Genomic DNA, 57,671 nt, shown 5'->3' with positions numbered 1-57,671 from the left:
TTCTGACGCTTGCATCTGGGATGGTAGTGTCATAGTAGCAAAAGCTGCGATCGCCATTGCCACCGGAGCTGTCGCAACTCCTACTAAACGGCTACGGCTACTATTTTCGGCAATCAGATGAACGGCGGTAATTCCCCAAGTTAAGAAAAACAGAGATTCATAGAGATTACTTAAGGGAAAGTAACCAGCTTCGATCCATCGTGACCCTAGTAGAGTAGCTATACACAAATTTGCGATCGCCATCCCAGCTGTCCCCAAAGCGGCTAGATAAGGCAGATTCGGAAAAGCCGCTCCTCCCCAATACACCAGCATTGTCAGGAATAATATGGCAAAGGACGCATTGTCCAGCCAGTTCTGGAGTACAACCAAATTCATAAAGTGTTCTCTCCGTGGATGATTTAAAATATCGATTCTGACTGTTTTGATCCTATATGTTTAGAGGGGAATCAGGAATGGGGCATTGGAGATTGGGCATGGGGCATTGATTATTAATTCTTCTCCCCCATCTCCCTGATTCTCCCCACTCCCCATTCCCCACTCTCTATCTAACAGAGTTACTCTTACTCCCTTCTGGACTAGGCAATGTAGTCGCGTTAGTAACTTTTTTAAGTTCGATAAAAATATCGTAACGGTTACTGCGATTATCGCTGACAGCAGATGTCATCCCAATTGAGCGCGTTGCATCTAGCAAAGTTTGTTGATTGGGAATTAGAGTTGGTAAAGGGAAATTTTTCACAGTTCGTTCCACATCCAGGAAAAATTGACCATTTGTCGGATTGGGTTCTGTAGGAACTGTTTGTTGGAAGGGAAGAGTGCCAGCTAGTGTGTAGTTAGGTTTGGGAACAATTTTATCCGCGATCGGAGCACCCACTACCAGAAAGGCGACATCTTCATCTAACCAACCGTGGGTGGCAGTTAATGTACCATAAGGTGATATCCAGTTAACAACGGGTTGACCTGCGACTTTCCCCGGTTGTACTTGGAACTGGTATTGATTTTTCATCACTTCATCCAGTTGACTGATGGATGCTTCGGCTGATTTGCGTAGGCTTTGCCCACTATAGGCATCGCTTGTCTGTACCATGAACAACAAACCCGCACGAAAATCATTTGGTGAACCTTCTTTTGGAGTAGCAGGGATTACTGATAACGAAAACTCCCCTTTCATCCAACTAAGCAAATCCTTATCTAAATCGAGATCGGTAAGAGATTTTATACCACCTCTAATCTGTTCTGGTGCGATCGGTGATAAAGGATTTCCCTGAGATGTTAAAACATAGTCTCTCCACAATCTCTGTAAGTTACCACCAGTAAGCATCATTAGGGTTTCCGCTGGTATGCGGCTTTGCATTTTCCCAGCTTTGTTTTCCACCACCAGCACACGTTGACTATTAGGATTTAACCAAGAAACGCCCTTGAAGCGGATTCCTTCTGACTCTAAGGTTATTGTCCCTGCTAAACCTTGGTTATTTTGCAGTTGAGCCAGAACTTGAGCAGGTAAAGGGCGGTTTGGAGAAGCTGCGGCTATTTTCGCTGCTGTCGGCACATTGATATAAAACTGAGCAAAGGGTTGGTAATTGGCAATTTTCGGGAAATTTTCAGCAAAGCCGCCTGTTGTGACTAGGGATGTTTTATTTTTGTAGGCGTCGATCGCTCGTTCTGTGGCTTTGGGACTATCAGTTATGACTAAAAAACGCCCATCTAGTAATGCAGCCGAGAAGTTTTGCCCTGCTTGTGCCTCACTTTGTTTAATGGCGATCCCTTGATAAATACGGTCAACCCATTTGGCTTGTTTAAGAGTTTTGGGTTGTGCCAAAATGCTTTTAGCGATTTCTGAATTTTTTACTGGCAATACCATTACCATTGATTGCTGATCGCTAGCAGCATTTTCATTGGTGGTAACTGGTTTGGGTGCAGGTTTATTCCCTGTTGCTGGGGCAAGAATTGCGATCGTCACGTCATCGCCTACCCAAGGAGCGATATCTTTCTGGAAGTCGTAACCATTATTAGTCAGAAAGCGATCGCGTAACTGGACTAAATTTTTGTCCAGTTCTGTTTGGGTTTCTTTTGTCCCAAACTGCCGCAATTTCTGCCACTGCTGGGGATCTGTTGTTAAGGAAACCGCAAACAGGGCATCACCAGGAATAATATTTGCACCTACTAGCAAATCGGTAGAAGATATTTGTCTCTGAGCTAACAACCAGTAAGCTACACTCCCCGCACCAATCAATAACCCAGTAGCCGAGAGCGTCAGCACCAAAGACGGTTTCTTATTTTTCTTCATCGGAACAGACACAAGAGGCGGTGCCATTGAAACCTATACCTCATATTTCCAAACTCATTACTTGCTGAACTGGTTAAGTCAACCAAAAAGTTTTTTGCGATCTAAGGCAGTTAATTTCATAAATTTCTCCACTTGTAGACATTGATGATATTTCTCTAATCAACCTTCTCTACTGTTTAAAAGCGGTGTTCTAATGGTTAGTTACCTTTTTTAACACGCTTTGTTGAATTTCGCAGGACATTCCTTTTAACGGCTGTCTGTTTCGGAAAGTCTCCAAAAGTTAACATCCTTCATTTCAAGCACTTTGAGGATATAACTAACTTGAAAAAGCTGCAAGTAATCTGTAATCCAAACTACCTTCTATTTACATAGCTTCCATCTGTAGTATTGACTTGATCTAGGCAAGGTTAATTCAGTACCAGGTATTTTACATAGATTATCTGTCTTCAAAGTCATTAGTGTAAAATTCCCATACTCTGGGGCGCACTGTAAAAAATAAAAAACTTTTAAATAATACTATGCCTCGGCATTAACAGCACTCAAGTGCATAGGTCCCAAATATTTGGTTAAATAAGGTGAAAAAACTTCATAAATTAATGTCAGTGGCTGCCCATGATGCCAAAACAAGTAGTGGCGACCCCAAAAAGGCCCAGTTAGACCAAAACCGGACTCTAGTGCCAATGAGTCACCATAGTAAATCCCTCGAACATCCCGATACAACTCTGTGCGAAGACGAGCTAAACTTGCCCAAATTGGTAATGAACGGTTTTGTAAATACTCATCGACATGACTGGCTTCCCACCACGAAGTAGCATAGGCTAATCTTTGACCAGAAGCGGTACGCAGCCATACTTGTCGCCGTAATCGCGGTTCTGGGACAGCTTGAATTAACTCAGGAGCAGCATCCAAGTCGATGCCAATCAATGACATATCAATAACATCTACCTCTACAGGCTCACCTGTGAGCAATTCTAAGTGACGTGTTGGAGAGCCGTCACCCAAAAGCATTAGCTGCCATGCTGGTGCTAGCTGAGTGTGAGGTAAACTTTGTTGAATTATTTCCTCCCCTCCTTGCCAAATCGGAGTGAGGCGATGCCAAGCTGGTGGCAGTGTTAGGTTGTTTGTCGGCGTAAAAAAAATAGTCAATGCTTTTTACAAAACTTCACCTATTTCTATAAAAGCATAAAAAACTAGTACTTTGACAAGACAATGCTTAATATGTAGTAAGCACTGAGTGGTTCCGAAAAAGACTAAAGTCTTTACTACAAACTTAATATTTAAGGGTCAATAGTCTAAGGTTTTTTGACCTTAGACTATTGACCCTATGCTTAAACAAGCAAAAATGCGGATGGCGAGACTCGAACTCGCAAGGCAAAGCCACACGCACCTCAAGCGTGCGCGTATACCAATTCCGCCACATCCGCATGGTTTGTCTAAATATAGACTATAGCATAAGAAAATAATTATAGTAAGGTGATATCTAAATTCAGTTGCTCAAAAATATAAATTTTCTCAAGGCGGTATCAGACTGACAGAAATTTAGCAGATGTACAAGTGATATTGAAAAGGGTAGAGCTACTGTGTTCGGCAGGGTGCAATGGCGTATCCGTCTGCGGTAGGCGATGTCTACGACGGGCTATGACGGTTCGTGACGCTTGATGACTCGCTAACGCTGCGCTATTGCCCTTGGCGTCTCCCTCTGGGAGAAGACTCGCTACCGCTTCTTTACGAGACGCTACGCGTAGCTTACTTCCCTGTAGGGGTACGCGCAAAAGCCCAGCTTGGTAGTCTAGCCAAGACTTACAGCAGCAATGTTGTTAGTGTAGGAAGACCCGTAGAGGCAGCAAGCTTGCAATATGCAAGTTTGCTTAGAATCAGGGTGGCGAATCTCCTGCGATAATTTGAAATAATGTGGAAGCATTGTTTCAAGTTGGATCAGAGAAAATGTCAATCTACTGGTAATGATATCGAAACTAAAAAATGAAGTTTGACAAAATATTAATTGCCAATCGGGGAGAAATCGCCCTTCGCATTCTCCGCGCCTGTGAAGAAATGGGAATTGCCACAGTTGCGGTTCACTCCACCGTTGACCGTAATGCTCTCCACGTCCAACTTGCTGATGAAGCAGTTTGCATTGGTGAACCTGCTAGCGGTAAAAGTTATTTGAATATTCCCAATATTATTGCTGCTGCACTGACGCGCAATGCTACTGCTATTCATCCAGGTTATGGTTTTTTGGCAGAAAATGCCCGGTTTGCGGAAATCTGTGCCGACCATCATATTGCTTTTATCGGCCCAACTCCAGAAGCTATGAGACGGATGGGCGATAAATCCACTGCAAAAGAAACCATGCAAAAAGCTGGAGTACCGACGGTACCAGGTAGTGAGGGATTGGTAGAATCCGAGCAAGAAGGATTAGGATTCGCCAAGGATATGGGCTATCCAGTGATGATCAAAGCTACAGCAGGTGGCGGTGGAAGGGGTATGCGCCTAGTTCGTTCTGAAGACGAATTTGTTAAACTTTTTCTCGCGGCCCAAGGCGAAGCAGGAGCAGCTTTTGGGAATTCTGGCGTTTACATAGAAAAATTTATTGAACGTCCCCGCCACATCGAATTTCAAATTTTGGCGGATAACTACGGTAATGTCATCCACTTGGGTGAAAGGGATTGCTCAATTCAGCGCCGGAATCAAAAGCTGTTAGAAGAAGCTCCTAGTCCGGCTCTCGACCAAGACCTACGTGAGAAAATGGGACAAGCTGCTGTCAAAGCTGCCCAATTCATTAACTACAGTGGGGCGGGTACTATTGAGTTTCTCTTGGATAGATCCGGTAAATTCTACTTTATGGAAATGAACACCCGGATTCAAGTAGAACATCCTGTAACAGAGATGATTACTGGGATAGACTTAGTTGCCGAACAAATCCGCATTGCTCAAGGTGAAAGACTCAAGCTTACCCAAGAGCAAGTAGTATTACGAGGTCATGCGATCGAATGCCGAATCAATGCTGAAGATCCCGACCATGACTTTCGCCCTTCTCCTGGACGGATTAGTAGCTATCTGCCTCCCGGAGGGCCTGGTGTGCGGATTGATTCGCACGTTTACACAGATTACCAAATCCCACCCTATTACGATTCCTTAATCGGCAAGTTAATTGTTTGGGCGCCAGACCGACCCACTGCTATTAACCGTATGAAACGCGCACTGCGGGAATGTGCAATAACTGGACTACCTACTACAATCGGGTTTCATCAAAAAATTATGGAAACTCCACAGTTTTTACAGGGTAACGTCTATACAAATTTTGTGCAGGAAATGAACGCTTAGGGGAGTGAAGAGCAGGGGAGACAAGATGACAAGGGGACTTGAGTAAGAACTCCCAACAAGTTTTTCCCCTTGTCCCCAATTCTCCTTGTCCCCTTGTCCTCTTCCCAATGCCCTATCCCTAATTTACACGAGATAGCATAGTCAGCAATCCTTGTTGACCTAGTAGGATTTCTCGTAGCAGGCTGAAGATACCAACCCAAATAATAGGTGTAATATCTACCCCACCTATAGGTTGCACCAACTTGCGCAATGGGATTAAAAATGGCTCAGTGGGCCAAGCGATTAAATTAAAGGGCAAACGATTCAGATCCACTTGCGGATACCAAGTGAGAATAATACGAAATATAAATAAGAATGTCATCACCCCTAACACAGGGCCAAGAATCCAAGTAGTCAGGTTAACACCAGTCATCGGTTTCAGGTACTATCTATCTGTAAAGAGAAAAAACGTAGGCAACAGTAAGCCCTTCGGGTTTCCCAGTCGCTTATGGGGAAACCCCGTTGACACTAGCCTCTCCCTTTGGGAGAAGACCAGGCTGGCTCACTGTGCTTTGCGACGCCGATAGCGTTCGCGTAGCGTCTCGTAGAGAAGCGTTAGCGAGTCCGCGAGCGTCATAGCCCGTCGTAGACATCGCTAAAAAGTTTTAAGCTTTGTAAAGCACTCTGATTATTATTTTAACCAAATGCTGTCACTTCTTTCTGAAATAGAAAAGCGAACTCGCCCACGGGGTTAACTCAATAACTGGTGAAAGCAGTTACCAAGTTTGGCACTTCAGAGTTAGAGGCTTCTCAAGAAAGTAATACACTATTAAAATTAGGATGAAGTGTGTAAAAAAAGGTTGAGAAGTATGACGCCTTCTTTAGCAAATTTTCTTTGGAGTCTGCTATGGGGTACAGCAATTGTTGTAATACCCGTTACAGTTGGTCTAGTTTTCATTAGCCAAAAAGATAAAATACAGCGTTCATAATGCTTATGAGAGTTAAATTAACTCTCATAATCGATTGTCTGTCAGCTATCTACTTAATTGCACTAAAAGCAGCAATTTCTGTGGCTGGTGGCAGTTGTAGATGATAGACATAGACGTTTTTACTTTTAGGTGAATAGCTTCAGAGCTTCTTTGCCAGAGGCTTTGAAGCTTCAATATATTGTGACTAATTAGAGTAGTGATTTTAATTGTGACTCGCTAACATAGATGTGATATTGGGAAAACAGCAATGATAAATTTTGGGCTGAACTCAGCCAGTTTTCTGGCTCAGGTAAATTTTGGGGCAAACTCAGCCAGTATTCTAGGAATTTTCCTGGCTGTGGCTGGGGCAGCACTGTATTTTCTCCGCACTGTGCGCCCAGAATTGTCACGGGATCAAGATATCTTTTTTGCAGCAGTCGGCTTGCTTTGCGGCTTCATTCTTGTCTTTCAAGGATGGCGGCTTGACCCGATTTTACAATTTGGTCAATTGCTTTTAGTTGGTACAACAGTGTTTTTTGCAGTTGAAAGTATTCGTCTGCGGAGTATAGCTACCCAGCAAGCAAAGCGCAACACTCCGATTGTGGACGAAGATCGACCGGTTAGCGATCGCTATTCGTACAATAATCGCAGCAAATATCAGGCTGAGATGGAGGCAGACTTAGATCCATTGCCTTATGAAGACGAGGAAGAACGCCCAGTGCGTGCCCGGATTCGCGGTAGCAGGGATGAGATTTCAACTCGTGATGACTACTATCAGGAACAACCCCCCCGTCGTACAGAACGCCGCAACAGCAGCAGTAGTGAAAAACAGGCTCCATCTGATAGAACGCGTCGGCGGACTTCTGGGCGTCCCTTGAATCGCCCTTCTGAAAGCTCTGAAGATGAAAATTGGGGTTCTTCATCTAGGCAAGTTAATGATTGGGAAAGTTCAGGTGGGGAAGTTAGAAAACCTTCTCGCCGTAGTAATAATGGGTCACAGCGTCCCGAAAGTCGTGAAGATGATGTTTCTCCTAGACCGAGAAGGCGTCGTCCGCCCACTGACTCAACTTCTCGAAGACCGCGCGAAGATGATGATGCGATCCCAACTGATTATGTGCCATACAACCCAATTGAAAAACCAAATGAGGGGCCAGATAATTTGACCGATTTTGATGACGATGTTTAAAACAGTTGGCGTGCAAGTAGGTTTAAAGGCGACGGAAAACAGTTGAGGTGGAAAAATTTACGCCTGCATTTTGGCTCCAAAGACCAATTCATTGGAGCCTGGTTTTTGGTTTAACAAGTTTGCTTGTATCTTGTGGTTCTAACGATATTCCCATAGGACCTACTTCTGTTAACAGTCGCTACACTGAGGAGCAACCTGCTTTGAGTGGAAATGGGCGCTTTTTAGCGTTTGTATCTAATCGCAATGGTAATCAGCAGCTACTAATGTACGATTTGGAGAGGCAAGTGTTTATTGGCACACCGGGGATAAACCGACAAGAGACAATTGCCGAAAGTCCTAGTTTGAGCTACACCGGGCGTTATATTTCTTATCTTACTAGTGATCAAGGTAGACCAGTAGTGGCGCTTTACGATCGCGCTACGCAACAGTCGCAAATCGTCACACCAATTTATCGTGGCTGGGTTAGAAAACCAAATATTAGCCCAGATGGACGTTATGTTGTTTTTGAAACTGCCACTCGTGGTCAGTGGGATATTGAAGTCTTAGACCGGGGGCCAAATATTGAGTTAGATATTCCCAATGGTGCAACCGTCGGTTCACCTCCGTAGGAGTTAGGAGTTAGGAGTTAGGAGTTGTGAGACTATTGACTAATAACTAATGACTAATTATATGAAACGTGTTTTTTTTATACCTGTATTTTTTTGTTTAAGTTTATTGACTGGGTGTTTTGGCTACCCTCGCCTTTTGAGTTATCCGTTTGATCCGGGGGGTCGTAGTCTCAATAGTTTAGCGTCGGAATTAAACCCCCAAATTTCTGGGAGATACATTGTTTTTATTACTGACCGACGGGGTAGCCAAGATGTTTATATGTTTGATACGGTAACTCGTGATTTGGTTGATTTGCCAGGTTTAAACTCCTTTGATGCGATCGCAAATCATCCTAGTGTTTCACAAGATGGTCGTTATATTGTATTTGCGGCTAGCCGTCAGGGGCGATCGGCTATTTTTCTCTACGATCGAGAAACACGCCAATTACGGAATTTGACTAATAACCTGCAAGCGGAAGTCCGCAATCCTACAATTAGCGCTGATGGTAGCAGGATTGCTTTTGAATCTAGTAACAATGGTCAGTGGGATGTTTTAGTATATGACCGTTTTGGACAGCCGTTGAATATACCTCAAGAACCACGTTGAATAACAGTTAGAAGTTAAGAGTTAGGAGTGAGGAATTTTAACTCCTCACTCCTCACCTCTAACTTTTGTTTTCTACTTGTTGCACAGATTCAATGAGCGATCGCACTTGTTCCGTACCCTCAGAAGCTTCAAATGATAGGGGAAACTTACCCCGGAGGATCATCCGCAAACCGAGGGGTGCAAGACTGAGTAATCCTTTTAAATCCTGAAAATAATTACCGACTACTTGTAAACCAAATTGACGTTCATCAATCCAACCACCTTCTTTAACTAAATCCACCAATACTTTCCGGTGACGAATTGAGCGACTATCACTGCCTTGTTTCTGAGTGAGAATTTCTTGTTTAACTTTGGTAATTTGTTCTAATGGTGCAACTTCCATTGGACAAACAGAATCGCAGTACAAACACCGGGTGCAACCCCATACGCCTTTAGTACCTTCGTTATAGCTTGCTAAACGATTTTCAGTATCGCTGTCACGGGAGTCTGCTACCATTCGGTAAGCTTTGGCAAGGGCATGGGGACCTACAAAGTCTGGATTAACTTCACGAGCGTTGCATTCAGAGTAACAAGCACCGCACATAATACAGTTACCAGTTTGATCGAGGCGCGATCGCTCTTGTGGTGTTTGCAAAAACTCTCTTTCTGGTACTTGTCGTGCTGCCGTACTCACATAAGGGGCAACTGCCTCTAGATTATTCCAAAAGCTGCTCATATCTACAACCAAATCTTTAATCACAGGCATATTGCCAAGAGGTGCGATCGTGATTTCACCAATAGCATTTACTTTACTTTCAGATGATGGTATTTGTTGTAATCTGGCAAGTTCACTCCCAACATTTTCTTTACAAGCTAAAGCCGAACGCCCATTAATTCGCATAGCACAGCTACCACAAATAGTATTGCGGCAATTTTTGCGAAATGCCAAAGTTCCATCTTGCTCCCACTTAATATGATTGAGGCAATCCAAGATTGTATAACCTGGTTCGGCCTCCACAAGGTAGGTTTGCACAACAGGGGAGGAATTTTGTTGCTGTCGAATGACCTTAAAAATAACTTCCATAACTACTAACCAAAATTTTAAAATTACTTCACCAGCCTCAACAATCATGAGTCAAAGCAGGTAGTTGCGAAAAGTGAGTTATACTTTTTCGCCTTTAATTCAAACCCTAGTGTTAATAGGCTGACGATTAAAGGGCGACTGATTCTAGTTTAAGGATAACTATTAAAATTTTACTTGTAGTAGCGTTGTAGGCAAGATTTTTGTCAAATTCTGAGTTAAAACGCCAAAAATGTAATTGCAGCTTTGCATTTAATTTACCTGTTTAGGAATGTAAAGGAAAGAGGGTTTGCTTAAAAAGTAACTTAAGTTGATCTTTGATCTAGCGATCGTATCCAAATGAAATGCATGTGAAATTAGCAACATGTCTTGATATCAACTTGAGTCAAGCAGTCCTGACAGTAAAATTCCACCTTCGCTACCACTTGACGGAATTTTTTGATTATATAGAAGTGTGAAAGCCCATGTTTAATATATAGTAGTGGCAATCAAGCACTAAGCAGATGTTAAGAGATTTGTTCTTCCCATAGACAGACGTGCAAAATCTTCTGGCCGCTTTTGACCTGAAGATAATAAACCGAGGAAAAATCCTCACCACTTTCAAAGAAAAGTTAGAACACCGCCAAACCCGGAGGTGCGAGACTTTTTGCTTTTTGGCTTGCTCTTAATCAAGAAAATATGGGATTGAACTCATTGGTCAAAATTGCTCATCTCAATTATATAAATTTTTATAAAAGCCAGATAGCAATGCTTGTGCTTGCAATAAAGGGTTAAGAAAATCGTCACTGCTTTTTTCTTCTTTAAGTCCAGGAAATTAAATAAAAATTTACCAGCAACTTTAATTCAAAATTAAACAACTATTTTGCTATTATTAGTCCATGCTAGTATTTAATATAAAATTACGAAGTAGCAAAACCAGAATCAATAGCCGTATCAGCGCGGTTAATACTGCTTTGTTGATTCGTAATGTAGAGACAAGAAAATTCGCGTCTCTACTGGTAGGACAAAAGGGTGTATGCCCGTAGGACTCTATTGAAATACTATGCTGTCCTAAGCTTGAGACGACGAGTGGAGAAAACTCTACTTGCTCATTGGCAAGAAAGGCAAGCACTGAAAGTGAAAAACCTGCAATTATTTGGGTCTACAACTTATTTGCAGTAGAACCTAACCCCATTTGTAAAGGTGGCTGAAAGTTACACCGCTACAGTAGCGCCAAAGGAGAAAATAGTTTTCTTTCTGATGGCGAATAATGGTTAAAAGTGCCGTAACATCGCCAAAATTAATGTCTGTGGCAACTATGGCCTCTAGTTGGTTGTGGACAACCATATATAGAAGTGCTTTTGGCTCCTATCGGCAGCAATTCACCCGTTACATTAGGGTCTTCAGTAGCTCTATGCAAATGCTAAAAAATTAAATGCTGGCATGAGACTACATTGTTTATCAGTTTGGAGAGAGTAAGGAAAATTTGAGCATAATGACTGAAACTGCAACCGCGCCATTAACTGGAAAAGCACTACTTGCTAAAGTAAAAGAACTTTCCACATTACCACGCCGAGAAAGAGCTAAACAGTGCGGCTATTACACTGTTACAAAGAATAACCAAGTTCGTGTCAATCTCACCGATTTTTATGACGCTTTGCTATCTGCTAGGGGAATTCCTCTAAGTCCAGAAGCACCTAAAGATGGTCGTGGTCGTGAACCGACATATCGGGTTAGTGTCCATCAAAATGGTCAGATTGTAATTGGTGCTACATACACCAAAGCAATGGGCTTGAAGGCTGGAGATGAGTTTGAAATTAGGCTGGGATACAAACATATTCACCTGATTCAACTAGGTGAAAGCGATAAAAAACTAACCTCACAAGATATAGATTCTGACGAATCAGACGAAGATTTAGAAGACGAAGAGTAAATTTGCTGATGGTAGGGATAAGTTTCAGGTGATGATCACTTGTCTTTACCCCGACAGCAAACTGGTAGCCAGGTAAAAAATACGATTAGGCCCCTTGCAGAAGTCACCAAATTTAATAGAGTCTTGATTAATCAGCAAGAAATCTATAATGCAAGAAGTCTATCGTGTTTTTTTTGTTTATTTTGATAACTTTCTTTGAGTCTTCAGTCAACGTCTTACTGGCGTTTAGAGAAAATGCACCGCCACTAGTTATAGTGACGGCATTTTTTGCTTGCTGGATAGTTTGCTGGTTGCCGGTAGCAACAATATCAGCAATATTGCTTAATTGGCAACCTCCTAAACCTTTACAGCCAGAGCAAAAAATGCCGTTATTGGTGTCACTTTACCTATTAGCTCCCCTGATCCTCTGGGGAGTTGTTTGGTTGACTAATAAATCTTTTTCAGATTATGGCTTTGTTGGCAATCTTTCAACTCTTAGTTCTTTAGCACTAGGTTTTAGTTTGGGAGTGCTGAGTCTAGCTATTGTATTTGGTGGGCAATTCTGGTTAGGTTGGTGTTCTTTTGAAAAGTCTAATTTCAAGTTACTACTACCCATATTGCTACCGATTTTCTTGATAGCGTTGTTAGTCGGTGGGATAGAAGAGTTAGTTTTTCGCGGTTTCCTGTTCACAGAATTAGTGCAAGATTACCCAGTTTGGGTAGCAGCAGCCATTTCTAGCTTGATTTTTGCCTTGTTACACCTGGTTTGGGAGCAAAGCAAAACTGTACCCCAACTCCCTGGATTGTGGCTGATGGGAATGGTGCTGGTGTTAGCACGCTTTGCTACAAGTGGTAATTTGGGTTTAGCTTGGGGATTGCACGCGGGATGGGTATGGGCGATCGCTACCATAGATACAGCAGAACTAATTACTTACACAGGTAAAGTCTCTGACTGGTTCACAGGTAAAAATAAAAAACCCTTAGCTGGCTTGGCGGGAATTATTTGTGTATTGGGAACTGGAGTAATTATTTGGTTCAACTCTTAAGTATTTTTATTTCCCATAGAAGATATATGTTAATGCAGATCCCTGGCTTCTCGAAGAAGTCGGGGATCTAAATCCAACTTTAAGTAAGCACCATTCCACCCTACTAATCTTTATTTAGTAGTAAAAACTACTCAGACCTTCTGATTCTGTCGATTTCTCGTTGTAATTCTTCAATTTGACGGCGCAAACTTTCTGTTTGATTTTCGGAAGATTCTGCTGCAACATTAACCGATCCTGAAGCAGGCGATCGCTGATAATTTCCTCGGCGAATTTGCTGATATTCTTCGGATATTGCCCACGATCGTAAGTAATGTAAGCGTTCAACAGGGAAAGGATGACTCAACATCATACCCTGAGCGCCATTGTAAATCAAGAATTTATATATCTGATTCAGTCCATCTTCATCCAATGCCTGATAATTTTCTGACTGCTTGATAAACTCTTGTAAACTACATTCATTGGCATATTTGTTACTACCGCCAGAAAGTTTCATCATCGTTGACATTACAGGATTCAAGTCATCCATTACTAGTAGTGCAGCGCGATCTGACGATAACTCCGCTTTGCGCCGCCACTCAAAAAAGGCGTAAATCAAGCCTTGTGTGACAATATTACCGATGCCAAAGGTCAATTCTCCCAAGGCAGAAGCAGCACTCATCGCCCACATCGCCATTTGAATTAAAATAGTATGACCACATTTAATATGCCCCAATTCATGGGCTAGCACCGCCCGAATCTCGGTTTCGTCTAGTAAGTCTAGTATCCCTGTATTTATGACTATGTAAGGATTCTCTTGCCCCAGCGCATAGCTATTTGCTTGGGGATTTTGCGAGACAAACAGTGTTGGTTCTGGGTAAATGTCCAAATCTCGGACACATTCCCGAAACATCTGGTAAATAGTGGAATATTGACGCGGCCCGACTTGGATGGTGTTACCCATTAGATAGACTAATTGAGGGCGTTCGTAGATAAATTCCACAAATTTACGAGCGATTAAATCAAATCCTGGTAAATTTCGTAAAGCTTGCTCGGCTTGGCGATCTAGTGGATGCCTAAAGGCTTCACTGGAAATCCCTGTGTAAGTTGGCATAATTTAGGGTATTGGGTAATTGGTCACTGGTCGTTAGTCATTAGTCACTTGTACTGAGCTTAGTCGTTCGCGCAGCGTCTTGTAGAGAAGTGCAGCCTCTTCAAGAGTTGTATTGGTCATTAGTTTTGGATCAATGGCAAAGGACAAATGACAAATGACAAATGACAAGATAATAGAAATGGGGCTTTGTTCGTAAAAGTCACTTTGTATGGAATTGAAAGCGTGTGATTGAGGCAGAAGTTCATTTGTCACTACATAACTTTTTGCGATCGCAAGCGGGGTTCCCTTCCTGGCCCCATCATTTGACGATGGCACGGTTGGTAGCACGCGCCTTGCGCCTGGGACGTAGCGCCCTAATTCAAGTAGGGGCAGTTAGTGGCTATCAAGGGCGGTATCGTACTAGTTTCGTAGCATCAGCCCTGATGTGGCATGGTCCTGTAATTATTGTTGCTCAAGAAACAGTGCAGCAACTTCTGCTGCGGGTGGAAATTCCCCGCCTACAGCAGTGGCTACCAGCTAATAAATCGATTAGAACAGGTGATGCTTGGCCTGATGCTGAGTTCCAAGGGCTACTGTTGACCTCCCCAGAAGCTTGGTTAAGAGGACAATTGGCTGGTGGCTCACGCTTTCCCCAAGGCATTCCCACAATTATTGATGGGGTAGACGATCTCGAAGATTGGGTACGTCATCAACTTACCCAAGATATTCAACCTGATGATTGGGATCAACTTATGCTGGCTTGTCCCAACCAAGCTGAGACAATTCGTGAAGCACGGATACAACTAACACACGAACTTTTTCAGCATCCTGCTAATCCATATCAGTGCTATCTAATTTCCCAGCCAGAAATAGAAATTTTGAGTCGCCTGTATTTGGCTTTAGATCGAGCAAACCTCCCAGATAAGTGGAAAAATTTCTGGGAACAATTTCAAACCCTTGATGAAAATCTTTCCTCGTCTGCTTCCCCTCCTCTCTTCTGGGCGACTATTGCCCATCGACAAGGTTTATTTTCTTTGCACTATGCCCCAATGGAATTAGGAGAAATACTTTCACCTATTTGGCAACGACAACCAGTTGTTTTAATTGGTAGCGCTATAGAACCGGAAACTGAGGCTCCCCTTTTCCGCCAGCGCTTGGGTTTGGACGATTTAACTTGCCTGAAGTTCTCCTCAGAGAGCCAAGCAGAAGCAATTCAACTGTATGTACCCTATAAGTTGCCCCTACCCAACACACCAGAATTTCAAGCGGCATTTATTCACAAAGTCCGCACACTAGTTTGTCTAAGTGCAACAGCACCAGGATTAACGGTTGTCTTGGTGGGAGATGTACCACTCAAATCTCAAGTGGCGACGATTTTGGCCTCAGAGTTTGGTTCGCGGGTGCAGGTAGAAAAAACTTGTTTGGATGAAAATGGTATTTTGATTAGCGGTTGGGAATTTTGGCGAGAACATCAACGAGTCTTGCCAGCACCCCATCTGTTAATCATTGCTACGTTGCCCTTACCATCTTTGGAAAATCCCCTGGTAGCTGGTAGGGTAGCTCTTTATAAGCGATCGCATCAAGATTGGTTCCGTTTATACTTGTTGCCAGCAGCTTTAAATGAATTACAACGGGCGATCGCTCCAGTACGAGAAAGTCAAGGGATTGTGGCTTTACTTGATAGTCGTGTCGTTAACCGCAGCTACGGCGCTCAAATTCTTGCAGCTTTAAGTCCTCTAGCACGCATTAATTACCTCGATCCCAGCCTGTTTTCCAATACCGATGAGGAAAATTCTGCCTAAAGTTCAGTTACCAGTGACGCCACTTGCTCCACTTAGGGAGACCCCATCGCCCTTGGCGTCTCCCCTTGGGAGAAGACCGCAGTGGCTCCCCAATGCCCAATTTAAATTTTGTCAACCAAAGCGCGATCGCAAAGAAGCAAGCACTATTATCAGCTTATGGAAGGTGATGCGATTCATCGCCTCTCTGTAAGCATGATTACTGGCAAAATAAATTTAGAACCTAAGTAGAATTTGAGTTGCTGATTATGGGTGAAGCAAAACGTCGTAAAACCACACTAGGGAAAACATACGGTCAAGAGACTCGGATCTTGTCTTGGGTTCCGATCACAAAAACTCAAGGCGAACAATTTGTCACTTGGACTACTCGTGGTGCTTGGATAGGCATTGGTCTTATGGTTGTAGGGTGGGCAACAATCCGTTTTATCGGCCCAGCTTTCGGTTGGTGGCAAGTAGTCTATTAATTCTTAATTCATAATTGAATTAGTTGGATATCTAGACTCCAACTAATTCAAGACCACTAAAAAAGACAATGACGCGCAAGTGTCTCGCCAATAATTACGAATTACGTTAGCGCAATGGTAGCGAGTTTACGTACCTTATGGGAAAGCAAGTTAGGCGCAGCCTCTTGTCGAAAGCGTTATGATGAATTACGAATTAGTTAACTGAGTGATTAATAAAAAATAATTACTCACTTTGGCTAGATAATCGAAATATATTATATATGCATTAAATTTGGCAAAACCAAACTAAGATAAAAACCCTTCTAAATTATCGTGCTTTGGTTTGTACAACTTTTTGAAAATAATCCCAAAATACCTGGAAATATTGCCTAAATGGCAACATTGCTCTGCTGAGTTTAGGTATTGTCAGTGTTAAGTTTTCCCATTGTGGATTCTACACTCACGCTTGTCTACTAACTACGCTAACTTTGTATAAAGTATTGCACTTATTACTTTGCAACTACTTAATCTATAATTTGCACTGTCATCTGCTTAACTTTATATATATAGGAGGAACGAATTTGGTATAACTAATCATTTGTCTATACCAAAATCTACGTTAAAAAGAGAACAGATTAAATATCTAAGCAAGAGACACTGTAACGATGCAAAACTACATTATGGCCTTTAATAACAGTTTATTTGACTGCACATAGCCAATAAAAACCAAATATGTAGCTTTTCTGTAGTTTACTAGTGCTAAATTTAAGTTACTCTTAAAGCGGATCGCTTACCCTAAGAATCTACCTTGACAGAAGTGTATAAAGATATAGTTAAATTTAGCAATTCTGTCCGAGATTTTGAATTTGCAAACTGAATAGTTTAATACAGCCCTGAAAATCCCGATCTACTACCCTAAACAAGGTAGTCAACTAACGACTCAATATCATCTGTCTGGTAATTGTAATGGATAGTCTACAATACCAATGGGTGAGAAAATCTAAAGAAAATATAAAAGAAACTCAAATTACTATGGTGTTTGGAGGATAAAAGTGTTTCTGAGACTAGCACATCAACATCGACAATTCGTCCAAGACTTGGTAATGAACCTGCAAGCCTTGGCGATTGTATTAGAGCGGCGTGGGTATCCTGCATCTTGCTATACCTGTGGCGACCAAATGAATAGTGCATCGTTTATGGTTAGCTTAGGTGATAACCATCTGATTCGATTTTTAGTGTCCGATTACGGCATTACTTGGACGGAAATGCGGGATGACCGCGAATTAATGAAGCTAGAGGGTGCAGAGGCAATTAGCCAGTTAGACGAACTGGCTGATCTTGTCAAGCAATCTATGCAAAGTGATACAGGCTCTAAAACTCTTGCCAAGAAGTATTAAGGTTTCAGTAGGTCGATAGCAAATTAGAAAGTGATTATCGGTAACTGTTAATTGGTAATAGTGGCTTAGTTAGCGATCGCTCTTACCCTACTTCTCCATTACCATTAAGTGATTGGCTATGGCTGGCCCATCGCGTGTTTTGTTGTATCTGCCAAAATCTCACGAGCCGGATTTTTAGCCTCTATCTGAAGGTGTTAAAACTCATCAAAGTCAGAGGTTGGGTAATTGAGCGTTCCTCTTTTGCTATAAACTCATCAAAATGCGAATTAAAAATACAGAATGGGCTACACCCCGCTGTGCTAACAGGAGTAAAACATGTTTTATACCTGGGTAACAGACTTAGCTTGTGTATCTCACCAACTTAAAATCTGCTGTATCATGTCAGACACGATACACCTAAAGTCCATTGCCAATTAAAATAAAGGGTGCCCAATAGTACGGATGACTAAAGTCATTAACTGCTGCTAGGGGTGCATTATGACTTATTTCCTTCCAGTTTCCAGTAATTAATGAGACTTGAGCTTGGCGTAAAGCTTCAGTTTTAGTCAGCTTCTCAGTAGAGAGGATAGCGTAAAAAGCACTCATGAGTGCTTGCGTACCACCATCATCTACAGACCACAAAGAGGCGATCGCGGCTCTAGCGCCGGTTTGCTGCATCTGATAGCCAAAGCCCAAAATTTCCTCACCGTTACCTAACTTGCCTCCCAAGCCAGTTTCACAGGCGCTCAACACTACCAAATCTACATTCGGGAGTGACCAAGTGGCGACATTTCTAAAATTAACGTGATCGCCATTCCCAAATAAAATAAACGAATCTTCTGGTTTACCCACCACAAAGGCTGCATGAGTCGCTAAATGGACAATTGTATAATCATCCATCTGGGGTATAGCGGCTTTAGGGGTAAAGGCATCGTCTAAAAGCTTCGTAGTTTCAGGAACCGCAGCTGCTAAACTTTCCACTTCCCGCGTTGCAAAGGGTAAGCCAGCGAAAGCAACCTATCGATTCCCAACTTTGATTTGATAATTACCTTTAGTAAAAGCACCGGCTAAAACCCGCAAAGTAGATTGTTTTGGGGTGTTTAAGTTAGTCAAACTGGCGGATGTAATGTGACATTAAAGCGCTGCACTAGCCATTGTTTGCCATCATATAAAGCAGTTAAAGGAATGTAGCGTAACCGATCGTCTGGAGCGTAAATCAGAGTTTGCGTACCTGATAGCTTCAAATCTTTCTCTATCGGTTTAATTAGCCAGTCATACAATTGGCGTGCAGGTGCTTTGATATTTCGACTGGGATTGATTAAAGCTTGGCGGAAAGCATCAATTGTTTGATAAAGGTTTTCGCGTTTTATAGCAACGGTGCGATGAATTGGTGGGGATTCAGGAGTTACCAATATCAATTCCAAACTATCTTCTAAAATCAGTGGGTAGAGTAATGCCGATTTTTGCGGTAATCGCACCAAATTATGTCGAAGTTCGTTGAGACTCTCCAAATCCAAATTTTGCCGCCTAGCTGTACGGCTAATTTGCTCTACCTGTGCTTTCACTGAAGGACTATTGATAAATTCGTTAAATCCACCTAGAAGTTGCTGTTGATTTAAGACTAATTGCTCGATGCGTTGTTTCTGTTCGAGCGATCGCTGTTGGGGGGAAATTTTACGTAGTGTTGTCAGTTCTTTTCCCAGCACAACAGCATTATCCACGCTTTGATCCCACTTAGCATGAATTGGTTTTTCTGTTGCCGCTATATTAATACCTTTGACAGTACGTTGATTACCTGGCACATTCTGGAGATATTCCTCTAGTTCTTCAACTTTGAGTAAATCTATCGTCCTTTGTGCCTCAGCAACACGTTCCTGTTTCAGCAATCGTTCACCCAAAATACGATATGTCTGGCTAACAGTTATGCTGTAAGCATCTGGTTGTGCTGCACTCAGTGCTGATGGATTCAAGCGAGCTTTTTCACGATTAATCAAGCAATGCTTGTAGAAAAAAATTGCTAACTCTGGTTGGTTTTGGATATCGAATAAGTAACCTATGTTACTGTAGGTTTTGCCAAGTCGAACCAGATCCCCAAGTTCTTTGTTAATCAATAAGGCTTGCTGATAGGATTGAAGTGCTTCAGAATACTTTTTTTGACTTTGGTAGATTCTGCCAATATTGTTGAATGTTACCGCTTCCCAAGAGCGCTCTCCAAGGTCTCTGCTGATGGCTAATGCTTTCTGTAATTTCTGCAACGCTTCTTTCGATTGACCTTGCCGAGATTCTTCGATAGCTTCTTTGTTAAGCCTTGCAATTTCTGAGAGTTGATTATTCTTGGGTAAAGCTTGAGCTTTTTCTCCAGAGTCGTACCTCAACCTTGCATTTGTGTTTACCCAGTTATTGTCTGGATACACCATCCCAAAACCTAGTAAGCTAAGTAGAGATAAAGTAATAACACTCACATGCCGGAGATTATGCTGCATAACAAACACTCCCTATACTCGGAAGGTAAATGTTAAATCAATAAGTCCGGCAATGCAATTAATTTTTATGCTATTCAATAATTTGGAAGATTTCTAGGTATTGAGAAATTTGAAGATGTCAGAAGAAAAACCTGGTCAACCAAAACTACCACCAACCAGCGCTCTTGACAATCCATCTAGTCACGAGTTTGGGAATTGGTTTGAATATCCTGTCAGAGTGCAACCCCACCACACTGACTATGCCGGTCTTGTCTGGCACGGTTCCTATATAGCTTGGATGGAAGAAGCGCGGATCGAATGCTTGCGATCTATAGGGATTGAATTTGCTGATTTAGTCGCTATAGGTTGTGATTTAGCAGTTGTAGAATTGTCAGTGCGGTATCACCGTGCAATTCAATTAGGTATGGCAGTGGTGGTAAAAACTCGCATGGCTGAGGTGACTGGTGTGCGAATCAATTGGGATTATGCCATTGTTTCAACTGATGGACAACAACTATACGTCACTGCCAAGGTGACTTTAGTAGCTTTAGATAGCGAAAGAGGCAAGATTATGCGTCAGTTGCCGCCGAGTTTTAAGGATGCCTTAGCCAAGATTTCAGCATTAAATAATGATTGACCAAAAAATTAATTCTGAATTCTGCATTCATAATTCATTTTTTTACTTGCTGATTTGGATCTGCGACAGATTTTGAGCAAACTGTGTTGCGTAATGCCAAATATCTTGGGGAGTAATGCCAAAACTAATATTTAATAAAATAAGGATTGCCGCAAGAGTTAATGCACTGCTCACAGTTGCTTTCAGCAATTTCCATAATATTATGAAGACTATCCAAGCTACAATCAACGTAGCAATCATAATATATAAATTCCTTAACAGTAGCCGTTATCTGAGAACGCATTTATTCAGAAAAGATAAACTTTTATCTGAGTAACAATTACTAGTACTAAGGCTATTAGACCTAATTTTGAGTAGATACTAAAGCTCAGATTTTTTGTGTAACTGTGCCAATGCCATATTACCTGAAAATGAAACAAAAATGCAGAGCAGAGGCAAGTTATTTGGCAATTTGGCAGAATTACTGGAAAGACTTTTTTAATTTTTTTGTATCAATAATCACAAGATACAAGAGTTAGATAGGACTCCGATTTGATTTTTGAAAATATACTGAGGCTGAAAAGGCTGTTGTATCAGGGTTTCATTTGAAATTTTGTTCAGAAATCAGACAGGAGTCCTAATAGTTGCTAAAAAAATCTATTCGGCAACTAGTAAGATAATTACTGTATCAACTCGAAGGAGTCAAAAAACTCCCACCAATCCTGTCAACTTTTCTACCTCTATATCGCTCCAATTGAGTTGATACCGTTGGGCTAAATCCTTTACTTATTTGTGGCGAAATTCTAGTAATTCCACTGCCAAACCAACGTTAAATGGTGATTGGTTGATATCTACTGGTACATAAGCTTCGGTGGAATATACTAACACCAATCGAAGTTTTTTCCAGATATCTCGACGTTTGGCTTCTTCGTGTAAAGCGCGTAATAATCCAAAAAAATCCCTGTAGATTTTGGGATATTCAAATAATCTATTGACTGTTTCTAAGCCTAAAACTAACGGTTGGTTGATTTCTGGAAATAAATAGCGCTAAAAGTAATTTTTACAAGTTTTCATATAGCCAAAGCGCTGCCCCAATTTCCAATGCTCATTGAGTTGTTGCAGCAATTTTTTGAGTAATTCTCGATTATTTCCTGCAACTGCTTTAGTGACGGTATCACAAAACTAGTGCAGAAATTTATTTAAGTCGGAGAAAAACTCCTCTTCTGCTAGCTGGAAATCGATAGCTACTGTTATATTTCCTTGATTTAGAGATGTATCAGGAAAGCTCATTAATGAATTTTATGTTGACGAATTTCTCATGCGTAAGATGAGCTTTAATGCCGATGGCAAACAAATTATTTTTGTTAGTAATGATATGGTAAAACTATGGAATTTACCAGGGGAAAAGTTAAATGGATTCAAAGTACCTAAAAACCAATAAGCTATTGATATTAGTGTTAATTATGATGGTATAAAAATTGCTACTACTATTATCGATCAAGAAGATAAAGATTACGGCACAGTTTGGTTATGAAAATTATCTGGAGAGAGAATAACTGAATTTAAACCATATCAAGGTCTAATTAAAACTCTAATTTTTAGTCATAACTGCAAGATAGTTGCAACATCATTAATTAATAATATAATCAAGTTGTGGAACCTAAGCAGAAGGCAAATTAGTGAATTTAAATTAGGTCAAAATAGCAGTAGAGTAAAAACTAGAGATGGTGCAGATAACAGACCTCCAAATGATATTAACTGGATGATTTTTAGTCCTGATGGCAAGATGCTTGCTGCTGCGTGTAATGATGGGATGATACGTTTATTTGTAGTTGATAACCTAGAAGAAATGTTAGAGCAAGGTTGTAATTGGTTGGATGATTACCTGGCTACTCGTCCTGAGATGCGAAAAGAAATTTGCCCTGATAATAAATAGTCACACTACGCATTTATTAGGGTTTGTGGAAAAGTGCGATCGCATTTGTTAGGTTTATGGGAGAGTGCGATGTCTGACGACAAGCCGCTGTACGTGTCAGCGTTTTGGTTATTTTGGAGAGAATGCGATCGCATTTATTGTTGATGAGATGAAATGCAATGTCTGACGACAAGCCGCTGTGCGTGTCAGCGTTTATGAAGTTGATGGATTAGTGCGATCGCGCTCATTAACAAGTTAAGATAGGATTGGAAAATAGATATACAGACTGTAGACTTGATAATCAATTATTTGTCTCGCGTTATATGGTAGCACTTCCTTCAGAAGAAACTCTTAAACAATGGTTGAAAAAAGAACAAAATCGGCTTGAGAAACAGTTTGATTTTGGTTCGATAAAAAAACGTGATTCTTAAATGGGGTTGATGAGAAAGTGCGATGTCTAACGACAAGCCTTACGGCTACGCATTTATTGGGATTTGTAGGAGGTACTCCCTTGAGGTAGCTTTTCTTGCACTAATTATCGCCGCTCAATTTAACCGTTAGCCTTCAGCATTAGGCTGAAGGCTAAACAAGAATTGGTCAAGAGCCAGAAAATCTGCCTTTTAGGTATCTGGGTAAAGGTTTTTATCGCAAAGAAATTATCCGCGAGTGAGTTTCTAACTTTTCAGTCGCTGTTAAAACTTCTTGTCTTGCCCATTTATCTGCTGCCAAAATGTCATCTAAAGAGGGATTAGCACGGTTATCATTTTGATGGCGATCGCACACCCATTCGATACACCGGGGAATATCTAAAAACCGAATTTTTTCATCTAAAAATAAAGCCACAGCTTGCTCATTTGCAGCATTTAATACCGCTGGCATCGAACCACCAGCTTTACCCACAGCATAAGCCAACTGCATACAAGGATACTTTTGGTGATCTGGTTCACGGAAGGTTAAATTTCCAGCTTTGACTAAATCTAGTCGTTCCCAGTTAGTGTATATGCGATCAGGCCAAGATAGGGCATACAGTAAAGGTAAGCGCATATCTGGCCAACCCAGTTGAGCTAAAACTGAAGTATCTTGCAGTTCAATCAGTGAGTGAATAATGCTCTGGGGATGAATGACAATTTCGATATTCTCATAATCCAACTCAAACAGGAAGTGAGCCTCAATTACTTCCAATCCTTTATTCATCAAAGTAGCAGAGTCTACTGTGATTTTCCGTCCCATTGACCAATTCGGATGCTTGAGGGCATCAGCAACGGTTACATCTGCTAACTTTTCTACATCCCAGTCGCGGAAAGCTCCACCCGATGCAGTGAGTAAAATTTTCCGCAAGCCTCCCTTGGGCACACCTTGGAGACATTGAAAGATCGCAGAATGTTCGGAGTCGGCTGGGAGTAATTTTACACCGTGTTTTTCAACTAGGGGAAGAACCACAGGGCCCCCAGCAATCAGGGTTTCTTTGTTCGCTAAGGCAATGTCTTTACCAGCTTCAATCGCTGCGATCGTGGATAGTAAACCAGCACAACCAACGATACCAGTGACAACGGTTTGGGCATCACCATAGCGAGCGACTTCTATCACTCCGGCGTCACCTGCCAGTAGAATCGGTTGAGGATCGAGGTCAATGATAGCTTCTTTGAGCGCTGGTAATTTATCTTCTGAGCAAATGGCTGCTATTTCTGGTCGAAACTGCCGAATTTGAGCAGCCAACATTTCGACATTGTTCCCAGCTGCCAATCCCACAATCCGAAACTGATCTGGGTACTGAGTGACAATATCTAAAGTCTGAGTACCAATAGAACCAGTGGAACCAACAAGAGTAATCGCTTTCACAATTGCTTAAGGATTTACAGACAACTCCCACTATAAATTGCTTGGGACTCTTTAATCACAGCAATCACAATAATCGATATACTGATGCAAAGAAGCAAGTACATGGAGAAGTTTCCCCGTGTCCTTGTCCCTGCAACAGTTCCAATCCATTAATTTCAACTCGATAAACTGTTAGCTACAAGTACGTAGACGTAATTAAATGTAAGATAAAACTTTTGTTTGTAGTGAGCGATTTATCGCTCTCTGTAAGATTCTCAAGGACTAAAGCCGCTTACTACAAGCTTTAATTTAATCAAGCCCTTCTACTTACAACAGTTTTCATGTATTTGAACCACATCTGTCGTAAGGGCACAGCAATGCTGTGCCCCTACTGCGTGGTCTATTTACCTGAAAATAGCTGTAAAAGTACTAAAGTTGCTCATTATTCATATATAGCGATTCTCATTTGAATGAGGTACACGGATAGAGGCCTACAGCTAGCTGTGCGCTCCTACGTGGATAATTTTTTCTTTCTGTATCTTACCCATCTGGTTACTGCTGTAACTAGACAAAAATTGTATTTATAAATACTATATTTTAAAAGATAAATTCCGAAAAAATTGGCAAAAGTAACCAAATAGGAAATAATTTCAATTAATAGCTAATCTGTCCAGTTTGTTAATGATGTTGGTGGAGGATTTAATATGCAAAATATTACTCATAAATTGCTGTGTTACAGCCATAGGTAAAAGGATACACAAAGGAGTTTGTTGAAGCACTCAACCCTATGGTCAAAGTTCAGATAGTTATAAAAAAAGTTTTATGGAAAAATGATTTCCTGTTTCCAGCAGCAATATGGCTTACCAGTCGAATATTCATCTGGACAGCTATGTTGGTGGTTGCGCCAAGACTACCGTTACCAGCAGAAGAATTTTTGCCTCATTTTGGCTGGGGGGTTTTTGATGCCTGGGATAGTATGCATTATCGAGCGATCGCAACTTCTGGTTATGAATTTGTGAATGACGGCAAGCAACATAATCTGGCCTTCTTTCCCCTGTTTCCCTTAAGCATCTGGGTTTTGATGAAGTTGGGCTTACCGTTTGAATTGGCAGGCACATTAATCAACAACTTGGCATTTTTTGCAGCACTTTACTCTTTGTACTTTTGGGTCAAGGAGCATTATGGGATCAATGCAGCGCACTGGGTGACTGCTGTGCTTTCTTTGTATCCAGCTTCGATGTTTACGGGGGTGATTTACACAGAGGGACTGTATTTGTTTTTGAGTACGGCAACTTTGCGGGCGTTCGATCAAAAGCAGTATGGCTGGACTGCCCTTTGGGGCGCGATGGCGACAGCAACACGTCCTACAGGTATGGCACTAATTCCAGCATTGGCGATCGCAGCCTGGAAAGAACGCCGACCACCCGTTGCCTATATAGCTGGTTTTACTACTGCTATTGGCATACTTCTATTCAGTTTGTATTGTGCGATTTATTTTGGCAACCCTTTAGCTTTTATTCAAGCACAGCGGGGATGGCGACCAACTCTGGGGTTTGATTGGCAGGGTTGGTTAAATATGTTCATGCAAATTGCCGTTGGCAGTAAAAATTGGCAATTTGGCTGGGTTCAAAACTCCTCTAGTACAATTCAAGACCCCTGGTATCTCTTGTTATTTGGCGTGATTGTTGCCAGTGGCTATCTTTTATGGCATTTCCGTCAACGTTTTAGTTCTGTAAAATTATTTTATGGCTTTTATGGTTTAGTCTTCTTTTTGTTGATTCTGGCAAGCGAACAGTGGATCAATAACTTCCTCAACTTGTTCATGGTCTTAGGTGGTGGCTATGTGTTGTGGCGCTTACACACGCAACTGACCACAGTTACAGTTATTTATGGCTTTTGTGGTATTGGTTTGCTGCTAGCTTCTGGAGGCACTATCTCATTAAGCCGTCTCGCCTACGGTATTGTGCCTTTGAATATAGCAATTGGTGTGCTGCTATCTCGCCATCCTCGTCAAGGATATTTAATATTGGGCGCTTTTGTGATACTACTAGCCAAAATAGCTGTAGGATTTGCCCAAGAGCATTGGGTTGGTTAGAGGGTTCAATCCATTATTGCTAAGAAATTGAATTTAAATTTCCTAATGAATGTATCCAATCAAACGAAGATAGCGATCGCTTCATTATTTCTAGGTGTAGGTGCCATATCTTTTGGCTCTATTTTTATGAAATTGAGCGAAATTGAACTCAGCCCCAGTGCCACTGTATTTAATCGCTTTTGGCTTGCTAGTGTGGTCTTCTTACTCTGGCATGGATACAAGGCAATACGGCAGCGATTTTCTGGAGACAAACCTGTAGAACAGCAACCCTACACCAGCCAGGATCTTTTGCTATTACTAGGTGCTGGTATTTTTTGGGCTGCCACTTTAGTTTTGTTGGCTTGGTCGCTGACTCAAACTAGCGTTGCGATTTCTAGTGTGTTGCATAACCTCGCTCCCATATTTACTAGCTTAGGGGTGTGGCTGTTATTTCGTCAGGGTTTTGAGAACCAATTCCTGATGGGGATGGTTATTGCCCTTGGGGGAGCGATCGCTATTGAATTTGAGGAGTTGCAAATTGCCACAGATGAGGTTCAAGGAAGTTTGGCTGCGATCGTTTCGGCGGTTTTCTTGAGTGCATACCTGTTGATCGTAGAAAAATTACGAACCAAATTTTCTCCGGCCACAATTCAGTTGTGGATCTGTGCGATCGCGGCTTTAGCGATCTTCCCTATACTTTTGTTTACTCAAGATCAGCTTTTTCCTTCTACAGTCAGTGGGTGGCTTTGGGTAATTTTCTTGGCGCTGATTTGCCAAGTTTTAGGTCATGGGCTTTTGACCTATAGCCTTGCCAAGTTTTCTTCTGTGGTTGTCTCCTTGGTGCATCTGTTAGAGCCAGTATTTAGCGGCATTTTTGCTCTGGTAATTTTTTCGGAAACATTAACTTTCTCAAATTGGGTAGGTTTCGCTGTAGTTTTAATGGGTTTATACTTAGCCGTATCTAGCCAAGAGGCTGTTAATTTGCCGTTCCAAGAATCAGTCAAAAATATAATTAACACTTTCGTTCAAAGTATGACGCTCAAACTGTCATTACTAAAACAACAATTCTCCGAAACACCAGCTTTATTAGGAACTGTCTCATTATTGTTTGCTCTAATTCCTATATCTTTAGCACCATCTTTGACCAAATTGTGTCAACAAGAAATTGGTGCAAATGCTGTAGTATTTCATCGCAGTTGGATTGCGACAGTTGTCTTTGGGCTGTGGAATGGACTTGAGGCTTTCCGCTATCAACAATCTATTGAAGGAGGTAGGAGGCAGGAGGCAGGGGGCAATATTACTTCTGCCTTGCTTGATAACCAATCCATAGAACAGAAGCCTTTTACAAGTCAAGAAGTGTGGCTATTATTGGCGATGGGAACCTCTGCTGGAACCTACCTTCTATTGTGGGCTTGGTCGCTGAGTCAAACTAGTGTTGCGAACGTGGCTTTACTGTCTAATTTGAACTCCTTATTTGTTGCTTTGGCTGGGTATTTGTTATTTGGTCGTCGTTTCGACAACAGATTTGTGATTGGTCTGGTCATCGCTTTAGGAGGAGCGATCGCATTTGAACTCAATAAGGTACAATTTGCAACCGATCAAATATTAGGTGATGCATTAGCATTGCTAACTGCGGTTTTCATGGCCACATGTATGCTGCTGATAGAAAGACTCCGAACCAGATTTAGCACTGCAACCATCATGCTGTGGCGCTGTGGAGTGACAACAATGTTTCTACTACCAGTCCTCCCATTCCTCGAAGATAGACTATTGCCCTATTCCTGGACGGGTTGGTTTTTCATCATTTTCCAAGCTCTCTTCTGTCAAGTGCTGGGTCAGGGACTTTTAGCTTATAGCCTCAGTAGAATCTCTTCAGGCGTTGTTGCCGTCACACTTCTTCTAGAACCAGTTCTGGCTTCCATTTTTGCTTGGTTCATTTTTTCAGAACAAGTAGGTTTGTTTGACTGGGCGACTTTTGCCGTAGTTTTAGCGGGTATCTATCTGGCTCAATCTAGTCAATCTATTGTTCAAGTAACAAACGAAGCATAGTAGCAGTATGACAGCTAGTTAACAAAGATAAGCTGTTCTACATTTAACTTGTATAAGTAGTGTGGGCATATTGCCCAAACTATAAAACCTTGATGAAATTTATATCGCCGTGGTTGGGGTACTTTTGTACCTCACCAACTTAAAATATGCTGTAGTATTTGGACACTGCCAACGAGACTGATACAATTTATGACGAAAGCTTCCGAGAAAACATTATTAAGATTAGTGAAATCTCCGTTTAATAGATTCTTAAACTCTCTGCCATTCCCGGTTCCTGGATACTTGCCTATTGGGATTATATTAGCAGTGGTGATTCGATTACTTTGTGTTCCAAATAAATCGGTGGATTACAAGTTTTTTTTAGCGCGTTGGTATGATTTCATTGCATCTCATGGCGGGTTGAACGCTCTTAAATATAGTTTTGCTGATTACACACCTTCCTACCTATATTGGATTTTAATTGCTGCCACCCTGCTTTCTGGATTGCCAAAAATTTTCGCAATCAAGCTTTTTGCAATGGCTGTTGATTTTCTTTGTGGTTTTTTAACTTACAAAATTGTCCGACTAAAATACCCAACTGGTAGTAAACCAATATTTGCTTTTTTGGCAGTTATTTTAAGTCCGACTGTTATATATAATAGTGCCCTCTGGGGTCAATGTGACAGTATCTACACAGCAGGGATGATTGCCTGCATTTACTTTTTGTGTATTCAGAAAGAAATTCCTGCCTTACTCAGTTTTGGTGTGGGGCTTTCTTTTAAGTTGCAAACAATGTTTTTAGCACCTTTATTATTAGCTCTTTTGTTTAAAAAAAGAATTAATTGGTATTATTTACCATTAATTCCAGCAGTATATATAATTTTAGTTTTGCCATCGTGGTTGATGGGAAGACCGATGCAAGAATTGCTGTTAGTATACTTTAACCAAGCTAATAAATATAAACAATTGGCTAAAGGTGCGCCTAATCTTTATCAATGGATTCCTAACAATTTTTATAATATTGTTGTTCCTATAGGTTTAACGTTAACTGTATCTGCAATATTTTTATTGGCATACATTGTTTATAAAAGTAAGCTAAAAATTACTCAGGACAGACTGATACACTTAGCCACCATCTCAGTTTTGTTTATGCCATATATCCTGCCCAAAATGCACGAAAGATATTTTTATCCTGCCGATATCCTTTCGATTATCTTTGCCTTTTACTTTCCTCGATATTTTTGGGTAGCTATAGTGGTGCAAATGGCATCATTTTTCAGCTATTTGGGAACTGCCATATTTATCCAGTTATTTTCAATACCTTTAGGTTTTACTCTCTGGTTTGTTGTGCAAAAGTGCGATCTAATTTATCCAAAGCTAAATTTTAGAGAGTATGTAACTAAAGGATAAATTCATTAAGATTAAAAAAGTAAGATATTTTAGATATTTAACTTATGGTGAAACAAGTGTAAATCCTTTAGCCGATCCGATAATTTTACTACCAGTTAAATTGATTTGCTGCAAAGCTCCATTGTCTAACAGCAAATAAGATTTATTAGATAACATTTGTTGTAAAATTGGCACATTTGCAGGAGTTACCTTACAGTCACAGTAAAAGTCTAAACTGGGACGCCCATAAGCAAAAGAAGTATAAATTTTTGTTCCTGGTGAAACATTTGCCCGAATTAATTCTGCTACTGGTTTAACTGGAAAAGCTTCCTTTAATTCCCAAATCCATGATTGCGAACTCATCAACAACGTTAAAACTAAGTACATCCCAGAAAATAGTACTGGAATAAAATTGCGATCGCGTTGTCTAATTAACCAGACTACTGCACTCATGCTTATTACCAAAACAATGCTCATGACTATTAAAATAGGCTCTTTCTTTGCAAGAATAAAGTAAACACAACCCCCGAAACCAGCAATAGCAATAATAGCCATAAATATTGTCAAACTTAGCACCTTAAAATGACCGTACTGCCAAATTTCGCTCAGTTTAGCACCAATTGCCAAAGCTAAAAATGGATATACAGGCATAACATACCAAGGGAGCTTCGTTCTCATTAAAGAGATAGTTACTAAGTAAATAATTGTGCCAATAAGAATTAAACAACCCCAGGTAGTATGACGTTTTTTCCAAGCTAGATAAAAACCTGATGGTAAAAATAATAGCCACGGAAAACTATACTTAATTAGCTCAATTAAATAATACCAAGGTGGCCCACTATGACCTTCAACAGATTGTGTCAGGCGATCAAAGGTTTGTGTTTGAAAGTTCACTTGGAAGAAAGTTTCGCCATAATGTTGCCATTGAGTAACAAACCAAGCGATCGCAGGTGCATTTCCTAAAAACATTCCCACTAATAAATAGGGGCTTGTTAACAAAGCAAACTGCCGATCTGCAATCAGGAATAAACAAGCGATTGCTCCTAGCGGCAAAACTATCATTCCTTTCGTGAGAGTGATTAACCCTAGACAAAATCCCACACCTAGAGCATACCGACGATTCTGACGTGCTTTTAGCAAACAAAACAACAGCAGCAAGAAAAAGGTAATAGTTGTACCATCTAGCATTGCTAGCCTTCCGTGACGCACCACAGGCAACATCGTCAGGTAAACTAAAGCGCTAAACAGAGCTGGTAAACTTTGGTTAAAAAGCAAACATCCCACCAAATAAAGCAAAGGTACTCCCAAGGCAGTTAACACTGCACCCGGTAGACGCGTTGTCCACTCATTCACGCCTCCAATAGAGTAAGTCCAAGCAATTAACAAGTGCATCAAGGGTGGCTTATTATGATAAGGTTCTCCTCCCAATGTGGGGTAAAGCCAATGCATTGAACCAAGTGGGGCACGCCAAATTTCACGGGCAACCTGTGCCACAGTACCTTCATCCCAATCTCGTAAAGGGGAGTTTCCCAAAAATATTAGCCATAGAAATAGAGATATTACTAGTAGGCTAAATAACCATTCTTTTTCTCGGAATAGACGCATATCTAAAATCGGGATAATCATTTCGAACTTCCAGGATATCCTCACTAAAGCTTGCTTTATATGGCATCATAGCAGCTTCGTAAACCAGTCTTATGCTACAGCAAAGTGTTGAACAGCCTTTGCTGAAAGAATAGATACTTTGACATGATTTCATCATTTTTGAATAATAGATACAATTTATGACAAAAACTTCAGACAAGACATTATTAAAATTAGTGAAATCTCCGTTTAATAGGTTCTTAAATTTTTTCCCATCCCCGGTTTCTGGATACTTAGCTATTGGAATTATCTTAGCAGTGCTGATCCGATTGGTTTGTGTTCCTAATCAATCGTCTGATTATAAATCTTTCTTAGCGCCTTGGTATGATTTCATTGCATCTCATGGCGGTTTGAGCGCTCTTAAATATAGTTTTGCCGACTATACACCCCCCTACCTCTACTGGATTGTAATTGCTGCCACCCCGCTTTCTGGATTGCCAAAAATTTTCGCAATCAAGCTTTTTGCGATGGCTGTTGATTTTATTTGTGGCTTTTTAACTTACAAAATTGTCCGACTAAAATACCCAGATGGTAGTAAACCAATCTTTGCTTTTTTGGCAGTTATTTTGAGTCCAACTGTGATATATAATAGTGCCCTCTGGGGTCAATGTGACAGCATCTATACAACAGGGATGATTGCTTGCATTTACTTTTTGTGTATTCAAAAAGAAATTTCTGCCTTACTCAGTTTTGGTGTGGGGCTTTCTTTTAAGTTGCAAGCAATGTTTTTAGCACCTTTATTATTAGCTCTTTTGTTCAAAAAAAGAATTCATTGGTATTATTTACCATTAATTCCAGCAGTATATCTAATTGCAGTTTTACCGCCTTGGTTGATGGGAAGACCGATACAAGAATTGCTATTAATTTACTTTAGCCAAGCTAATAAATACAAAGAATTGGCTAAAGGTGTACCTAATATTTATCAATGGATTCCTAACAATTTTTATAATATTGTTGTACCTATAGGTTTAACGTTAACTGTATCTGCAATATTTTTATTGGCATACATTGTTTATAAAAGTAAATTAAAAATTACTCAAGATAGATTGATACACTTAGCCACCATTTCAGTTTTGTTTATGCCATATATCCTGCCCAAAATGCACCAAAGATATTTTTATCCTGCCGATATTCTATCAATTATCTTTGCCTTTTACTTTCCTCGATATTTTTGGGTAGCTATAGTGGTGCAAATGGCGTCATTATTTAGTTACTTAGGAACTCCCATATTTATCCAGTTATTTTCAGTACCTTTAGGTTTTGCTCTCTGGTTTGTTGTACGAAAGTGCGATCTGATTTATCCCAAATTACAAACTGGATTTAACTCTAATCTAAATCAAAAGTTTTAATAATGGTAAGTAAGATTGAAATAATAAAAAAACTGCTAAAAATGAATAATATCAAAGTAATTATTGGCATTAGTACCTTAATTTTATTTATCTCCAGCAGCTTCCGACACGAATTATTTAATTCATCTGGGGATTTAGCATTTTTTGACCAATGTATTTACTTAATTAGTCAAGGAAAACCGCCAGTTTCTTCTGTACTTGGTTTTCATGTTTTAGCCGATCATGCTGCTTGGATTTTATATCCTTTGGCTTTATTATACAAAATTTATCCTAGTGTTTATTGGCTGTTTGCAGTACAGTCTATTGCTTTAGCATTAGGTGCTTTACCTACATATTTTCTGGCGCTGCAAGCAGGTTTAAAAGAAAATTTAGCAGTTGCAATAGTGGCTGTATATCTAATGTATCCGGTGGTTTACAATAGCAATCTCTGTGATTTTCACCCAGATACGATCGCAGTCCCTACACTTTTGACAGCAGTATTGGCTGCTAGATCGAGAAAAATAGCTTGGTTTTGCGTCAGTATACTTGTGGTATTGGGTTGTAAAGCCGTATTGTCACTGACTGTAGTGGCGATGGGAATTTGGTTACTCTTGTTTGAAAAGCGACGTTTATATGGTGCGATCGCAATTATTAGTGCGACAATATGGTTTTTGATTGCTAACTGGATTATTATCCCTTATTTTGGTAGCGAAGCTGCGTTACTTAACCGTCATCTTTATCGCTATAGCTATTTGGGAAACTCATTTTCCGAAATGCTACAAATATTATTGTTTCAACCCAAAATCATTTTTAACAACCTTTTTTCAACTATAAACTTAGAATATTTATGTTTTTTATTCTTACCTGTTATTTGGGGTTTAAGACCACAATATCTCATACTTTTGATAAGTATAATTCCTTGCATAGCACTAAATTTACTTGCTGATCATCCTTCACAAAAAAATCTAGTTTTACATTATTCTTTACCAGCAATTCCATTTCTTCTTTTAGTTTTAATTGCCAGCCTAGCAGCAGGTAAAGCATGGTTAAAACAAAGACGAGTAATTATTTTGTGGTCTTTAGTTTGGTTTTTGGTTTTTGGTAAATATGGTTTCTTTAGCTCAAAATATCTCCACAATATAGATAATTGGGTAGCTACAAAAGAGGCGATCGCTTTAGTTAAAACTAAGGATAGTATTCTGACTACAGATATAATTACTCCACATTTAACACACAGGGAGTTGATTAGTTTTAAATATAATCCTTCTCAAGATATTGCAGAATTGAATAAGTTTCATTATGTCTTGCTAAATGTTCACCATCCAGGTTGGGCTGCAACTTCAGAATCTCTTTCTAACTTAGTAAATATATTGAAAAATCAGTCAAATTTTCATTTGGATTATCAACGAGATGATGTATATCTTTTTGAAAAAACTATTAGCTAAGTTCATATTTATAAATATTTGTAAGTAAAGATTCAAATTTCAAAAAATATGGCTGATAGTATTCATGGTCTATTCGAGTATCTGATTTGAGTTGTGCAAAATTAACAATGCTTCAAACTGCCAAAGTTCAACCCTCCTTTTGCTGAAACTGGCTCAATAACCAAGTTCCAACTTCAGATTGACTCATTTCACGACTTTGCGTAAAGCTTCTTCTAAAATAGCGTAGGCGTAGCCCGTCGTAGACATCGCCAATCCAGGCAATACCTGTGATTCTTGAATACGTTTACTGCCTTGATCTGCGATCGCATAAGCTATAATTTCGGCATTTTGGACATCCACTACTCAGTATTCAGCAATACCCAATTCTTCATAGAGCGTAGACGCAAAGCGGCTTGTCGTCAGACATCGCTTTGTACCCAAGTCATCCAACAGAGATGTTTTAGCAATTTCAATCACCAAATCCGGTGCAGGATACCGATCAAGTTTAACAATTCCTGTACCTGCTGGGATAGTTTGGGCGCGTTCTCTGAGGTAATATGCCACATCAGGCTGACAGTCCTGAACACCAGTTTTACGAAAAGTGGTTGTATCTAAACCTGTTGCTAGTATTCCTTTAAGTGCCGCAAACAGAGTTACCGCAAAAATAATTACAACATGGTCTTTATCTTTACCATGATCAAAACTAACTGGTGCCATCTCCAGCCTCATGTGCCCCTTATAGTAGTAACTCTTTGCCTTCTCGTTGAGCAAGTTAGCGATCGCTTGCTCATACTCTTGCCAAGAAGCACAAATCCATATATCTGTCGGTAACGGGGTCTAAGTTTCACTCATTGCCTAACCCTTGTGCCAGTAAGCTATATCTCTTGTAACTCAAATTCTAAACTTCTAGCTCAACTCTTTAACCTCTGAAGTGCAACCTTCCAGTTCTGAGGTTAGATAATGGGGGTTAGAAGGCGATCGCTCTCAAAATTCCCATTTTTAACCTTTGAACTTGAAGCTTCGACCTTTTTGCTCGAACATTGAGCTTCTGAACTCGAAAGTTCCACCTTTTTACTTGAACGTTGAGCCTCTGAACTCGGAACTTCGACTTTTTTACTTGAACGTTGAGCCTCTGAACTCGGAACTTCAACTTTTTTGCTCGAACGTTGAGCCTCTGAACTCGGAACTTCGACCTTTTTGCTCGAATGTTGAGCTTCTGAGGTTAAAACTTGGGGGTTTGAGGTTGGATGATGAGGGTTAGAAGGCGATCGCTTCTTCTGCTCAAACCTGTCAACAATATTACAACTCTCCCTGAATAACACGGGCAATGCTACAGGTGTGGGAGAGAATACGACTCATCGCATTAACCATCTCCAAATGAATGGAGCTGGCATTAAGACTCACAGAATCTCCTGAACTGAGATGCTGGTGATGCCTTAGATAAATTTCCCGCTTCATTTGGTTGAGCGATTGCCGCTGCGCCAAAACTTCACCTGCGATCGTTGGATCTTGTGCAGCCAGCCCTGTCAGTGTTTGTTGCAGCAGTGCCAGCACATCACCGTGGTAAGTAACAATGTCGTTCCACTCTTGCTGAGAAAAAACAATTTGTTTGCGTCGTTTGCGTCGAGCTAATCGCATGAGTTGTCGGTCGATGATGTCGCCAATTGCCTCTAACTCCGTACTGATATAAAGCAATGTCAACTCCCGTTGCGACTGTTCCTCCGTCAGTAATTCATCATTGAGTTGAATTAGGTAATGCTTGATAGCAGTTTCCAAATCGTCAAGCTGGTTATCAAGTGCCCCAATCTGTTTAGGCAAATCTTTCACCCCGTCTTCAAACGCCTGAATACTAAGCTGTAGCATCTCTGTTGCCAAATCCGCCATCCGCAGAATTTCTCGCATTGCTTGACCGAGTGCGATCGCAGGTAATGTCAACGCATTGGGATCAAGATAGCGCACACTCAGTTTCTTTTCTGCTTCAGGTTCTGGTAGCAGTCTGGTAGCAAAGTCTGCAAGTGAATTTGCTAGTGGTACAAAAACGATCGCCAGGATCAAGTTGAATCCCAGGTGTGCCAATGCTACTTGTGTTGATGGATTGGGCAGCAGACGAGTTAATAACACCGCCAAGGGATTCAGCAATGCCAACGCCAATACTCCCCCAGCCAGCCTCGTGCCAACATAAATGAATCCTAGTCGGCGGGCAACGACGCTGCCTCGGTTCAATGCAGTGAGTAACGGCATGAGTGTTGTACCGATATTGGCACCCAGTGTTACTGCCAGAGCAGCTTCCAGTGGGAGGGCATGTGCCCCAGCTAGTACCATTACGATTCCAATCGCCGCGATGCTGGAGACAAACACAGCTGCCAGCAGCACCCCCAGTAGTATCAACACCAAGGGAGACTGGGAGAGTACCTGCATAATGTCATTCGTAATCGAACTATCGGCAATGGGGGCACTACTGGCGTCAATCATCGCCAAACCCTCCAACACCAATCCAAAACTGAATACGCCACGCCCAAGATCCCGCACAGCCTTGCGTCGGGTCAACAAAGCAAATGCTGCCGCTAAACCCAAGAACTCTTGTGCATAGTCAGTGATGTGGAAAGCCAGCAGTTGCACTACCAATGTAGAGCCAACAGCAGCTCCCTGTAGCATGATCACTGCGGTTGCTAATGGCACCAACTGGGCGCTGACTAGTCCCACCATCACCGAGGCAGTTGCTGTGGAGCTTTGGGTTAGCATGGTTACGATTATACCTGACACAAAAGCTGCAATTGGACGCTTCGCCAGCGTTATCATGGCAAGCCGCAGACGTGAACCCAATGCCCGCTCCATTGCATCAGTAACTTGTTTTACACCATAAAGAAGCAGCGTGGAACCCCCAATTAACAATATGAGGATTTGTGTAGGGTCGTGAGTCTTGAGCATCAGCACACTTACCTTGCTAACGTTTTAAAAAATACTTAAAGTCAATAAGTTTACCGTATTTTAATAGTAATTTAAGAATAAGTTAAAATCAGGTTAAATAAACATGGTACGGTGTATTCAAGAAATACCCAAAATGTAGAATTCTAATCAAATAGGATAAGCCCTTTCAAGATGGGTAAAAATATTGGTCAATCAATCCCTTTTTACCCTCTTACCTCTGTGTTCTCTGGGTCTGGAGTAGTTAGATAAATTACTTTTAAACCGCAGAGGTACACAAAGAAGTCAGAGCAGTGGCTTCCACCGTTCTGAACTTGGGTGAGCGCTGAGAAAAAACAATCTTATTTTACGAGTCACCTTGAAAGGGCTAGTTTTAGAACCCTTAATAATGACCCTTCAGAGATGATTTTTCGGGATAAATACTTCTGCGTAGGCGTAGCCCGTCGTAGACATCACCTTCAAAATCTCAACTTTCAACCTTTGAACTCGGAAGTTGCACCTTTTTACTCGAACGTTGAGCCTCTGAACTCGGAAGTTGCACCTTTTTGCTCGAACGTTGAGCCTCTGAACTCGGAAGTTGCACCTTTTTGCTCGAACGTTGAGCCTCTGAACTCGGAAGTTGCACCTTTTTACTCGAACGTTGAACCTCTGAACTCGGAAGTTGCACCTTTTTGCTCGAATGTTGAGCTTCAGAACTCGAAATGTCGTGCTTTTAACTCTAACATTCAAGTTCTGAAGCTCTAATGTTTTACTTTTGACGTGCAACTACCAACTTATTTTCTACAACATTGGTTCTTTAGGCTCCAGCTTTACAGGTTTACGAGTAAATCGTTTTCCCATTTCCGCAACCACTGTATCTAAACCCGCCCCTTGCCCACTGGCTTTGGCGTAGCTATACACCTGCAACGCGGCTGCATAAGCTTCACTGCCCACTGCCAAAGAAGTATCATCCACGAGTTCTTGCAATTGTGTCAAAGATAACAACACCGGATACAACGCTTCAAATAATTGCACGTCCTTTCGCATTTCATTCAAATCGAACGATCGCGGTAAAAACTCTGGGTTCTGCGCCGCCACCTCTAATGCTTTGCTTACAAAGGCGCGACTTTTATCGCCCATTTTAGGTAAAGTCTTGCGATCGTCGGAACTCAAATCAACTAAAAATGGTAACTTTTCTTTAATCGTGCTAATCGCTTGCAACACAGCATCTCTCTCTGTTTGTGCCAGTGTTGCACTAATTGGGGTCGTAGACATAGAAATCACTCTCCAGTATGTTTCTTAAATCTAGAGTGCCCACATATACAACTAAAATTTCCATTCACACAGCAAAGCTGATCATCGTAATAAAGACTGATTGGGCGTTAACTGGCTCTCAAAACGGCTGTAAACAATTTGGGTTGGATACCAACAAGAAAACCAGTACAAATCTTGCATAACTTTGCAAAAATTACTCTCATCTGCTAACTCAAAGTGAACCACAGCTAAATTATTCAATCCAACAACTTCTCGTCCTTCCTGAAACCAACGAGATTTCCAAAATATCAGGGGTTGCAACCATTTCCATTTAGCATTTTCGGCTCGTTTCCAAGGAGCTATCAACGATAATATATCTGCTGTGTAGGTAGAAGTCTGAACACTGTTTCTAGGTATCCACTCCAGCACACAATGCCAGTCAGGGTCATTCAGCAGCTGACGATTATGGTGTAATTGTTTCTCGGAAATTTCTACCATATTGGGTGGGTTGATCCAGCCGATCCAATGTCGCATCTTTTCTGGGAGGAGCCAATCTTTCAATCGTGTATGAATCAGCCGCGTCAAAATCTCTTCATTCTTCAATGCACTAGCGGTTAACTGTACCAAGACAGATTGTAATTTGGAATGGGTACGTGCATAAGATAAGTGAGCAACAGAACTGTAGTGAATATCTCCAGATAGAATCACGACTTGTTGACGTTCCTCAAACAAAGTAATTAGGAATTTTGCCAGGGCTTCAACATTAATGTTCCAGGCATCTCCAACATCTGTTGAAAAAACTTTTTCCTGGTTTAAGTGCCAATGATGAATCCAATCAATCACTTGTAATCCAAATACATTAGTGGGCGCAATCACAAATGTAGTTTGAATCTGAGTTTGTTCAGTTACTTGTTGTAAAGGTAAAAGTAGTTGTTGCTCAAAAGCCTTTGGACACAACAGCATCGGTGGGGCAATTGGTTTTTGATCGGCTGGATAACCCCGCCATGTACGTGTATCCAGCACAATTACTTCATGGCAATCGCTGCGGACTATGTAGTTCCAAGTCAGTGCTTCAGGATCTCGATCCAGAATGAATACTGAACCGTCTCGGACTAAAATAGGTAAGTCTGTATGGGGATCGTTAGCTGGCATCCCTACATAACGAGCGATCGCCTCATCAGCCTTTGCATCCGTTCCTTGGGAAGCTGACCAAGCTTGTGCAGCCACCAACAGCTTTTCACCTGGTTTTCCTTCTGTAAATTGCCCTGGTGTATTGCCCCAGCCTTGAAATACTGTATAGGCTAACAATGCATTTTGGACTATTCTTCGCCCTAAGGGATGCCCCAGTACTCGCAAACACCAAGCTTGGTTCAAATTCCAGTCATCACTAACATCATGGTCATCAAAGATGCTGTGCATGGGGATATTGGCAAGGGCGCGGCGCACTTTCCAAAGCGTGTAGATGAATTGGCGCAAATGCTGGACTTCTCGGTTCCACTTCCTGATAGCATGGCGATCGCGCATTACTTGATCTCCTTGGGGAAATGCTGTCGGCCAGCACACTGGCGACCAAGCTAGTAAATAAGTAGCGTAATATTCACCCAGACTGAAAAGATGACTGTTGACTTTCTCAGCTTTATTATGTAATCCTGCGGTCAAGCCAGCTTGATTTGTTGCAGCATCAGCCCGCTCTCCAGGGGGTAGCTGTTGGGGAGTGCAATACACTCCATTCATCGGCAGTTGTTCTTCCCAACCCAACAGGGCATCACCAAGAGTAGTGGCAACCCACAACGATGGATCTGCTACATCATCTCCATAAATTTGATCTCCCGTGAGGAACAGCTGATGAGGGCGGCGTTGGGGTTGATTTGCTGACGCCTGAATCATACTGTCGAGAATTGGCAGCGCATCAAACCCATGACCATGAGGTTTACGGCAGGAAGCATGGACAATTTGCAAATCTTGAAGACGGTTTGGCGGTAGAGCAAAGGTTGGTTTTTGATGATCGAAGTAGCTGATGCTGACTGTAGAAGAGGAGTTTAAACATAATGCTTGTTGCATTTGCGTGGTTTGGTCAGCAACAGTAAACTGGAGGTCGTATGCATAGATGCAACCTCCAGTAAGACGATGTTCAACTTTAGACCGAGCCGTGATCGCAACTACATGAAGATATTTACCCAGAGCAACAGTAGAGCGTTCTCCCTCCAATAAACAATTTTTTAGTGCTTTACCATCATTTGTTGTGTCATAAACCTTAAGTTTTACCTGACAAGACTGTTTCAGTGCTACCCATACTGTCACTGACTCTGGCTCAGTATGTTTGAGGATTGGCCCCCCTAAAATCAGTGGTAGTTCTTGTAAAAACTCGTCCCCAACTTGATACTTCATTGCAAACAGTTGACAAAGTGACGGTGTTTTAGATGTGTTACTTTGCTCCTAAACTGGTAGCCCCAACTCATCTAACCACCAATCATGCATCAATTCTCATTTGTTTAACATCAGTTCATAGCACAAATTGATTGCAGGCTAAAAGCTCAGGGACGAGCGAGACGCCCATCCCATAAAAGTGATTATTTGAAGTTAACAAGAAAGAATTCAGGAGTCAGGAGCCAGAATACCCTTTCAGGGAAGCAAGCTATAGAATTGAATTGGAGCATCTGAATAAACAGTGAGACATCGCACCAAATTTTGAATTTGGTGGTCAACTTTCATAGTGACTGGTCTAAATCTCCAATGGAAAAGCATTCTGAATTCTGAATTCTCTTTTAATCAATTTTGGGCGATACCTTCTTCCCGTGCGGCACGTTGCACAGCAGCAGCAACAGCAGTAACAACCCGCTCATCAAAGACTGAAGGAATAATATGTTCCCGATTCAAGTCTGAAGGCTTAACTAAAGAGGCGATCGCACTTGCGGCTTCTAAGTACATTCTGATAGTAATTGTCTGTGCCCGACAATCTAAAGCACCACGAAATACTCCAGGAAAAGCAAGGACGTTATTGATTTGATTTGGGTAATCACTGCGACCAGTTGCGATGACAGCAACATCTTTACTGATTAATTCTGGCTGAATCTCTGGAATCGGATTTGCCATTGCAAAGATAATTGGATCTTTCGCCATCGATTGCACCATTTCTGGTGTCAAAACTCCTGGTACGCTGACTCCAATAAATACATCTGCTCCTTGCATTGCACCTGCTAACGTACCTTGAGCTTTCACAGCAAATTCGAGTTTTTCCTCTGTTAAATCGCTGCGACTAGTAGAGATAATCCCTTTAGAGTCGCACATCCAGATTTTTTCTGCCCCAGCTTTACGGAGTAACCGAGCGATCGCCACTCCCGCCGCCCCAGCACCATTAATCACAATGCGAATTTCCGCCATTGATTTATGTACCAGTTTCAGGGAATTAAATAACGCTGCCAAGGTGACAATTGCTGTACCGTGCTGGTCATCGTGAAAAACGGGGATATCTAATTCTTGGCGTAATCTCTTTTCAATTTCAAAGCAGCGAGGTGCAGCAATATCCTCTAAATTCACGCCCCCAAACACCGGAGCAATATTCTTAACTGCTTGGATAATTTCTTCTGTATCTTGGGTGGCGAGACAGATGGGAAAAGCATCCAGCCCTGCAAATTCCTTGAATAGCATTGCTTTGCCTTCCATGACTGGTAGGGCTGCGGCTGGGCCGAGATTTCCCAAACCCAAAACGGCACTACCATCGGTAACAATGGCAACGGTGTTTTGTTTGATGGTTAAGTTGTAAACTTCTTCTGGGTCTTGAGCGATCGCTGTACAAATTCGACCGACTCCGGGCGTGTAAGCCATTGCCAAATCGGAAACACTTTTCAGGGGAATTCTACTGGTAATGCTGATTTTGCCCCCACGATGCAAATTAAAGGTGCGATCGTAAACACTGAGTAACTTGATGTCTGGCAATGCTTTGACTGCTTGCACAATGGTTTCAGCGTGTTCAGTACTAGCAGCATCTACAGTTAGATCGCGGGTAGATTCTTTGCGGGTTTGCTCGATTAAATCAATTTGACCGAGATTACCACCAGTGGTTGCGATCGCCTGGGTTATCGACGCCAACATCCCTATACGATTGGGAATCTGCAAGCGCAGTGTCAAACTAAAACTAGAATTAGGAGTTAGGTCTGCCATGTTGATTTTGGATTTTAAGTTTTAGATTTTATATTAAATTGAGACAAAAACTAAAATCTGAGATTTGTAGTTTGTAGAAACACAATGTATGTAAACTCTTGGGATTATCGTCAGTAGTTAGTTTACTCACTGCTTACAGTTTTGATAATTATTTTTATTTATACCAATGCATTTACTAATATAAATGAGTAACAATTTAGTAATTGTACCCAAATACACCAGATATTTTTTTTATATTTTATCTGTGGAAATATTTGTATAACTATAGCTTCATGCATGAAAAAAGCGCCCTCTGTCTAGAGGGCGCCGTGAATTTTAACTTACAATCAACCGTGAATTATAGGTGCGTAGGCGTAGCCCGTCGTAGACATCGTTGCCACAGGTACTGCCTCACCCGCCGCTAAATCCAAGGGGAAGTTGTGAGCATTGCGCTCGTGCATCACTTCTATACCTAAATTGGCCCGGTTCAGTACATCTGCCCATGTATTAACTACACGACCTTTGGAGTCAAGAATTGATTGGTTAAAGTTGAACCCGTTGAGGTTGAACGCCATTGTACTGATACCCAATGCCGTCAACCAGATACCAACTACAGGCCAAGCAGCCAAGAAAAAGTGCGATAAACTCCCAACCAGGTAATTAACTGTGCATGAGGTTGGCCATGACTTCTAAAACGCAGGGGTGATGCCACGTAAACAACTCCTTCGATTAATTCTGCTTTTTTATCAGGCATTGCTGTATAACGACGCTCAAATTTGTGGCGGGTTAAGCGATCGCCACTTTCTAAAGGAGGGATAAAAGCGCTATTATCTAAGCCATGTTCCACAGAAGCCGCCATTACCTAATTCATTATCCGCAGGAGTTGTAGCTTGAATTTAACATAGTGGAGCGTGATGTTTTCCATAAGACGCCGAGAGGACGTCTATGCAAATGGGAAAATGAGAGCAAGCAATAAAAATCTTTTTCATTTAACCATAACAATCATCTTTACAGAAGCTGATTTTGATGAACTATGGCTTGAAGGTTTAGAAACAGGTGAAATTACCTGCCAATCCAACGATTCTGAATATATTGAAACGTGGCAACATGAACTTAAAAAAGGGTTTATTCAAGTCATTGAGTTACGTCCTGGTCTCTACTTGCAGTTTGGTAATTATGAAACTCCCATAACTTGGGGCGAAGAGGGTCAACATTCTGAGTCTTTTCCCTTGACTTTAGCCTTTATCATGACAGGCGGTTGCAGAGAGCAAATTTACGGTATTAAAGAGGATAATTGCGAACAGGCGGGAGAAAATTATTTATTTTTTCTGCCCGGAACCTGCGAAATTGAGGTACACCCTACCGGACTTTTACAAAATATCTGCATTCGAGTTGAGCCTCATTTGCTGCGATCGCATTTATCAAGCTAGGGAAATTTTAATCAATAATCTTTATAACCCAGTATCTTTAATCGCTTTAGCACAACAAGTGGGACTTAATCAACGCAAACTCAAGCAAAGATTTCGTCATGTATTTGGTAATACCGTCTTTGGATACTTGCATGATTACCAAATGCAGCAAGCACAAAAGCTACTGTTAGCAGAAAAAATGACTGTTGCAGGAGTTGCAGCTAAAGTAGGTTATGCCAGCCCCACAGCTTTTTGTGCTGCTTTCCGACACAAATTTGGCATTAATCCCAAGGCTTACCAGATAGCAGGTAGAATCTCTCTGGGTTAAGCTTCCATAACTTTATTTACCCCCCGCCTATCAGCGTCCCCCCTTACCAAAACTACTGTGTGAATTACCCCCCTTAATCCCCTGATGTATTGGGGGGAAGAGGGTTGGGCAGGGGTAAAGCGAGAATTATAGGCTAATTTACCGGACATGAAATTATTACTAAATTTTTATTTGACCAGCACTAAATCTATAAAATCATCATTTTATTTCGGATGAACTGTTATATCTCTGGAAAATATAGATTTATTGACAGGAGATTTTTATGGAAGATGGATTCGAGATACTAAACCATGATGAAGTTGTGTCTATAGAACCAGACACTTTTAATAAGTTAAATATTGCTAAAACCTTTAAAGTCCGTGATTTGATTACAGCAATTAAAGAATATGTTGGAGCAGAAGAAACAGATGAAGTAAATTTGTATACCCAAGGATTAAATTGTGAAGTTTTACAATTTAGTACTTTGGGATGGAAAAAAGGAAAAGTTAGACTTGCTTTAGAATTTTGTCCTGATGAATCTGAGTCACCACTTGATGAAATTTTTCAAAAACTCAAACAAGTGGAAAATTAATATCCAATGAGCAAAATAACCCCGACTTCATTAAGAAGCGGGGTTCTGAGTCTCTCGATGTTTGCAATGAAAATAGGGTGTGCTGAATTGCTGAATTGCTATCAAAATTAATTAATAAAATAAAGATGCACTAATCACCGAAAAACAGTAAGCCCATCATGCTAAATTACGATCCATTAGCTTGCTTACCTTCATCTGAGGAGTTACCTGACTCTGACGATACCCCCGTGGATAATGAATTACAAGATTTGATTCCCGGTTTACTTAAAGCGCTTCTGGCAATGGCTTGGCCAGAATGCATGGATTGGTTTTTTGGCGTAGATATGGGTATTTATTATGACCCGGACTTACCGCTGATAGTACCAGATGGGTTTTTGAGTCTAGGCGTAGAGCGGTTTTATGATGAAAACCTTCGTCCCAGTTATGTGCTTTGGGAAGAGAGAAAAGTACCGATATTAGCGTTGGAAGTGGTATCTCAAAACTACCGTGGCGAATACTCAACTAAGAAAGCGGAGTATGCAAAACTAGGGATTTTGTATTATGTAATCTATAATCCATTTCGTTGCCAAAAGCCACGGTTGGAAGTATACAAATTAATTAATGGTAGTTACACTGCACTAGAAGATAGTAGTCCCGTTTGGCTACCAGAGATTGGTTTAAGAATTGGTATGGAACGGGGAACTTATCTAGGCATTCCCCGCGAGTGGTTGTATTGGTATGATCGGCAAAGGCAAAGGCTTTTAACACCACAAGAACAGGCTCAACAAGCTGAAAGACGCGCCCAATTATTAGCAGAAAGATTAAGATCGCTCGGTGTAGATCCTGATTCTCTCACCTGAATTGCTATACAGACTTATCAACGAAGCTCCGAGGTTCACGAATGAAGCTTTGAGGTTCACGAACGAGTATAAAAGACTCGTCCACGAGTATAAAAGACTCATTCACGAGTATAAAAGACTCGTCCACGAGTATAAAAGACTCATCCGCGAGTATCAAAGACTCGTCCACGAGTATAAAAGACTCATCTGCGAGTATCAAAGACTCGTCCACGAGTATAAAAGACTCATCCGTGAGTATAAAAGACTCGTCCGCGAGTATAAAAGACTTATGACAGCATTTTCATTTATTTAAAAAATACTCTCGCGTTCTTCTCTGCGCTTCTGCGCCTCTGCACAAGACAAAAATCTTTCGGTGCTGTAATTACGAATTACGAACTTGTACTGAGCGTAGCCGAAGTATTACGAATTACGCATTACCCTATCAAGACTTGCACTTACACTTTCAGCATCCGGTGACTTCAATCGCTGCAAAATCTCTAAAGTTGGTTGCAAATAGGATATCGCTTTAGTGTATTCACCCTGCTGTTCTGCCAAATGTCCTAACCACCACAGAGTCATTGCTTGGCCTTGGACATCTCCAATGCCTTCTCTTATTTCCAAAGACTGATTGAAAAGTGCGATCGCTTCATCCACATCCCCTTTGTTGGCGTAGATACCTGCCAGTTGGTGCAACGTCGCCGCTTTGCCTTGGACATTACCAATGCGTTCTTCTATTTCCAAAGACTGATTGTAGAATGCGATCGCTTCATCCACTTTCCCTTTGTTAGCGTAAAGAATTCCCAGATTGCTCAACGTCGTTGTTTTGCCTTGGACATTACCAATGCGTTCATTTATTTCCAAAGACTGATTGAAAAGTGCGATCGCTTCATCTACTTCCCCTTTGTTGGCGTAGATACCTGCCAGTTGGTGCAATGTCGCCGCTTTGCCTTGGACATTACCAGTGCGTTCATTTATTTCCAAAGACTGATTGTAGAGTGTGATCGCTTCTTCCACTTCCCCTTTGTTGGCGTAGATAATTCCCAGACAGTACAACGTCGCTGCTTTGCCTTGGACATCTCCAATGCGTTCTTTTAATTCCAAAGACTGATTGTAGAGTGCGATCGCTTCATCCACATCCCCTTTGTTGGCGTAGATACCTGCTAGATTGTGCAACGTCGCCGCTTTGCCTTGGAAATTTCCAATGCATTGTGTTATTTCCAAAGACTGATTAAAAAGTGCGATCGCTTCATCTACTTCTCCTTTGTTAACGTAAAGAATTCCTAGATTGCTCAATGTTGCCGCTTTACCTTGGACATTTCCAATGCGTTGTGTTATTTCCAAAGACTGATTGTAGAGTGCGATCGCTTGATCCACTTCCCCTTTGTTAGCGTAAAGAATTCCCAGATTGCTCAACATCGCAGCTTTGGTTTGGACATCACCAATGCGTTCAGTTATTTCCAAAGTCCATTTGTAGAGTGCGATCGCTTTATCCACATCCCCTGTGTCAGCATAGATACCTGCTAGTGCGTGCAACGTCGCCGCTTTGGTTTGGACATTACCAATGCGTTCAGTTATTTCCAAAGACTGATTGTAGAGTGCGATCGCTTTATCCACATTGCCTTTGTTGGCGTAGATACCTGCTAGTTCGTACAACGTCACCGCTTTGCCTTGGACATCACCAATGTATTCAGTTATTTCCAAAGACTGATTGTAGAGTGCGATCGCTCTATCCCATTCTCCCAAATCATGATAGGTGTCACCCAGTTCGTGGAGAACGCTGGCTTTGATTTCTGCTAGATTTTCATCTTCTTCAGTCAACTTCAAAGCTTTTAGCAAAAAATATTCTGCTTTTTCTGCCTCAGCAATACTCCTATAAGCTGCCCCTAATTCCTGCAAAATAGTAATGCGGGTACGTACATCTGTTGATTCTTCCATTAGCAAGCGTTCAAGTAAATCAATCCGCTCTTGCCTTTCTGGTAAATCTAAACTTCCTAATATTCTCTCAGACTGAATTGTTTTTTCCAAAGCCAATTCTTGAGTAGACTCGACTGTTTGAAAATAAAATACTCCTTTTCTCCATGCCCAAAAATCTGGAGCATACTTTGCCAAACGTGTTAAGGCATGATCTGGCAGAAATATCAGTATAGGGTGAGGAACACTATTAGTAAAAGCGTCTCGGACAAAGTTCAAGTCTTGCAGTACAGGGGGATATTCTCCAGATAAACCAATAGACTTTTCTAAACCTATAACAATTAAAACTAATTTCTTATCTAGTTCTAAATGAATTCCTTTTAAATCACGAATAATCTCATCCCTTAAAAAATACAAATTAGGGTCGCCAAAATTGAGAAGTTCAAACTGAATCTCATGACATTGAGGATGGTTGTTGAGGATTTCAATTAAAGTATTTCTATCTTCAGCAAAATTAACAGCAACGAACCCAATCGTTAACTGAGTATCAGCAAAGTCAATAAAGGTTAACAGTTCCGCTAATGACTGCTGATTTATTTGCACAAAAGTTTCTTTTTCTAAATTTAACTCAGGGGTTACTTGTGGCTGATTTGACTGCTTCTTGGAAAGCATAGATTTGCCTCACAACTGGATTAACATAATTCCAGCGATTTTTGCCGTTATATTCAAAAACCCAAAGATTGAACAGCATTAATCTGCCGATTTCATCTTTAGAAACATCCTTATTGACATATACCGCAGCCAAAGCAGAATAGTATTCTGTTGATATACTCCGCTCAAAATTAAACTGCTCTTGCTTAATCGCATAAGTGATATCATCCGCAGTAACTTTCTCATGCTCACGAGTTGCTGCTGTAATAAATGCTTTTGATGCTATTTGCATCAATTGGCGGATATGACCGCCGCTTGCTTTCGCTAAATCTACCAATAGTTGACGCGATTCAAATACTGCGTCTACTTCAACTCTTTGTTCAACTAAACTCGTAATTGCTGTTATACCATCATCATTATGAGCTAGCTCGTTTTTATCTTGTTCAAACTCATATATATTGACCATCGGCACAATATTGGGTGTGTCGAAGGTATTAGCCAAATTATTTTCAGAATAGACTATAGAAATTGGCGCTGTATAGATAATCGTACAATGTAGACTTTGCAATTGAAATGCGTAATCACAAAATAAGTGTTTAGCTACATTTGGAGGCACTCTATCTAAGTTATCAAAAATAATTAAAAATCCTTTTTCATATTCAGGGTATTTTGATTTAAGCTTAACAAAAGCATCACCTAGCAACAAATTTATATCTGCTTGTAAACGACCAATATCTTTTTGTAAATTCTGACGAACCGTCTTTCTTTGTTTGTCAGCCCCTTTAATTTGAGCCTGTATTTTACCCAATAGCTTTGAAAGAAAGGGAATCTTTATTCCTGCTTCTGCCTCAGCACCGATACTTACTGACCTTTCAACTGTTTGTTCAGTTTCTTGAGTAATTTCTTTAAACCAAGACTCAAAATTCTTTAAAAGTTGTGCATCAAAATTTAATTCAGATGTATATAAGACATCAGCAACTTTTTTAATAATTACCAAATATAAATCTGTGTATTCTGCGTCTAATATATCTAGTTCAGCGTCGGCTTCAATATAAATAACCTTATATTGAGATTCCCATTCTTGCTGAATCTTCCTTAATTCTGTACTTTTACCGCATCCCCGATGTCCAGTAAATAGAAGGCTGCAAAATTCGGCTGGTTCCAGAAAACTTAAGCGAGTTTTAATAGTATTAATTGCCTCTGCCTTGCGAACTTTTGATAAATTAACATAATAACGTTCAATATCTCTATTAGTAACTAAAGGAGCTACATCACAAATACGAAAAGCAGCTTTGAGGGTATTAGCACGATTAGCGGGTAAGGAACTCATCAGGTGTTATTTATATTAATAATTTATATATGCATATTTTACAGCAGTGGAATCTTAAAGCTTCTTGGCGTTAGAGAACTTTTAGGAATTACTAGCGCTCAACCAGAAGTATTGAAGTGGTAGGATGTTCAGGAATACCTGGCGTTAGATTACCAACAGAATTGTATAATGTCTCTTGCTCCTTGGCGAGGTGCGATCGCTCATGCACTCCATCGCAACCGCAGCCTTGTTTATGCCCGTTACCTACAACTAGCAACACTACAAGCGAATGGTCGCCCCGCTAATCGTACCCTAGTCTTTCGCGGCTTTCTAGAAGATACAAACCAGCTAAAATTTATCACCGATAACCGTAGCGCCAAAGCCGCTCAGATACAGCAACAACCTTGGGCAGAAGTTTGCTGGTACTTTCCCAATACACGAGAACAATTCCGCATAACTGGCTGTTTAACCCTGGTAAGCGGTGATGATTATGACCACGATCTACAGCCAGCGCGGATCGCAATATGGCAAGAATTAAGTGATGCGGCGCGTTTACAGTTTGCTTGGCCCTATCCTGGTAAACTCAGAATCCAAGAAGCAGGAGCCTTTGAGCCACCAGCACCTGATCCTGTTGAGCCAGTGGCTAATTTTTGTCTACTGCTACTCGATCCAGTGCAAGTAGACCATTTAGAATTACGCGGCGAACCACAAAATCGATGGCTTTACTGCCGTAACGATCGGCAAGAGTGGTCTAGCGAAGCGATTAATCCGTGATTTAGTCAAGAGTCAAAAGATTGACCCTTAACCCTTAACATTTAACTAAATGCCAGCACCATCTAGAAATTCCTGGATGGTCTTATCTTTAAGGTTGCACCAGCGACTATCGTGGGTTAGCTCATCCTCTTTTGCTGCCAAACAACCCACTAAAACAGGAGTTTTTTCTGAAGAATTGGTGCGCTGAAGAGTTTGTATTTGTTCTTCCAACGCCTCAATCCGGTCTACTAAAGCACGAATTACTTGAGCTTCTGAATCTGGTAAGTTATTGTGTTCAAGAGGTGAAACCCGAACTCCAGAACGATACATAATGCGCCCAGGCACACCTACCACAGTACAGTCTGAAGGCACATCTCTTAAAACAACAGAACCAGCACCAATTCGGACATTATTGCCAATTTGGATATTTCCCAGTACCTTCGCTCCAGCTCCGACTACAACGTTTTCACCCACAGTAGGATGGCGCTTGCCACATTCTTTACCAGTACCCCCAAGGGTGACGCCTTGATAAATTAGAGCATAGTCTCCCACGATCGCAGTTTCACCAATTACTACACCCATCCCGTGGTCAATAAACACACTTTGCCCAATTGTTGCACCAGGGTGGATTTCAATTCCAGTCAAAAACCGAGCCAAGTGAGAAATTAGGCGGGGAATAAAGGGAAGACCAATACTATACAGCCAGTGAGCCAGCCTATGGAATAACAGGGCTTGCAAACCAGGGTAACAAAATAAAACTTCCAACCAGTTACGGGCAGCTGGGTCACGTTCAAATATGATACGAAAGTCAGCACGCAGTATAGATAGCACGAGATAGCACCCTCGGAAAGCACAACAAGCTACTATCCCATATTATCCTCTCAGGTGTTACACCTAAAAATTGGGAATGGGGCATTAGTTATTATCACTTGACTTCTGACTCCTAACTCCTAACTCAGCACTCTGCCTCACTGCTGCTCCACTTTCAGAGTATAATCACGCTTGACTCCAGGATTAAATGTACCTACCCAAATCCGATAGGTGCCCTTTTTCCAGTTGCGATCGCTAACGCTAGCATCTTTACTTTTGCCAGTATCATCGCCGCAACGAATTGTTGTTTGATCTGGGCCTTGGATGATTAAAGTGGTGTCGTTGTTGTTGCTATCAACTTGTATTGTTAGCTGGGAAAAGTCCTTTTCCAAAACCATAATGTGATCTGGTTTGGGATCGGCAAAGCCAATGCAGGCTTTTTGATCGCGATCGCGGTTACTTATGGCAGACAATGAGTAAGAACCACCTGTAAACCCCTGCACTGTTCCTTGTGCTGAATCAAAGTTTGTTGATAAATTCAAAGTGCCAAAGTTTGCTGTCTGTGCTATTGCAGGGGTAGCTGTGATGGCGGTAAGTATAGCCAACAGCCAACCGCCGCAAAACTGAAGTCGGGGGCGACAGTATTTCATAGTAGCCCTCCAACAGGCTTTTAAATGAGTAGTGATATATACATATTCTAGTGAAAAATTTACAGTGAAATTTCAGTTGAATGTGCCACATTAAAATGTGCCACAGTTAATATATTTGAAAGTAAGCAGCTAATTGCTAGGTTGTCTTTCGTTCTTAGCAACTACAAATACTTAACTGATGATTGAGATGTAATTATTTCTGTTGGACGTAGGAGTTTTTATTTGAAACAAAACCCTCAATGGACGATTTTAGTAATTGTTTGGTCTGCTGTATAGGAATCCTAAATGATTTTTCAAAAAATTTACCCCTACTTTGCCAAGCTACTACCTTAAAATTTACTTTATAAATAGTTTCTTAACAACAGTCTTATTAAAAATATTTAACTCTGATGGAATTTTAGTTATTAGCAATTTACTAGGTTTAAACTGTTTTAATTAGACTTGAGAAAAAATTATCTAAAGTTGAAAAATAAACAGCTATAAAACATACAAAATGAAAAAACTTCTGTTGTTACCAGTAGTACTTTCAATCTCGCTACTGGCTGCCAATGCAGTCATGGCAGCTGGATTTAAAAGAGTTCCAGGATGTGCAAAAGATATTGGAGTCGGCAACTATGACTTTGTTTGGGTAATAAAATGTGCTGTTGGTGGTAGTGGTGGTAATGAAATATATCATTTGAATGGTGGCAGTTTCACTAAAGTATCCGGTGCTGCCGTCCCCATAGCAGTGACATCCAACGGTATTCCTTGGGTAGTTAGTTCAGACGGAGGTATTTTTCATTACGAGATAAGAAAGTGATTACGAGATAAGAAAGTGCAGAAGATAAAATAATTTTTTACCTTCTGCACTTGAGGTTTTGTGAAAATTTTACGAATTATGGAGTTGGAAGAAAACCCCGCCTTTGAGCGCTTTTGTGTCAGTTCCATAACTACTAACTGTGAGCGATCGCAGTTTGTTAAAAAACGGTTTACCTAAAACTTCCACTAATTGGAGAATCGGTACTTGACGCTCTAACAAATTCTGGCTCTTTGTCCAGTCAAGATATATATAACCTTGGTTTGGTTTGGGAATTGCAGCGATACTATCTTTGAAATTAGGATTGTCAATTATGGAATTATTCTTAATTGTAAGAATTTCATCCATAGTCTCTAAGTCAGACGTGAAAATTTCGTAATTTCCTAAAGTTGTATGCAATCCCTGTACTTTTGTTTCAATACTGAAAGATGCTCCTTCTTTGACATCACTTTTTTTTGTCGCTGTGGTTAACTCTGTCCAAGCGGAGATTTTTTGCTGCTCTATAGTCAAAGTATTGATGCTGAGTCCATTGGATGAGGCGATCGCATCTAAACGAGCAACGCCTTGTTCTACACCTTCGGATTTTTCCACCACAAAAATCCAATGTGGGGTTATTTGCTCTTTCCCTGGTAACAACGCAATAGCATATTCTCCTTGTACCCAACTAAAAATATCCTCTGGTAAGTTTATACCCCAGCGTTTTTGAACATCCGCCAAAGGTTTTGCTAACCGAGAAACCACATCTTCCCCAGAACCATATATAGTTGCTGTTGCTTGTCTCCAGAGTTTAGCTAAATCACTGTCACCCAAATTACTCAAATTCGAGCCAGAAATTGCTAAACCTGCGGATGCTGGAACATACTGTAATGCTCCCACAGGTTTAGATAGCGGTGCAGATGGAGGGACAATTTCCGATGAAGTCAAAATGGTGGTTTCTGCCAGCAATCCTTTGGAGTTTAACACCAAGGATATAATTTGGCTGTTATAAAGTTGTTCTGGTAACTCTAACCCTTGCCATTTTGCTACGATGGGAAGATTTAAGAAAGCTACAGCTAATCCCCCTTTGAGCCGTTCTTTGGTAGCTTTTTGGTATTCGGGTGAGCTAGTCAAATTCAGATCGGGCGCTTGGACATTATTGATAGCATCTCGTAGTACTTTTGGCTCGTTGGCAAATAAGACGAAGCCTTCACCAACAACAGCACCAGCAAGCAAGTCTTGTTCTGGTTGAGAATTGTCAGAAATCAGTTTTACACCTTTATATTGTTCAACAGCTAAGTTTGCACCAGATAACGCTCGTTTAGAAAATAACAACTCAACAAACTCGCGGCTTTTCTGTGGTTGCTTGGTTGCTAGTACCAACAAATACCCTGGTTGTTGTCCGTTTTCTGGATCGCGATCGATATCTAAGGTAGTGATTGCTAATGTAATTTCATTTCCTAACCAGGGTTGAATGTCTTGTTTGTAATCTATGCCACTCTTGGCGAATAAACTGGTTTTGAGTTTAGATAGTTCCTCTTCCTGCTCTAACGCCTGCAAACGGTCAGGATTGGTCAATAATGAAACCATTGCAGGGGAAAGTTTTGACACGAATATGGCAGCACTAGGCCCAGAGCTAGAAGCAATGAGGTTAGCCGGACTTTTAGCGAAAAACCAGTAAAAGCCTGCGATCACAATTACTAGCAGTGCGATCGCCCCAGCTACGATAAAACCAATAAATGAACGTTGCCTATTCACATTAAACCTATTAAAAAAGACGGTTTACAGCCATTTAAGCAGAAAGCCTAGCAGAATTAATCAACCCCCTTGAGAATGGATACTCATGCAAAGGCAGAGATTTTCTGTCACCATAAATAAGATTAGGACTGTTTATAGGGAATTCTTTTTGTCAACCCATGAACCAAATTAGTGTAGAAGAACTGGCGCAACGTCTTTCTTCTAGTGATGCAAGTATTCAGCTAGTAGATGTGCGTGAACCAGAAGAATTGGCGATCGCTAGCATTGAAGGTTTTGTCAACCTACCTTTAAGTGAATTTGCCGAATGGGGAGATCAAGTACCTACCCTCTTCAATCCCGAAGCCGAAACCTTGGTGTTATGCCACCACGGCATCCGCTCTGCCCAAATGTGCCAGTGGTTGATTGCTCAAGGTTTTACAAATGTGCAAAATATTTCGGGTGGTATTGATGCCTATTCCCAACTAGTAGACCCTTCAATTGCCCAGTATTAGCTTCTGCTCGAATACATCATTCAGATGGGACTTAACTCTTCCATCTGACTTTTGCTATGCTAAAGGCAGAAGTACATTACTTTCAAGGCTTGCCAGAAAGCTTGTAATTTGGGCATCAAGTACATCTGCACGAAACTTTTCGACTGACCCAAATCACACTTTAGCACTAGCCACTGCAAACAAATACGTATCTAATAATACTGTTGCAAGCGTAAATTTGTGCAAAAGTACGGTTAGAAAGAAGCATCATAAGGGTACATTATAATCAGCAGCTTTTGCAAAAAAAAGTTGAGCTACTATTTCAACCCTACTCTTAAAAAATGCTGTATGTATATAAACTTTAAAAATACTTATCAAAATATAGTTATATAATTTGCTATCTTAATGAATTATTAATATTCTTTGTTTTCGATTAAATCCACAAACTTTTTCAGAGTTTGATTAAAATTTGCCTTCAGCAAAACATACCATAATGGAAGTTCAGTTAACAAATCGACAACAGCATATACTTTGGGCAACGGTACGTCACTACATTGCTACGGCAGAGCCGGTTGGTTCAAAGGCTTTGGTTGAGGAGTACGACCTCGGTGTAAGCTCGGCAACAATTCGCAATGTGATGGGCGTTTTAGAAAAGTCTGGATTGCTCTACCAACCACATGCCTCTGCTGGACGTGTACCTTCTGATTCAGGCTATCGCATTTATGTTGACCAGCTAATTACACCTTCTCTGCGTTCGCGCAGCGTGTCGCAGACAGACGCTACGCGTAGCTTGCTTCCACGTTCGCGCAGCGTCCCGCAGGGAAGTGGTACAGAAACTTTAGGGCGAGAAGTAGAGGTAGCACTGCAAAAGCATCTCCAGTGGGAAGATCGGAGTTTAGAAACCCTGCTTCAAGGAGCTGCACAGATTTTAGCAACCTTAAATGGTTGCATTAGCTTGATCACGATGCCGCAAACAACCACAGCGCTATTGCGACATCTGCAATTAGTGCAAATTGAAGCTGGGCGAATCATGCTGATTGTGGTGACTGATGGTTATGAGACACATTCCAAATTGATGGATTTATCGCCAACACCAGAAGAAACCCAACGGGATTCAGAGGTAATCGATCGCGAGTTGCAGATTGTTTCTAACTTTTTGAATAGTCACCTGCGGGGGCGAAGTCTGTTGGAATTAGCCTATCTCAACTGGAGCGAACTAGATCAGGAATTCCAACGCTACGGGGAATTTTTGAAAAACTCAGTTGCCGAATTGACTCGTCGCACTCTTGCACCGACTGCAACCCAAATTATGGTTCGGGGTGTGTCAGAAGTTTTGCGCCAGCCAGAATTTTCCCAGTTACAGCAGGTACAAACGATTATCCACCTGCTGGAAGAAGAACAAGACCAACTGTGGCGATTAATATTTGAAGAACCAGAACCAGAGGACGGTGGTAAACCAAAGGTAACGGTTCGTATTGGTGCAGAAAATCCATTAGAACCGATACGTACCTGCACCTTAATTTCTTCTAACTATCGCCGAGGTTCGATACCTGTAGGAAGTGTGGGAGTTTTGGGACCAACGCGCCTAGATTATGAAAGTGCGATCGCAGTAGTAACATCTGCTGCTGATTACCTCTCAGAAGCTTTCAGTTATTTCAATCCTTAAATCGTATCAGGTGATGTTTAGGGATAAACTACTACGGGTGTAAGCGAATGGACAATATAATAGCAGGCAGATAGCCCAATTTATAGCGGCAAAATCAATAATTAATACTACCAAAATCTTTCATGGTTAGAAAAATTGCCTTTGGTTTGCTGTGGCTGGGATTTGTGGTCTATGCTTTTTTCCTCGCGCCTCCCGATCAACCTGGTACATTCGAGTTGATTAAAAACCTTTCTATCGGCCAGTGGCAAGGCGTTAACCCGTTAGTTGTAGCACTATTCAACCTCATGGGCATCTGGCCTCTTATTTACAGCGCAGTAGTTTTTATTGATGGTAGAGGACAAAAAATACCTGCTTGGCTGTTTTCTACTGCTTCTTTCGCAGTTGGTGCTTTTGCTTTGTTGCCGTACTTAGCCCTACGAAAACCAAATAATCAGTTTCTCGGTCAAAAGAATACCTTGCTCAAGCTGCTAGATTCTCGTGTAACTGGTTTTGTGTTAACGGTAGCCACAGTTATTCTAGTTGCCTACGGTTTAAGAGGAGGAGATTGGGGCAGCTTTGTGCAAGAGTGGCAAACTAACCGCTTTATCAATGTGATGAGTATAGATTTCTGTCTACTCTGCCTATTATTTCCCACATTGTTGGGGGATGATATGGCGCGTCGCGGTTGGAAAAATCCCCAGTTTTTCTGGTTAATAGCGTTGATACCGCTATTCGGCCCATTGGTTTATTTATCTGTGCGTCCACCTTTACCGGAAGTGGGTATAGAGTCCATATCCAAGCAGCCAGCAACAAATTGAAGAATAAAGTGCATTTTTCACAATCCACAATCGTTCGACTGAGCGTAGCCGTTCGCGCAGTGTTCCGCAGGAAAGTCTAAAATCCCAAGTGGTATCACCCAAAGTCCCCCCTTTTTCAAAGGTTTGGGGATTTTCTGTGGGTGCGTAAATCCCAAGAGAAAGTTTTTTCTGAAAGTACTTTACAAAACGCAATAAATTATTTAAGATGTGTAACAGGTAGTCAAACCTACCTAAAATTCATCTGCAAATAATCGCATTTATAAAACAATGACAACAACCTTACAACGTCGCTCAAGCGCCAACGTATGGGATCGATTCTGCGAATGGATCACCAGCACCAACAACCGGATCTACATCGGTTGGTTCGGCGTAGTAATGATTCC

General features: G+C 41.1%; 53 protein-coding genes, 1 tRNA gene and 5 pseudogenes (1 of these 59 running past the window's edge). 29 read left to right on the top strand and 30 right to left on the bottom strand.

What is annotated here, in order from left to right; genetic code table 11:
- From ccsB to V7K60_RS15630, 5 genes are all read right to left on the bottom strand, one after another.
- On the bottom strand, positions 1-375 hold the 5' end (the start) of the coding sequence (ccsB, locus tag V7K60_RS15650) for a c-type cytochrome biogenesis protein CcsB (RefSeq protein ID WP_334926777.1). It extends 687 nt beyond the left edge of the window; only the first 375 of its 1,062 coding nucleotides appear in the window; it begins with the start codon at positions 373-375; its stop codon lies off the left edge, out of view.
- Positions 376-541: 166 nt separating this feature from the next.
- Entirely contained in the window at positions 542-2,311 is a 1,770-nt protein-coding gene (locus V7K60_RS15645; protein ID WP_334926776.1) for a DUF3352 domain-containing protein, read from the bottom strand.
- 489 nt (positions 2,312-2,800) lie between these two features.
- Positions 2,801-3,430 (bottom strand): chorismate lyase, encoded by a 630-nt coding sequence (locus tag V7K60_RS15640; protein ID WP_334926775.1) that lies wholly within the window; start codon positions 3,428-3,430, stop codon positions 2,801-2,803.
- A 197-nt stretch (positions 3,431-3,627) separates the two neighbouring features.
- Positions 3,628-3,708, bottom strand: a tRNA-Leu gene (locus V7K60_RS15635).
- A gap of 99 nt (positions 3,709-3,807) precedes the next feature.
- Entirely contained in the window at positions 3,808-4,056 is a 249-nt protein-coding gene (locus V7K60_RS15630; RefSeq protein WP_334926774.1) for a hypothetical protein, read from the bottom strand.
- A gap of 208 nt (positions 4,057-4,264) precedes the next feature.
- On the opposite strand from V7K60_RS15630, the gene accC reads away from it, so the two are divergent.
- Positions 4,265-5,608: an acetyl-CoA carboxylase biotin carboxylase subunit gene (gene accC / locus V7K60_RS15625; RefSeq protein ID WP_334926773.1), complete on the top strand. Its 1,344-nt coding sequence runs from the start codon at positions 4,265-4,267 to the stop codon at positions 5,606-5,608.
- Between the two features lie 118 nt (positions 5,609-5,726).
- Here accC and V7K60_RS15620 read toward each other — a convergent pair whose 3' ends face one another.
- Complete coding sequence (locus tag V7K60_RS15620) at positions 5,727-6,020, bottom strand: YggT family protein (protein ID WP_334926772.1); 294 nt, start codon at positions 6,018-6,020, stop codon at positions 5,727-5,729.
- 436 nt (positions 6,021-6,456) lie between these two features.
- On the opposite strand from V7K60_RS15620, the gene psbX reads away from it, so the two are divergent.
- From psbX to V7K60_RS15600, 4 genes are all read left to right on the top strand, one after another.
- Positions 6,457-6,576 (top strand): photosystem II reaction center X protein, encoded by a 120-nt coding sequence (gene psbX, locus V7K60_RS15615; RefSeq protein ID WP_099100805.1) that lies wholly within the window; start codon positions 6,457-6,459, stop codon positions 6,574-6,576.
- 247 nt (positions 6,577-6,823) lie between these two features.
- Positions 6,824-7,741, top strand: a complete 918-nt coding sequence (locus V7K60_RS15610; RefSeq protein WP_334926771.1) for a Ycf66 family protein — start codon at positions 6,824-6,826, stop codon at positions 7,739-7,741.
- A gap of 47 nt (positions 7,742-7,788) precedes the next feature.
- Positions 7,789-8,349: a TolB family protein gene (locus tag V7K60_RS15605; protein ID WP_334926770.1), complete on the top strand. Its 561-nt coding sequence runs from the start codon at positions 7,789-7,791 to the stop codon at positions 8,347-8,349.
- A 61-nt stretch (positions 8,350-8,410) separates the two neighbouring features.
- Positions 8,411-8,935, top strand: coding sequence for a TolB family protein (locus V7K60_RS15600; protein WP_334926862.1), 525 nt, complete (start codon positions 8,411-8,413; stop codon positions 8,933-8,935).
- Between the two features lie 58 nt (positions 8,936-8,993).
- On the opposite strand, the gene V7K60_RS15595 is transcribed toward V7K60_RS15600, so the two are convergent.
- Both V7K60_RS15595 and V7K60_RS15590 read right to left on the bottom strand, forming a co-directional pair.
- Positions 8,994-9,998, bottom strand: a complete 1,005-nt coding sequence (locus V7K60_RS15595; RefSeq protein ID WP_334926861.1) for a succinate dehydrogenase/fumarate reductase iron-sulfur subunit — start codon at positions 9,996-9,998, stop codon at positions 8,994-8,996.
- A 1,161-nt stretch (positions 9,999-11,159) separates the two neighbouring features.
- On the bottom strand, positions 11,160-11,321 hold the full coding sequence (locus V7K60_RS15590; RefSeq protein WP_292738549.1) for a hypothetical protein: 162 nt from the start codon (positions 11,319-11,321) through the stop codon (positions 11,160-11,162).
- A gap of 148 nt (positions 11,322-11,469) precedes the next feature.
- Between V7K60_RS15590 and V7K60_RS15585 the strand changes: the two genes are divergently transcribed.
- Positions 11,470-11,907, top strand: coding sequence for an AbrB family transcriptional regulator (locus V7K60_RS15585; RefSeq protein ID WP_094350106.1), 438 nt, complete (start codon positions 11,470-11,472; stop codon positions 11,905-11,907).
- Between the two features lie 164 nt (positions 11,908-12,071).
- A complete protein-coding gene (locus V7K60_RS15580) occupies positions 12,072-12,932 on the top strand; it encodes a CPBP family intramembrane glutamic endopeptidase (protein WP_334926769.1) in 861 nt (286 codons plus the stop codon).
- Positions 12,933-13,059: 127 nt separating this feature from the next.
- Here V7K60_RS15580 and V7K60_RS15575 read toward each other — a convergent pair whose 3' ends face one another.
- The gene (locus V7K60_RS15575) at positions 13,060-14,022 is read right to left on the bottom strand and encodes a M48 family metallopeptidase (protein WP_334926768.1); all 963 of its coding nucleotides are present in this window, start codon (positions 14,020-14,022) and stop codon (positions 13,060-13,062) included.
- A gap of 224 nt (positions 14,023-14,246) precedes the next feature.
- On the opposite strand from V7K60_RS15575, the gene V7K60_RS15570 reads away from it, so the two are divergent.
- The 3 genes from V7K60_RS15570 (at position 14,247) to V7K60_RS15560 (ending at position 17,640) form a co-directional block, all read left to right on the top strand.
- On the top strand, positions 14,247-15,803 hold the full coding sequence (locus V7K60_RS15570; protein ID WP_334926767.1) for an ATP-dependent DNA helicase: 1,557 nt from the start codon (positions 14,247-14,249) through the stop codon (positions 15,801-15,803).
- 245 nt (positions 15,804-16,048) lie between these two features.
- Positions 16,049-16,264 (top strand): DUF2839 domain-containing protein, encoded by a 216-nt coding sequence (locus V7K60_RS15565; RefSeq protein WP_292862316.1) that lies wholly within the window; start codon positions 16,049-16,051, stop codon positions 16,262-16,264.
- Positions 16,265-17,295: 1,031 nt separating this feature from the next.
- The gene (locus V7K60_RS15560; protein WP_094350113.1) at positions 17,296-17,640 is read left to right on the top strand and encodes a DUF1815 family protein; all 345 of its coding nucleotides are present in this window, start codon (positions 17,296-17,298) and stop codon (positions 17,638-17,640) included.
- 396 nt (positions 17,641-18,036) lie between these two features.
- Here V7K60_RS15560 and V7K60_RS15555 read toward each other — a convergent pair.
- Positions 18,037-20,102: pseudogene (locus V7K60_RS15555) on the bottom strand (CHAT domain-containing protein).
- A gap of 115 nt (positions 20,103-20,217) precedes the next feature.
- Between V7K60_RS15555 and V7K60_RS15550 the strand changes: the two are divergent.
- Entirely contained in the window at positions 20,218-20,718 is a 501-nt protein-coding gene (locus V7K60_RS15550) for an acyl-CoA thioesterase (RefSeq protein ID WP_334926766.1), read from the top strand.
- A gap of 42 nt (positions 20,719-20,760) precedes the next feature.
- Here V7K60_RS15550 and V7K60_RS15545 read toward each other — a convergent pair whose 3' ends face one another.
- On the bottom strand, positions 20,761-20,958 hold the full coding sequence (locus tag V7K60_RS15545; protein WP_334926765.1) for a hypothetical protein: 198 nt from the start codon (positions 20,956-20,958) through the stop codon (positions 20,761-20,763).
- A gap of 525 nt (positions 20,959-21,483) precedes the next feature.
- Positions 21,484-21,732: pseudogene (locus V7K60_RS15540) on the bottom strand (AAA-like domain-containing protein); the annotation flags it as partial.
- Between the two features lie 283 nt (positions 21,733-22,015).
- Here V7K60_RS15540 and V7K60_RS15535 point away from each other — a divergent pair.
- Both V7K60_RS15535 and V7K60_RS15530 read left to right on the top strand, forming a co-directional pair.
- Positions 22,016-22,138, top strand: a complete 123-nt coding sequence (locus V7K60_RS15535) for a hypothetical protein (RefSeq protein ID WP_334926764.1) — start codon at positions 22,016-22,018, stop codon at positions 22,136-22,138.
- Between the two features lie 210 nt (positions 22,139-22,348).
- Positions 22,349-22,633 (top strand): hypothetical protein, encoded by a 285-nt coding sequence (locus tag V7K60_RS15530; RefSeq protein ID WP_334926763.1) that lies wholly within the window; start codon positions 22,349-22,351, stop codon positions 22,631-22,633.
- Between the two features lie 16 nt (positions 22,634-22,649).
- Here the strand turns inward: V7K60_RS15530 and V7K60_RS15525 are convergent, their stop codons facing one another.
- Both V7K60_RS15525 and dxr read right to left on the bottom strand, forming a co-directional pair.
- A complete protein-coding gene (locus tag V7K60_RS15525; RefSeq protein ID WP_334926762.1) occupies positions 22,650-22,805 on the bottom strand; it encodes a hypothetical protein in 156 nt (51 codons plus the stop codon).
- Between the two features lie 449 nt (positions 22,806-23,254).
- Positions 23,255-24,451 (bottom strand): 1-deoxy-D-xylulose-5-phosphate reductoisomerase, encoded by a 1,197-nt coding sequence (gene dxr, locus V7K60_RS15520; RefSeq protein ID WP_334926761.1) that lies wholly within the window; start codon positions 24,449-24,451, stop codon positions 23,255-23,257.
- Positions 24,452-25,217: 766 nt separating this feature from the next.
- Between dxr and V7K60_RS15515 the strand changes: the two genes are divergently transcribed.
- From V7K60_RS15515 to V7K60_RS15505, 3 genes are all read left to right on the top strand, one after another.
- Positions 25,218-26,525 carry a mannosyltransferase family protein gene (locus V7K60_RS15515; RefSeq protein ID WP_334926760.1) on the top strand — a complete coding sequence of 436 codons (1,308 nt, stop codon included), beginning with the start codon at positions 25,218-25,220 and terminating at the stop codon, positions 26,523-26,525.
- 45 nt (positions 26,526-26,570) lie between these two features.
- The gene (locus V7K60_RS15510; protein WP_334926759.1) at positions 26,571-28,553 is read left to right on the top strand and encodes a DMT family transporter; all 1,983 of its coding nucleotides are present in this window, start codon (positions 26,571-26,573) and stop codon (positions 28,551-28,553) included.
- 189 nt (positions 28,554-28,742) lie between these two features.
- Positions 28,743-29,942: a hypothetical protein gene (locus V7K60_RS15505; RefSeq protein ID WP_334926758.1), complete on the top strand. Its 1,200-nt coding sequence runs from the start codon at positions 28,743-28,745 to the stop codon at positions 29,940-29,942.
- 42 nt (positions 29,943-29,984) lie between these two features.
- Here the strand turns inward: V7K60_RS15505 and V7K60_RS15500 are convergent, their stop codons facing one another.
- Entirely contained in the window at positions 29,985-31,526 is a 1,542-nt protein-coding gene (locus tag V7K60_RS15500) for an ArnT family glycosyltransferase (protein ID WP_334926860.1), read from the bottom strand.
- 179 nt (positions 31,527-31,705) lie between these two features.
- Here V7K60_RS15500 and V7K60_RS15495 point away from each other — a divergent pair, with 179 nt between their 5' ends.
- Positions 31,706-32,914, top strand: a complete 1,209-nt coding sequence (locus V7K60_RS15495; RefSeq protein ID WP_334926757.1) for a hypothetical protein — start codon at positions 31,706-31,708, stop codon at positions 32,912-32,914.
- A gap of 41 nt (positions 32,915-32,955) precedes the next feature.
- Positions 32,956-34,338, top strand: coding sequence for a DUF2079 domain-containing protein (locus V7K60_RS15490; protein WP_334926756.1), 1,383 nt, complete (start codon positions 32,956-32,958; stop codon positions 34,336-34,338).
- Positions 34,339-34,521: 183 nt separating this feature from the next.
- Here V7K60_RS15490 and V7K60_RS15485 read toward each other — a convergent pair whose 3' ends face one another.
- The 4 genes from V7K60_RS15485 to V7K60_RS15470 form a co-directional block, all read right to left on the bottom strand.
- Complete coding sequence (locus V7K60_RS15485) at positions 34,522-34,677, bottom strand: hypothetical protein (protein ID WP_334926755.1); 156 nt, start codon at positions 34,675-34,677, stop codon at positions 34,522-34,524.
- A gap of 3 nt (positions 34,678-34,680) precedes the next feature.
- Complete coding sequence (locus tag V7K60_RS15480; protein WP_334926754.1) at positions 34,681-35,088, bottom strand: Uma2 family endonuclease; 408 nt, start codon at positions 35,086-35,088, stop codon at positions 34,681-34,683.
- 182 nt (positions 35,089-35,270) lie between these two features.
- Positions 35,271-35,639, bottom strand: coding sequence for a hypothetical protein (locus tag V7K60_RS15475; RefSeq protein WP_334926753.1), 369 nt, complete (start codon positions 35,637-35,639; stop codon positions 35,271-35,273).
- A complete protein-coding gene (locus V7K60_RS15470; RefSeq protein ID WP_334926752.1) occupies positions 35,617-37,245 on the bottom strand; it encodes a Na/Pi cotransporter family protein in 1,629 nt (542 codons plus the stop codon). Before V7K60_RS15470 ends, V7K60_RS15475 begins: the two co-directional genes overlap by 23 nt.
- 399 nt (positions 37,246-37,644) lie before the next feature.
- Here V7K60_RS15470 and V7K60_RS15465 point away from each other — a divergent pair, with 399 nt between their 5' ends.
- Positions 37,645-37,986: a hypothetical protein gene (locus V7K60_RS15465; RefSeq protein WP_334926751.1), complete on the top strand. Its 342-nt coding sequence runs from the start codon at positions 37,645-37,647 to the stop codon at positions 37,984-37,986.
- A 36-nt stretch (positions 37,987-38,022) separates the two neighbouring features.
- Here the strand turns inward: V7K60_RS15465 and V7K60_RS15460 are convergent, their stop codons facing one another.
- The 5 genes and pseudogenes from V7K60_RS15460 to V7K60_RS15440 form a co-directional block, all read right to left on the bottom strand.
- Positions 38,023-38,496, bottom strand: a complete 474-nt coding sequence (locus V7K60_RS15460) for a hypothetical protein (RefSeq protein WP_334926750.1) — start codon at positions 38,494-38,496, stop codon at positions 38,023-38,025.
- 81 nt (positions 38,497-38,577) lie between these two features.
- The gene (locus V7K60_RS15455) at positions 38,578-40,863 is read right to left on the bottom strand and encodes a PhoD-like phosphatase (protein ID WP_334926749.1); all 2,286 of its coding nucleotides are present in this window, start codon (positions 40,861-40,863) and stop codon (positions 38,578-38,580) included.
- 381 nt (positions 40,864-41,244) lie between these two features.
- Positions 41,245-42,636, bottom strand: a complete 1,392-nt coding sequence (locus V7K60_RS15450; protein WP_334926748.1) for a malic enzyme-like NAD(P)-binding protein — start codon at positions 42,634-42,636, stop codon at positions 41,245-41,247.
- 326 nt (positions 42,637-42,962) lie between these two features.
- Positions 42,963-43,253: pseudogene (locus tag V7K60_RS15445) on the bottom strand (photosystem II q(b) protein); the annotation flags it as partial.
- A pseudogene (locus tag V7K60_RS15440) lies at positions 43,253-43,474 on the bottom strand (Uma2 family endonuclease); the annotation flags it as partial. The pseudogenes V7K60_RS15445 and V7K60_RS15440, both read right to left, overlap by 1 nt.
- A gap of 100 nt (positions 43,475-43,574) precedes the next feature.
- Between V7K60_RS15440 and V7K60_RS15435 the strand changes: the two are divergent.
- The 4 genes from V7K60_RS15435 (at position 43,575) to V7K60_RS15420 (ending at position 45,762) form a co-directional block, all read left to right on the top strand.
- Positions 43,575-44,045: a hypothetical protein gene (locus V7K60_RS15435; protein WP_334926747.1), complete on the top strand. Its 471-nt coding sequence runs from the start codon at positions 43,575-43,577 to the stop codon at positions 44,043-44,045.
- A complete protein-coding gene (locus tag V7K60_RS15430; protein WP_334926746.1) occupies positions 44,008-44,352 on the top strand; it encodes a helix-turn-helix transcriptional regulator in 345 nt (114 codons plus the stop codon). The genes V7K60_RS15435 and V7K60_RS15430 overlap by 38 nt, the downstream gene beginning before the upstream one ends.
- 262 nt (positions 44,353-44,614) lie before the next feature.
- Positions 44,615-44,923 carry a KGK domain-containing protein gene (locus V7K60_RS15425; RefSeq protein WP_322638021.1) on the top strand — a complete coding sequence of 103 codons (309 nt, stop codon included), beginning with the start codon at positions 44,615-44,617 and terminating at the stop codon, positions 44,921-44,923.
- Between the two features lie 158 nt (positions 44,924-45,081).
- Positions 45,082-45,762 carry a Uma2 family endonuclease gene (locus tag V7K60_RS15420; protein WP_334926745.1) on the top strand — a complete coding sequence of 227 codons (681 nt, stop codon included), beginning with the start codon at positions 45,082-45,084 and terminating at the stop codon, positions 45,760-45,762.
- Between the two features lie 4 nt (positions 45,763-45,766).
- Here V7K60_RS15420 and V7K60_RS15415 read toward each other — a convergent pair whose 3' ends face one another.
- The 3 genes from V7K60_RS15415 to V7K60_RS15405 form a co-directional block, all read right to left on the bottom strand.
- The gene (locus V7K60_RS15415) at positions 45,767-45,973 is read right to left on the bottom strand and encodes a hypothetical protein (protein WP_334926744.1); all 207 of its coding nucleotides are present in this window, start codon (positions 45,971-45,973) and stop codon (positions 45,767-45,769) included.
- 188 nt (positions 45,974-46,161) lie between these two features.
- Positions 46,162-48,324: a tetratricopeptide repeat protein gene (locus tag V7K60_RS15410; RefSeq protein ID WP_334926743.1), complete on the bottom strand. Its 2,163-nt coding sequence runs from the start codon at positions 48,322-48,324 to the stop codon at positions 46,162-46,164.
- The gene (locus V7K60_RS15405) at positions 48,281-49,633 is read right to left on the bottom strand and encodes a P-loop NTPase fold protein (protein ID WP_334926742.1); all 1,353 of its coding nucleotides are present in this window, start codon (positions 49,631-49,633) and stop codon (positions 48,281-48,283) included. The genes V7K60_RS15410 and V7K60_RS15405 overlap by 44 nt, the downstream gene beginning before the upstream one ends.
- 168 nt (positions 49,634-49,801) lie before the next feature.
- On the opposite strand from V7K60_RS15405, the gene V7K60_RS15400 reads away from it, so the two are divergent.
- Positions 49,802-50,386 carry an Npun_F5749 family FMN-dependent PPOX-type flavoprotein gene (locus V7K60_RS15400; protein WP_334926741.1) on the top strand — a complete coding sequence of 195 codons (585 nt, stop codon included), beginning with the start codon at positions 49,802-49,804 and terminating at the stop codon, positions 50,384-50,386.
- A 45-nt stretch (positions 50,387-50,431) separates the two neighbouring features.
- On the opposite strand, the gene cysE is transcribed toward V7K60_RS15400, so the two are convergent.
- Together cysE and V7K60_RS15390 are read right to left on the bottom strand one after the other, a co-directional pair.
- Positions 50,432-51,196: a serine O-acetyltransferase gene (cysE, locus tag V7K60_RS15395; protein WP_334926740.1), complete on the bottom strand. Its 765-nt coding sequence runs from the start codon at positions 51,194-51,196 to the stop codon at positions 50,432-50,434.
- A gap of 137 nt (positions 51,197-51,333) precedes the next feature.
- Positions 51,334-51,825 (bottom strand): hypothetical protein, encoded by a 492-nt coding sequence (locus tag V7K60_RS15390; RefSeq protein WP_334926739.1) that lies wholly within the window; start codon positions 51,823-51,825, stop codon positions 51,334-51,336.
- Positions 51,826-52,318: 493 nt separating this feature from the next.
- Between V7K60_RS15390 and V7K60_RS15385 the strand changes: the two genes are divergently transcribed.
- Positions 52,319-52,624 (top strand): hypothetical protein, encoded by a 306-nt coding sequence (locus tag V7K60_RS15385; RefSeq protein ID WP_334926738.1) that lies wholly within the window; start codon positions 52,319-52,321, stop codon positions 52,622-52,624.
- Between the two features lie 69 nt (positions 52,625-52,693).
- On the opposite strand, the gene V7K60_RS15380 is transcribed toward V7K60_RS15385, so the two are convergent.
- On the bottom strand, positions 52,694-54,355 hold the full coding sequence (locus V7K60_RS15380; protein ID WP_334926737.1) for a DUF3352 domain-containing protein: 1,662 nt from the start codon (positions 54,353-54,355) through the stop codon (positions 52,694-52,696).
- Between the two features lie 158 nt (positions 54,356-54,513).
- Between V7K60_RS15380 and V7K60_RS15375 the strand changes: the two genes are divergently transcribed.
- The 4 genes and pseudogenes from V7K60_RS15375 to V7K60_RS15360 all read left to right on the top strand — a co-directional run.
- Positions 54,514-54,846 (top strand): rhodanese-like domain-containing protein, encoded by a 333-nt coding sequence (locus V7K60_RS15375; protein WP_334926736.1) that lies wholly within the window; start codon positions 54,514-54,516, stop codon positions 54,844-54,846.
- A 472-nt stretch (positions 54,847-55,318) separates the two neighbouring features.
- A complete protein-coding gene (locus V7K60_RS15370; RefSeq protein ID WP_334926735.1) occupies positions 55,319-56,491 on the top strand; it encodes an HrcA family transcriptional regulator in 1,173 nt (390 codons plus the stop codon).
- 122 nt (positions 56,492-56,613) lie between these two features.
- The gene (locus V7K60_RS15365) at positions 56,614-57,288 is read left to right on the top strand and encodes a DUF2834 domain-containing protein (protein WP_334926734.1); all 675 of its coding nucleotides are present in this window, start codon (positions 56,614-56,616) and stop codon (positions 57,286-57,288) included.
- A 267-nt stretch (positions 57,289-57,555) separates the two neighbouring features.
- Positions 57,556-57,671: pseudogene (locus tag V7K60_RS15360) on the top strand (photosystem II q(b) protein); the annotation flags it as partial.

The sequence above is a fragment of the Nostoc sp. genome (genome assembly GCF_036917555.1).
Taxonomy (GTDB): Bacteria; Cyanobacteriota; Cyanobacteriia; order Cyanobacteriales; family Nostocaceae; genus Nostoc.
The sequence above is the reverse complement of the archived record's forward strand: the minus strand, read 5'-3'. Positions and strand labels throughout refer to the sequence as shown.

Bases quoted from the DNA above. Each gene is read 5' to 3' on its own strand.
- V7K60_RS15645 (WP_334926776.1), bottom strand. From the start codon at position 2,311: ATGGCACCGCCTCTTGTGTCTGTTCCGATGAAGAAAAATAAGAAACCG.
- accC (WP_334926773.1), top strand. From the start codon at position 4,265: ATGAAGTTTGACAAAATATTAATTGCCAATCGGGGAGAAATCGCCCTT.
- V7K60_RS15620 (WP_334926772.1), bottom strand. From the start codon at position 6,020: ATGACTGGTGTTAACCTGACTACTTGGATTCTTGGCCCTGTGTTAGGG.
- psbX (WP_099100805.1), top strand. From the start codon at position 6,457: ATGACGCCTTCTTTAGCAAATTTTCTTTGGAGTCTGCTATGGGGTACA.
- V7K60_RS15610 (WP_334926771.1), top strand. From the start codon at position 6,824: ATGATAAATTTTGGGCTGAACTCAGCCAGTTTTCTGGCTCAGGTAAAT.
- V7K60_RS15600 (WP_334926862.1), top strand. From the start codon at position 8,411: ATGAAACGTGTTTTTTTTATACCTGTATTTTTTTGTTTAAGTTTATTG.
- V7K60_RS15595 (WP_334926861.1), bottom strand. From the start codon at position 9,998: ATGGAAGTTATTTTTAAGGTCATTCGACAGCAACAAAATTCCTCCCCT.
- V7K60_RS15590 (WP_292738549.1), bottom strand. From the start codon at position 11,321: ATGGTTGTCCACAACCAACTAGAGGCCATAGTTGCCACAGACATTAAT.
- V7K60_RS15585 (WP_094350106.1), top strand. From the start codon at position 11,470: ATGACTGAAACTGCAACCGCGCCATTAACTGGAAAAGCACTACTTGCT.
- V7K60_RS15575 (WP_334926768.1), bottom strand. From the start codon at position 14,022: ATGCCAACTTACACAGGGATTTCCAGTGAAGCCTTTAGGCATCCACTA.
- V7K60_RS15565 (WP_292862316.1), top strand. From the start codon at position 16,049: ATGGGTGAAGCAAAACGTCGTAAAACCACACTAGGGAAAACATACGGT.
- V7K60_RS15550 (WP_334926766.1), top strand. From the start codon at position 20,218: ATGTCAGAAGAAAAACCTGGTCAACCAAAACTACCACCAACCAGCGCT.
- V7K60_RS15545 (WP_334926765.1), bottom strand. From the start codon at position 20,958: ATGATTGCTACGTTGATTGTAGCTTGGATAGTCTTCATAATATTATGG.
- V7K60_RS15535 (WP_334926764.1), top strand. From the start codon at position 22,016: ATGCGTAAGATGAGCTTTAATGCCGATGGCAAACAAATTATTTTTGTT.
- V7K60_RS15515 (WP_334926760.1), top strand. From the start codon at position 25,218: ATGGTCAAAGTTCAGATAGTTATAAAAAAAGTTTTATGGAAAAATGAT.
- V7K60_RS15510 (WP_334926759.1), top strand. From the start codon at position 26,571: ATGAATGTATCCAATCAAACGAAGATAGCGATCGCTTCATTATTTCTA.
- V7K60_RS15505 (WP_334926758.1), top strand. From the start codon at position 28,743: ATGACGAAAGCTTCCGAGAAAACATTATTAAGATTAGTGAAATCTCCG.
- V7K60_RS15500 (WP_334926860.1), bottom strand. From the start codon at position 31,526: ATGCGTCTATTCCGAGAAAAAGAATGGTTATTTAGCCTACTAGTAATA.
- V7K60_RS15495 (WP_334926757.1), top strand. From the start codon at position 31,706: ATGACAAAAACTTCAGACAAGACATTATTAAAATTAGTGAAATCTCCG.
- V7K60_RS15490 (WP_334926756.1), top strand. From the start codon at position 32,956: ATGAATAATATCAAAGTAATTATTGGCATTAGTACCTTAATTTTATTT.
- V7K60_RS15470 (WP_334926752.1), bottom strand. From the start codon at position 37,245: ATGCTCAAGACTCACGACCCTACACAAATCCTCATATTGTTAATTGGG.
- V7K60_RS15465 (WP_334926751.1), top strand. From the start codon at position 37,645: ATGATTTTTCGGGATAAATACTTCTGCGTAGGCGTAGCCCGTCGTAGA.
- V7K60_RS15460 (WP_334926750.1), bottom strand. From the start codon at position 38,496: ATGTCTACGACCCCAATTAGTGCAACACTGGCACAAACAGAGAGAGAT.
- V7K60_RS15455 (WP_334926749.1), bottom strand. From the start codon at position 40,863: ATGAAGTATCAAGTTGGGGACGAGTTTTTACAAGAACTACCACTGATT.
- V7K60_RS15450 (WP_334926748.1), bottom strand. From the start codon at position 42,636: ATGGCAGACCTAACTCCTAATTCTAGTTTTAGTTTGACACTGCGCTTG.
- V7K60_RS15435 (WP_334926747.1), top strand. From the start codon at position 43,575: ATGAGAGCAAGCAATAAAAATCTTTTTCATTTAACCATAACAATCATC.
- V7K60_RS15425 (WP_322638021.1), top strand. From the start codon at position 44,615: ATGGAAGATGGATTCGAGATACTAAACCATGATGAAGTTGTGTCTATA.
- V7K60_RS15420 (WP_334926745.1), top strand. From the start codon at position 45,082: ATGCTAAATTACGATCCATTAGCTTGCTTACCTTCATCTGAGGAGTTA.
- V7K60_RS15410 (WP_334926743.1), bottom strand. From the start codon at position 48,324: ATGCTTTCCAAGAAGCAGTCAAATCAGCCACAAGTAACCCCTGAGTTA.
- V7K60_RS15405 (WP_334926742.1), bottom strand. From the start codon at position 49,633: ATGAGTTCCTTACCCGCTAATCGTGCTAATACCCTCAAAGCTGCTTTT.
- V7K60_RS15400 (WP_334926741.1), top strand. From the start codon at position 49,802: ATGTCTCTTGCTCCTTGGCGAGGTGCGATCGCTCATGCACTCCATCGC.
- V7K60_RS15390 (WP_334926739.1), bottom strand. From the start codon at position 51,825: ATGAAATACTGTCGCCCCCGACTTCAGTTTTGCGGCGGTTGGCTGTTG.
- V7K60_RS15385 (WP_334926738.1), top strand. From the start codon at position 52,319: ATGAAAAAACTTCTGTTGTTACCAGTAGTACTTTCAATCTCGCTACTG.
- V7K60_RS15375 (WP_334926736.1), top strand. From the start codon at position 54,514: ATGAACCAAATTAGTGTAGAAGAACTGGCGCAACGTCTTTCTTCTAGT.
- V7K60_RS15370 (WP_334926735.1), top strand. From the start codon at position 55,319: ATGGAAGTTCAGTTAACAAATCGACAACAGCATATACTTTGGGCAACG.
- V7K60_RS15365 (WP_334926734.1), top strand. From the start codon at position 56,614: ATGGTTAGAAAAATTGCCTTTGGTTTGCTGTGGCTGGGATTTGTGGTC.